Origin of the sequence: Streptomyces sp. NBC_01451 (genome assembly GCF_036227485.1) — a bacterium.
Lineage (GTDB): Bacteria > Actinomycetota > Actinomycetes > Streptomycetales > Streptomycetaceae > Streptomyces.
The window spans coordinates 8,876,550-8,932,564 of the sequence record NZ_CP109479.1 but is presented as its reverse complement, the minus strand read 5'-3'; the positions used below and the strand labels follow the sequence as shown (position 1 = coordinate 8,932,564).

56 protein-coding genes (2 of these 56 cut by a window edge) are annotated in these 56,015 nt (G+C 71.0%); 30 read left to right on the top strand and 26 right to left on the bottom strand.

Features of this window, described 5'->3' with window-relative positions:
• A protein-coding gene (locus tag OG595_RS39365) for a lantibiotic dehydratase (RefSeq protein ID WP_329280705.1) crosses the window boundary here: on the bottom strand, positions 1-662 show its start. Its footprint begins 2,320 nt before the window's first position; only the first 662 of its 2,982 coding nucleotides appear in the window; it begins with the start codon at positions 660-662; its stop codon lies beyond the left edge, outside the window.
• A 331-nt stretch (positions 663-993) separates the two neighbouring features.
• Between OG595_RS39365 and OG595_RS39360 the strand changes: the two genes are divergently transcribed.
• The 6 genes from OG595_RS39360 to OG595_RS39335 all read left to right on the top strand — a co-directional run bounded on the left by OG595_RS39360 (position 994) and on the right by OG595_RS39335 (position 7,614).
• Positions 994-1,146 (top strand): hypothetical protein, encoded by a 153-nt coding sequence (locus OG595_RS39360; protein ID WP_329280704.1) that lies wholly within the window; start codon positions 994-996, stop codon positions 1,144-1,146.
• 61 nt (positions 1,147-1,207) lie between these two features.
• The gene (locus OG595_RS39355; protein WP_329280702.1) at positions 1,208-3,217 is read left to right on the top strand and encodes a B12-binding domain-containing radical SAM protein; all 2,010 of its coding nucleotides are present in this window, start codon (positions 1,208-1,210) and stop codon (positions 3,215-3,217) included.
• Positions 3,214-4,230 (top strand): multinuclear nonheme iron-dependent oxidase, encoded by a 1,017-nt coding sequence (locus tag OG595_RS39350; RefSeq protein WP_329280700.1) that lies wholly within the window; start codon positions 3,214-3,216, stop codon positions 4,228-4,230. Before OG595_RS39355 ends, OG595_RS39350 begins: the two co-directional genes overlap by 4 nt.
• Positions 4,227-5,000 (top strand): hypothetical protein, encoded by a 774-nt coding sequence (locus OG595_RS39345; RefSeq protein WP_329280699.1) that lies wholly within the window; start codon positions 4,227-4,229, stop codon positions 4,998-5,000. Before OG595_RS39350 ends, OG595_RS39345 begins: the two co-directional genes overlap by 4 nt.
• Positions 5,001-5,026: 26 nt before the next feature.
• The gene (locus OG595_RS39340; protein WP_329283535.1) at positions 5,027-6,970 is read left to right on the top strand and encodes a RiPP maturation radical SAM C-methyltransferase; all 1,944 of its coding nucleotides are present in this window, start codon (positions 5,027-5,029) and stop codon (positions 6,968-6,970) included.
• Complete coding sequence (locus tag OG595_RS39335) at positions 6,967-7,614, top strand: DUF5825 family protein (protein ID WP_329280698.1); 648 nt, start codon at positions 6,967-6,969, stop codon at positions 7,612-7,614. Before OG595_RS39340 ends, OG595_RS39335 begins: the two co-directional genes overlap by 4 nt.
• On the opposite strand, the gene OG595_RS39330 is transcribed toward OG595_RS39335, so the two are convergent.
• Positions 7,579-8,346: a Stf0 family sulfotransferase gene (locus tag OG595_RS39330; RefSeq protein WP_329280697.1), complete on the bottom strand. Its 768-nt coding sequence runs from the start codon at positions 8,344-8,346 to the stop codon at positions 7,579-7,581. The two genes, OG595_RS39335 and OG595_RS39330, sit on opposite strands and share 36 nt — an antisense overlap.
• 278 nt (positions 8,347-8,624) lie before the next feature.
• Here OG595_RS39330 and OG595_RS39325 point away from each other — a divergent pair, with 278 nt between their 5' ends.
• The 4 genes from OG595_RS39325 to OG595_RS39310 all read left to right on the top strand — a co-directional run bounded on the left by OG595_RS39325 (position 8,625) and on the right by OG595_RS39310 (position 12,280).
• On the top strand, positions 8,625-9,509 hold the full coding sequence (locus OG595_RS39325; RefSeq protein WP_329280695.1) for an alpha/beta fold hydrolase: 885 nt from the start codon (positions 8,625-8,627) through the stop codon (positions 9,507-9,509).
• The gene (locus OG595_RS39320) at positions 9,509-10,267 is read left to right on the top strand and encodes a maleylpyruvate isomerase family mycothiol-dependent enzyme (protein ID WP_329280692.1); all 759 of its coding nucleotides are present in this window, start codon (positions 9,509-9,511) and stop codon (positions 10,265-10,267) included. The genes OG595_RS39325 and OG595_RS39320 overlap by 1 nt, the downstream gene beginning before the upstream one ends.
• Before the next feature lie 129 nt (positions 10,268-10,396).
• On the top strand, positions 10,397-11,884 hold the full coding sequence (locus OG595_RS39315; protein ID WP_329280690.1) for an MFS transporter: 1,488 nt from the start codon (positions 10,397-10,399) through the stop codon (positions 11,882-11,884).
• A 72-nt stretch (positions 11,885-11,956) separates the two neighbouring features.
• Entirely contained in the window at positions 11,957-12,280 is a 324-nt protein-coding gene (locus tag OG595_RS39310; RefSeq protein ID WP_329280687.1) for a DUF6332 family protein, read from the top strand.
• Here the strand turns inward: OG595_RS39310 and OG595_RS39305 are convergent.
• The 3 genes from OG595_RS39305 to OG595_RS39295 form a co-directional block, all read right to left on the bottom strand.
• Positions 12,241-12,906 carry a response regulator transcription factor gene (locus OG595_RS39305; RefSeq protein WP_329280685.1) on the bottom strand — a complete coding sequence of 222 codons (666 nt, stop codon included), beginning with the start codon at positions 12,904-12,906 and terminating at the stop codon, positions 12,241-12,243. The genes OG595_RS39310 and OG595_RS39305 overlap by 40 nt on opposite strands.
• A complete protein-coding gene (locus tag OG595_RS39300) occupies positions 12,903-14,153 on the bottom strand; it encodes a sensor histidine kinase (RefSeq protein WP_329280681.1) in 1,251 nt (416 codons plus the stop codon). Before OG595_RS39300 ends, OG595_RS39305 begins: the two co-directional genes overlap by 4 nt.
• 128 nt (positions 14,154-14,281) lie before the next feature.
• On the bottom strand, positions 14,282-14,983 hold the full coding sequence (locus OG595_RS39295) for a TetR/AcrR family transcriptional regulator (protein ID WP_329280679.1): 702 nt from the start codon (positions 14,981-14,983) through the stop codon (positions 14,282-14,284).
• Between the two features lie 203 nt (positions 14,984-15,186).
• Between OG595_RS39295 and OG595_RS39290 the strand changes: the two genes are divergently transcribed.
• Positions 15,187-15,642 carry a nitroreductase family deazaflavin-dependent oxidoreductase gene (locus tag OG595_RS39290; protein ID WP_329280677.1) on the top strand — a complete coding sequence of 152 codons (456 nt, stop codon included), beginning with the start codon at positions 15,187-15,189 and terminating at the stop codon, positions 15,640-15,642.
• Positions 15,643-15,709: 67 nt separating this feature from the next.
• Here OG595_RS39290 and OG595_RS39285 read toward each other — a convergent pair whose 3' ends face one another.
• Complete coding sequence (locus tag OG595_RS39285) at positions 15,710-16,921, bottom strand: geranylgeranyl reductase family protein (protein ID WP_329283534.1); 1,212 nt, start codon at positions 16,919-16,921, stop codon at positions 15,710-15,712.
• A gap of 135 nt (positions 16,922-17,056) precedes the next feature.
• On the opposite strand from OG595_RS39285, the gene OG595_RS39280 reads away from it, so the two are divergent.
• Positions 17,057-18,412 carry a dipeptidase gene (locus OG595_RS39280; protein ID WP_329280676.1) on the top strand — a complete coding sequence of 452 codons (1,356 nt, stop codon included), beginning with the start codon at positions 17,057-17,059 and terminating at the stop codon, positions 18,410-18,412.
• Between the two features lie 22 nt (positions 18,413-18,434).
• Here OG595_RS39280 and OG595_RS39275 read toward each other — a convergent pair whose 3' ends face one another.
• Together OG595_RS39275 and OG595_RS39270 are read right to left on the bottom strand one after the other, a co-directional pair.
• The gene (locus OG595_RS39275) at positions 18,435-19,493 is read right to left on the bottom strand and encodes an NUDIX hydrolase (protein WP_329280674.1); all 1,059 of its coding nucleotides are present in this window, start codon (positions 19,491-19,493) and stop codon (positions 18,435-18,437) included.
• 144 nt (positions 19,494-19,637) lie between these two features.
• Positions 19,638-19,841: a hypothetical protein gene (locus OG595_RS39270; RefSeq protein ID WP_189148552.1), complete on the bottom strand. Its 204-nt coding sequence runs from the start codon at positions 19,839-19,841 to the stop codon at positions 19,638-19,640.
• A gap of 119 nt (positions 19,842-19,960) precedes the next feature.
• Between OG595_RS39270 and OG595_RS39265 the strand changes: the two genes are divergently transcribed.
• The gene (locus OG595_RS39265) at positions 19,961-20,395 is read left to right on the top strand and encodes an ester cyclase (RefSeq protein WP_329280672.1); all 435 of its coding nucleotides are present in this window, start codon (positions 19,961-19,963) and stop codon (positions 20,393-20,395) included.
• Positions 20,396-20,521: 126 nt separating this feature from the next.
• Here OG595_RS39265 and OG595_RS39260 read toward each other — a convergent pair whose 3' ends face one another.
• Positions 20,522-21,478, bottom strand: a complete 957-nt coding sequence (locus tag OG595_RS39260; protein WP_329280669.1) for an ROK family protein — start codon at positions 21,476-21,478, stop codon at positions 20,522-20,524.
• Positions 21,479-21,701: 223 nt separating this feature from the next.
• On the opposite strand from OG595_RS39260, the gene OG595_RS39255 reads away from it, so the two are divergent.
• Together OG595_RS39255 and OG595_RS39250 are read left to right on the top strand one after the other, a co-directional pair.
• Positions 21,702-22,766, top strand: coding sequence for a LacI family DNA-binding transcriptional regulator (locus tag OG595_RS39255; protein WP_329280667.1), 1,065 nt, complete (start codon positions 21,702-21,704; stop codon positions 22,764-22,766).
• A 7-nt stretch (positions 22,767-22,773) separates the two neighbouring features.
• Positions 22,774-23,583 carry a hypothetical protein gene (locus OG595_RS39250; protein ID WP_329280665.1) on the top strand — a complete coding sequence of 270 codons (810 nt, stop codon included), beginning with the start codon at positions 22,774-22,776 and terminating at the stop codon, positions 23,581-23,583.
• On the opposite strand, the gene OG595_RS39245 is transcribed toward OG595_RS39250, so the two are convergent.
• A complete protein-coding gene (locus OG595_RS39245) occupies positions 23,529-25,544 on the bottom strand; it encodes a protein kinase domain-containing protein (protein WP_443073383.1) in 2,016 nt (671 codons plus the stop codon). The two genes, OG595_RS39250 and OG595_RS39245, sit on opposite strands and share 55 nt — an antisense overlap.
• A 94-nt stretch (positions 25,545-25,638) precedes the next feature.
• Complete coding sequence (locus tag OG595_RS39240; RefSeq protein ID WP_329280663.1) at positions 25,639-26,946, bottom strand: DUF6986 family protein; 1,308 nt, start codon at positions 26,944-26,946, stop codon at positions 25,639-25,641.
• 191 nt (positions 26,947-27,137) lie between these two features.
• Here OG595_RS39240 and OG595_RS39235 point away from each other — a divergent pair, with 191 nt between their 5' ends.
• Complete coding sequence (locus OG595_RS39235; RefSeq protein WP_329280661.1) at positions 27,138-28,043, top strand: endonuclease/exonuclease/phosphatase family protein; 906 nt, start codon at positions 27,138-27,140, stop codon at positions 28,041-28,043.
• An 80-nt stretch (positions 28,044-28,123) separates the two neighbouring features.
• Here the strand turns inward: OG595_RS39235 and OG595_RS39230 are convergent, their stop codons facing one another.
• The 4 genes from OG595_RS39230 to OG595_RS39215 form a co-directional block, all read right to left on the bottom strand.
• The gene (locus OG595_RS39230; protein ID WP_329280659.1) at positions 28,124-29,086 is read right to left on the bottom strand and encodes an electron transfer flavoprotein subunit alpha/FixB family protein; all 963 of its coding nucleotides are present in this window, start codon (positions 29,084-29,086) and stop codon (positions 28,124-28,126) included.
• Between the two features lie 75 nt (positions 29,087-29,161).
• Entirely contained in the window at positions 29,162-29,947 is a 786-nt protein-coding gene (locus OG595_RS39225) for an electron transfer flavoprotein subunit beta/FixA family protein (RefSeq protein WP_329280657.1), read from the bottom strand.
• Positions 29,948-30,193: 246 nt separating this feature from the next.
• The gene (locus OG595_RS39220) at positions 30,194-30,712 is read right to left on the bottom strand and encodes a flavin reductase family protein (RefSeq protein ID WP_329280655.1); all 519 of its coding nucleotides are present in this window, start codon (positions 30,710-30,712) and stop codon (positions 30,194-30,196) included.
• A 232-nt stretch (positions 30,713-30,944) separates the two neighbouring features.
• Positions 30,945-31,358 carry a thioredoxin family protein gene (locus OG595_RS39215; protein ID WP_329280653.1) on the bottom strand — a complete coding sequence of 138 codons (414 nt, stop codon included), beginning with the start codon at positions 31,356-31,358 and terminating at the stop codon, positions 30,945-30,947.
• 75 nt (positions 31,359-31,433) lie between these two features.
• On the opposite strand from OG595_RS39215, the gene OG595_RS39210 reads away from it, so the two are divergent.
• Both OG595_RS39210 and OG595_RS39205 read left to right on the top strand, forming a co-directional pair.
• Entirely contained in the window at positions 31,434-31,850 is a 417-nt protein-coding gene (locus tag OG595_RS39210; protein WP_329280652.1) for a DUF4395 domain-containing protein, read from the top strand.
• A gap of 190 nt (positions 31,851-32,040) precedes the next feature.
• Complete coding sequence (locus OG595_RS39205; RefSeq protein WP_329280651.1) at positions 32,041-32,769, top strand: lysophospholipid acyltransferase family protein; 729 nt, start codon at positions 32,041-32,043, stop codon at positions 32,767-32,769.
• 8 nt (positions 32,770-32,777) lie between these two features.
• On the opposite strand, the gene OG595_RS39200 is transcribed toward OG595_RS39205, so the two are convergent.
• From OG595_RS39200 to OG595_RS39180, 5 genes are all read right to left on the bottom strand, one after another.
• On the bottom strand, positions 32,778-33,470 hold the full coding sequence (locus OG595_RS39200; protein WP_329280649.1) for a B3/B4 domain-containing protein: 693 nt from the start codon (positions 33,468-33,470) through the stop codon (positions 32,778-32,780).
• 8 nt (positions 33,471-33,478) lie between these two features.
• A complete protein-coding gene (locus tag OG595_RS39195; RefSeq protein ID WP_329280647.1) occupies positions 33,479-34,072 on the bottom strand; it encodes a transglutaminase family protein in 594 nt (197 codons plus the stop codon).
• Between the two features lie 93 nt (positions 34,073-34,165).
• Complete coding sequence (locus OG595_RS39190) at positions 34,166-35,236, bottom strand: threonine aldolase family protein (RefSeq protein WP_329280645.1); 1,071 nt, start codon at positions 35,234-35,236, stop codon at positions 34,166-34,168.
• On the bottom strand, positions 35,233-35,988 hold the full coding sequence (locus tag OG595_RS39185; protein WP_329280642.1) for an SDR family NAD(P)-dependent oxidoreductase: 756 nt from the start codon (positions 35,986-35,988) through the stop codon (positions 35,233-35,235). Before OG595_RS39185 ends, OG595_RS39190 begins: the two co-directional genes overlap by 4 nt.
• Positions 35,989-36,029: 41 nt before the next feature.
• Positions 36,030-37,427: a DUF6421 family protein gene (locus OG595_RS39180; protein ID WP_329280640.1), complete on the bottom strand. Its 1,398-nt coding sequence runs from the start codon at positions 37,425-37,427 to the stop codon at positions 36,030-36,032.
• Positions 37,428-37,714: 287 nt separating this feature from the next.
• Between OG595_RS39180 and OG595_RS39175 the strand changes: the two genes are divergently transcribed.
• On the top strand, positions 37,715-38,398 hold the full coding sequence (locus tag OG595_RS39175; protein ID WP_329283529.1) for a glycerophosphodiester phosphodiesterase: 684 nt from the start codon (positions 37,715-37,717) through the stop codon (positions 38,396-38,398).
• A 15-nt stretch (positions 38,399-38,413) separates the two neighbouring features.
• Here OG595_RS39175 and OG595_RS39170 read toward each other — a convergent pair whose 3' ends face one another.
• A complete protein-coding gene (locus tag OG595_RS39170) occupies positions 38,414-38,953 on the bottom strand; it encodes a GNAT family N-acetyltransferase (protein ID WP_329280637.1) in 540 nt (179 codons plus the stop codon).
• Between the two features lie 112 nt (positions 38,954-39,065).
• On the opposite strand from OG595_RS39170, the gene OG595_RS39165 reads away from it, so the two are divergent.
• From OG595_RS39165 to OG595_RS39145, 5 genes are all read left to right on the top strand, one after another.
• Positions 39,066-39,458, top strand: a complete 393-nt coding sequence (locus OG595_RS39165; RefSeq protein WP_329280635.1) for a VOC family protein — start codon at positions 39,066-39,068, stop codon at positions 39,456-39,458.
• A 554-nt stretch (positions 39,459-40,012) separates the two neighbouring features.
• The gene (locus OG595_RS39160) at positions 40,013-40,573 is read left to right on the top strand and encodes a DUF5134 domain-containing protein (RefSeq protein ID WP_329280633.1); all 561 of its coding nucleotides are present in this window, start codon (positions 40,013-40,015) and stop codon (positions 40,571-40,573) included.
• 87 nt (positions 40,574-40,660) lie between these two features.
• Positions 40,661-41,596, top strand: coding sequence for a M56 family metallopeptidase (locus tag OG595_RS39155; RefSeq protein WP_329280631.1), 936 nt, complete (start codon positions 40,661-40,663; stop codon positions 41,594-41,596).
• Between the two features lie 57 nt (positions 41,597-41,653).
• Positions 41,654-42,340 (top strand): phosphatase PAP2 family protein, encoded by a 687-nt coding sequence (locus tag OG595_RS39150; protein WP_329280628.1) that lies wholly within the window; start codon positions 41,654-41,656, stop codon positions 42,338-42,340.
• Between the two features lie 152 nt (positions 42,341-42,492).
• Positions 42,493-43,182: an HAD family hydrolase gene (locus tag OG595_RS39145; RefSeq protein WP_329280626.1), complete on the top strand. Its 690-nt coding sequence runs from the start codon at positions 42,493-42,495 to the stop codon at positions 43,180-43,182.
• 264 nt (positions 43,183-43,446) lie between these two features.
• Here the strand turns inward: OG595_RS39145 and OG595_RS39140 are convergent, their stop codons facing one another.
• A complete protein-coding gene (locus tag OG595_RS39140) occupies positions 43,447-44,949 on the bottom strand; it encodes an LVIVD repeat-containing protein (RefSeq protein ID WP_329280624.1) in 1,503 nt (500 codons plus the stop codon).
• 211 nt (positions 44,950-45,160) lie between these two features.
• On the opposite strand from OG595_RS39140, the gene OG595_RS39135 reads away from it, so the two are divergent.
• Complete coding sequence (locus OG595_RS39135) at positions 45,161-45,817, top strand: DUF305 domain-containing protein (RefSeq protein ID WP_329280621.1); 657 nt, start codon at positions 45,161-45,163, stop codon at positions 45,815-45,817.
• Positions 45,818-45,856: 39 nt separating this feature from the next.
• Here OG595_RS39135 and OG595_RS39130 read toward each other — a convergent pair whose 3' ends face one another.
• Positions 45,857-46,339, bottom strand: coding sequence for a DUF6214 family protein (locus tag OG595_RS39130; protein WP_329280619.1), 483 nt, complete (start codon positions 46,337-46,339; stop codon positions 45,857-45,859).
• Between the two features lie 204 nt (positions 46,340-46,543).
• Here OG595_RS39130 and OG595_RS39125 point away from each other — a divergent pair, with 204 nt between their 5' ends.
• Positions 46,544-47,893: an FAD-dependent oxidoreductase gene (locus tag OG595_RS39125; protein ID WP_329280617.1), complete on the top strand. Its 1,350-nt coding sequence runs from the start codon at positions 46,544-46,546 to the stop codon at positions 47,891-47,893.
• 163 nt (positions 47,894-48,056) lie between these two features.
• Positions 48,057-49,463 carry a nucleobase:cation symporter-2 family protein gene (locus OG595_RS39120; protein WP_329280614.1) on the top strand — a complete coding sequence of 469 codons (1,407 nt, stop codon included), beginning with the start codon at positions 48,057-48,059 and terminating at the stop codon, positions 49,461-49,463.
• Here OG595_RS39120 and OG595_RS39115 read toward each other — a convergent pair.
• The gene (locus OG595_RS39115) at positions 49,371-49,742 is read right to left on the bottom strand and encodes an ArsR/SmtB family transcription factor (protein ID WP_329280611.1); all 372 of its coding nucleotides are present in this window, start codon (positions 49,740-49,742) and stop codon (positions 49,371-49,373) included. The genes OG595_RS39120 and OG595_RS39115 overlap by 93 nt on opposite strands.
• Positions 49,743-49,874: 132 nt before the next feature.
• Here OG595_RS39115 and OG595_RS39110 point away from each other — a divergent pair, with 132 nt between their 5' ends.
• Positions 49,875-50,954 (top strand): NADH:flavin oxidoreductase/NADH oxidase, encoded by a 1,080-nt coding sequence (locus OG595_RS39110; RefSeq protein ID WP_329280609.1) that lies wholly within the window; start codon positions 49,875-49,877, stop codon positions 50,952-50,954.
• Positions 50,955-51,096: 142 nt separating this feature from the next.
• Here the strand turns inward: OG595_RS39110 and OG595_RS39105 are convergent, their stop codons facing one another.
• Entirely contained in the window at positions 51,097-52,458 is a 1,362-nt protein-coding gene (locus OG595_RS39105) for an SGNH/GDSL hydrolase family protein (RefSeq protein ID WP_443073291.1), read from the bottom strand.
• Positions 52,459-52,580: 122 nt separating this feature from the next.
• On the bottom strand, positions 52,581-53,915 hold the full coding sequence (locus tag OG595_RS39100) for an extracellular catalytic domain type 1 short-chain-length polyhydroxyalkanoate depolymerase (RefSeq protein WP_329280606.1): 1,335 nt from the start codon (positions 53,913-53,915) through the stop codon (positions 52,581-52,583).
• 447 nt (positions 53,916-54,362) lie between these two features.
• Between OG595_RS39100 and OG595_RS39095 the strand changes: the two genes are divergently transcribed.
• Both OG595_RS39095 and OG595_RS39090 read left to right on the top strand, forming a co-directional pair.
• Entirely contained in the window at positions 54,363-55,343 is a 981-nt protein-coding gene (locus OG595_RS39095; RefSeq protein ID WP_329280604.1) for a pectate lyase family protein, read from the top strand.
• Positions 55,344-55,395: 52 nt separating this feature from the next.
• On the top strand, positions 55,396-56,015 hold the 5' portion of the coding sequence (locus tag OG595_RS39090) for a pectate lyase (protein ID WP_329280601.1). It continues 187 nt past the right edge of the window; only the first 620 of its 807 coding nucleotides appear in the window; the start codon lies at positions 55,396-55,398; its stop codon lies off the right edge, out of view.

Here is a 56,015-nt window from a genome sequence, read left to right as displayed (position 1 = left end):
GGACGCAGACTGGTGATCAGGAATCGCTGTCGTACCAGGTTCGCGAGCAGGTTCTCGATCGCGGTGGGCGAGGCGGCCGGGAAACCGGCGGCGAGCTTTTCGGCGAGAACCGTCCACAGGACCGGCGTCCGTGCTCCGTCCATGGCCGTCCGGACCGGCCCGGTGGCGCGAATCCCCACGTGCACGGGGTCGCCGTCGATCGCACTGCTTGAGCGGTGCTCGATCATCAGGCGTCCGTCGCGCTCGAACGCGAGGCTGGAGGCGAGCAGCGTCAGACGGGGTCGGAGCTCACGGTGTTCCTCCAGCCGGTCGACAAGAGCCGCGGTCCATGCCGCGTCCGGTCGGGTGACCGCCCGGTGCGCGGTGCCCGCACGCAGGACGGGAACAGCCGCTGTGCGGGCGGCCTCGACACCGGCGAACAGACCGAACGGAGTGGCACGTGAGCGGGCGCGCAGCAGGTAGCGCACCACCGACAGCACCGCGCGCCGCGCGGCGAGGTCCGGCACCGGCTCGCCGACGCACAGCTGCCGCACCCGTCTCGCCAGGTCGGGGCTGGAGAACTCGACCGCGGTGGCGAAGTCGGTTGCCTGCCAGATCTGTTGGAGCCACGCCCGCCACGACTCCTGGTGCGCGGACGGGCCGGTCAGGTCCGGCCAGACCATCGGGTGGCCCGGACTCAGGACCGCCGCCCGAACCACAGCCGCATCAACATGGCGGTACAAGCGGTACAAACGACCCTCCAGCAGCACAACGGCGTCGTCCTCCATTCTTCCGAACTTCCCCGGCGCCGAGGGCGATTATGAGTCATGGTCATTGGTACGGCCGCCGCGCCACCCCCGTGCCGAACAGGCCCCATGAGCACCTGGCCCGGCTGAATACCGTCCGGAGAAATCGACGGTGCAGGGACTGTTGACGCACGTGCGGTCTGGCTAACGTGGGCGCCACGCACGGCAAGCGGCACATTCCCATCATGTTTGCGAAGGGGAGAAAATCATGACTGCTGTATCTCCTGAGAAACTCGCCGATGAGGAATTCGGTGAGCTCGACGAACTCCAGGTGATCGATTCCAGCGAGCTGAAGCTCGGTGCGGCCTATCACACGTACACCTACATCGCGGCGGAGAGCACGGAGGACATCCCCGACTAGGACGTCGGGGGGCCGAGGCAACTCTCCGACGGACGGGACCGGTGGGACGAGGAGGTGGGTCGTGCCGTCCAGCAAGTCGGCGGACCCTTCCCGCACCGACGTCCTGTTGATCTTTCCGCCGCAGACCGAGGCCAGGTTCTTCCCGTATCTGAGCCTGCCCTACCTGACCGGCCACCTGCGCCGCCGGGGCCGGCGGGTCCACCAGGCCGACTTGAACATCGCCGTGCTCCACGAGCTGCTGCGATGTCCCGCGCTGCTGGACGACGCGGTCCGCGCCCAGGACACGGGCGACGACGGTACGGCCATGAGCGACTGGTACCGCCGGGCGGTGGCCGATGTCTTCGCCGGGCACATCGGCGAGCTGCGTGCCCATGTCCTGCACAAGGAGTCAGCCGGCGAGCTGGGCCCCGACCGCGCGGTCCGGCTCGCCACCCTGGCCTTGGAACTGCTGGTCCGCGACACCTTCCTGGTGCGGACCTGGGAGGACCTCGACCGGCTCGACGAGGCCGTACGCCGGGCCGCGGACCGGCCGCCCGCCGCGTCGGGCGTACCGGTCGGGTCGCTGCACCGTCTGGTGACCGGGCTGCTCGGCCGGCATCGCCCCCGGGTGGTCGGCCTGTCCGTGGCGTTCTTCAGCCAGCTCGCGCCCGCGCTGCTGATCGCCGCCTGGATCCGGCGGCTGTCGCCGGACACCCGGATCTGCCTGGGCGGCCAGCAGGTGATGCTCCGTCACGACAGCCTCTCCCGGCTGCCCGGAGTCCGGGAAACGGTCGACGCCCTGTGCCCGACCGCCGGGGAACAGCCGCTCGAACGCTGGCTGGACGCGCTGGACGGAACGGTTCCGCTCGACGCCGTGCCCGGCATGACCTGGCTGCCACGTTCCGGGGCCGGGCAGCGCACGGGGCCCGCAGTGACCCTGCGCTTCCGTGACCTCGGACCACCCGACTTCGACGGGCTGCCGTTCCGCTCCTATCTCAACGACGCCCTGGAACTCGCGATCGTCTCGTGCGTCGGCTGCTACTGGGGGCGGTGCGCGTTCTGCTCGTACGGCAACCGGTCGCTCCCGCAAGGCCGTTACCAGCAGGGCACCGCGTCCCAGATCGCCGACGCCGTGGAGGCCGTGGTCCGCGCCACGGGCACCCGGTACGTGTCGGTCGCGGACGAGAACACCAACCTGCGGCTGATCCTGAAGGCTATGCGCGCGGCACGCGAACGCGGCATACGGGTCCGGTTCGGCCTGCGCAGCCGGCTGGAGACCGCCCTGACCGACCCGGGGTTCTGCCACGAACTCGCCGAGGTCGGCTGCGCGATGATCTCGGTCGGCTACGAGGGGACCTCGCAGCGCCTGCTGGACCGCATGGAGCGGGGCGTGCGCGCGGCCGACTACCAGCGGATCCTCGACAACCTCGACGCGGCGGGCATCACCGTCCGGTTCACCGTGATGGGCCAGGTCCTGGACGAGACGCCGGACGAGTTCGAGGCATCGCTGCGCTTCCTCGTCGACAACGAGCGGCGGATCGGCATCGACGCGCTGGAGCTGATGGTGGCGGAGCCCGGCAGCAGACTCGTGGGCAGCCCGGAGGACTACGGCCTCGCCCTCGACACCTCCGACCGCCTCGCCGGCAACCCCGAGCTCAGCTACCTGGCCGGCCGGGTCGGCCACCCGCTGGCCGTCCACGGCGGCCCGTCGCGCACCGAGGCACTGGACCGGCTGGTGCGGATCTTCCACACCGTCAGACCGGGCCGTACGAACGGTCCGGCACCCTCGCCCCCCGCCCCGAACGGCAGTCGCACACACGTCGTCGCGGCCCTGCGCCCCCACACGTGGGTACGCACCGTGCCCGCGTACGCCGACGACCGCACGGCGGACCGCGTCACCCTCGCCGACCTCGTCCGGGAGCGGTTCTACGCGCTCCCCCGCGCCGACGTGGAACAGCGCGCCGACGGCCTGCTCACGGCCCGCACCGCCCGCGGCGGCCGACTGCTGGCCAGCCTGGCCGACGCGGCGGCGGGCACCCCCGACCCGGCACATGCAGCCGACCCGGCCCCCTCAGCCAGGAGCACGTCATGACCCAACCGCCGCGCACCGCACCTGGCGGCGCCCCAACCGTCACCGCCACCGAAGCCCCGCGCCGGATGGGCCTGGGGGTCCTGATGGACATGCCGTGGGGCGGCGGACGCCTCGGCAGGCGCGGGATCGGATTCGTGGAATGCGACGACGGCGGCGGAGACCTCACCGACCGGGTCCGCGCCTTCCTGCACCGCCACGGCGGCGACTTCGCCTACTCGGCCCTCGCGTTCCAGCCGCGCTCGCGCGCCCGCGTACGAACGGCCGACTACGTGCGCGCGTACGACCGCTTCTTCGAGGCGGTGCCCGCCGGTACGGCCCGCGCCTTCCACCAGACCGAGCTGAACATGGGCACACCCGAGCGCTACGACCGCCGCCCGGCCGCCGAGTTCACCAACGAACTGTCCGCCCGCTACGGCTTCTCCTGGGTGGTCGAGGACCTGGGCATCTGGAGCCTGCGCGGCATACCGATGCCCTATCCGCTCCCGCCGCCGCTGACCGAGCCGGGCCTGGAGATCGCCACCCGGAACGTGGCGGAGGCGGCCCGGCTGCTCGATCCGCCGCTGCATGTCGAGTTCCCCGGCTTCACCGAGGGCGGCTCGTTCGTGCTGGGGCACATGGACGCCTTCGCGTACTTCGCCCGGCTGGCGGAGGACGCCGACGTGTGGGTGACGCTCGATGTCGGCCATCTGCTCAGCTACCAGTGGCTGAGAGGACGTACCGGAAGCAGCATGTACGACGGGATCGAGGCCCTGCCCCTCGCCCGTTGCCGCGAACTGCACCTGTCGGGCTGCCAGATCGTGGGAGGCAGGTTCCGCGACCTGCACCACGGCGTCCTGCTGGACGAGCAGTTGGAGCTCACCGAGTATCTGCTGCCGCGCTGTCCGAACCTTCTCGGGGTGTCCTACGAGGACCCGATGTACCGGGAGGACGGACAGCTCGTCGACAAGTCCCGGCGGAACTACGCGCGGCTGCGGGACCTGGTCGCCGACTGGCAGCGCGGGGAGGCCGCGTGACCACGGTGGAGCCGGGCGCGTCGCTGGACGGCGAGCGGCTGACCGACCTGCTCATGCGCCTTCTGCTGGACGCGGACCTGCGGGCCCGGCTCGCATCCGAGGGCGCCGGTGCCGTGGCGGCGGACCCCGGCGAGCTGGAGTGCCTGGCCTCCGTCGACCTGGCCGAACTGGACACCACCGCACGGAGGTTGCGCTCCCAGGTCTGGCGGCCCGGCAGCGGTGGCAGCCTCGCGACCACGTTCCCGCGCAGCCTGCGGCTGCTCCAGGACGCCGGTGCCACGGAGTCCGGCCTGCTCACCGGTTTCCTCGCCTCACCGTACTTCGGCCGGTTCCGGCTGATCCCGTACACCGCTCCCGGGTTGTCGGCGGAGGAGGCGTTCGCGTCCTACCTGCTGGACGGCGCCGGGGCGGGGCCGCTGCGCGACACCGTGACCCACGAGCTGATGATCGCCCTGTTCACCGCGCTGACGTGCGAGCAGCCGCTGTCGTTCGTGATCGAGGCGGAGGGAATCGTCCCCACCGACCGGGGCCACGCGGCCGTGCGTGCGTACACGGCGGCGTCCGTGGCCGCCTGGGGAACCGCTCCGGACGGGCGTCCTGGCGTCGAGGACACCGAGCACGCGGGAGCAGTGCAGTACGCGTACTTCACCACGTCCGCCGGGCTGGCTCACGGCGTGGTGTCCGGGCGGGTGGCGGCGGCCTTCGAGGCCGAACCGTCGGACCGGCGCGAGACCGCGCGGCGGGCGCTGGCCCGCCGTGGACTGTGGTGACGGGGAGAGGAACCGCCTTGCACATCGTGTTGGTGGACATGCCGTGGTCGTCGCTGGACGCGCCGTCCCTCGCGCTCGGCATTCTCAAACGCCGCATCCTCGACGTCTTCCCCGACGGCGCCGCGGACGTCGAAGTGGTGCACGCCAACCTCGACTTCGCCGACTGGGTGTCCGCTCGTACGGAATACGGCTTCGAGGAGTACGAGTTCTGCTCGACCTCGTACTTCTCCGGACACAGCGAGTGGATCTTCTCGGCCGCGCTCAACGACCAACCCCGTTGGCGGGTGGCCGAGTTCACGGAACACTTCGGCGAGAAGATGCCGGAGCACATGCTGGCCAAGGCGCGCGAACTGCACGAACTCGCACCGCTGTTCGTCCGGGAGACCGCCGCCAAGATCGCTGCCACGGCGCCGGACGTGGTCGGCTTCACCACCACGTTCGCGCAGAACGCGGCGGCCCTGGCCGCGGCCCGCGTGGTCAAGGAACTGGCACCCGACACCACCACCGTCTTCGGCGGCGCGAACTGCGACGGCCCGCAGGGCGCCGCGCTGCACCGCAACTTCGAGTACGTCGACTTCGTGGTGCGCGGTGAGGGCGAGATCGCGTTCCCGCGCCTGCTCGCCGCGCTCCGCGACGGCGACGCCGACGACCTCGCCGCCATCCCCGGCCTGTGCCGCCGCGATGCGCGGGGCCGGTCCCTGGCCCATCCCATGAACGCCGCCCCGCTGCCCCCGGGAGCACTGGTCACCCCGGACTACGGCGACTACTTCGAGCGGCACGCGGGGTCCACCGCGGGCGGCTGGGTGGAGCCGCGGCTGGTGGTGGAGGCCTCACGCGGCTGCTGGTGGGGCGAGAAGCACCACTGCACCTTCTGCGGTCTCAACGGCTCGTTCATGGAGTTCCGCAGCAAGGACCCGAGGCGGTTCGTGGACGAGATCCTCGGCCTGGTCGAACGCCACCGCGTGCTCGACGTGTGGGTCACCGACAACATCCTCGACATGGCCTACCTCAACTCCATGGCCCCGCTCCTCCAGGAGAGCGGGTACGACCTGCGCCTGTGCTACGAGATCAAGTCGAACCTGCGGCGCGAGCAGCTGGCGACCCTGTTCGCGGCCGGAGTCAGCTACGTGCAGCCCGGCGTGGAGAGCCTCAGCAGCCGGGTGCTGAAACTGATGGACAAGGGGGTGACCGGCTGTCAGAACGTACGGCTGCTGCGGGACGCGGAGACCGTCGGGATCAACCTCAGCTGGAACTACCTCTACGGCTTCCCCGGGGAGACGGAACAGGACTACGACGAGATCGTCGACCAGCTGCCCGCACTGCACCATCTCGGACCGCCGGCCAACTCCACCCGCCTGAAGGTCGAACGGTTCAGCCCCTACTTCGACCGGCCGGAACTGGGCTTCGGCGAGCTGCGGCCCGCCTCGCACTACCAGCACATCTACGACCTGCCGGAGGCCGAACTCGCCGACCTGGTCTACATCTTCGACTCACCGAACCGGGGCATCGCCGGCAGCTGCCTGGACCGGCTGCGCACGGCCGTCGCCGACTGGACGGGCGCGTACCCGCGCAGCCGCCTGACCCACTGCGACCTCGGCGGGCACATCGTCCTGGTCGACACCCGGCCGGACTTCTCCTGGCGGCTGCTCGACCTCACGGACCCGTTCGAGGTGACGGTGTTCCGGCTGCTCGACGCGCCGCACAGCCTGTCGGCGCTGGTGCGCAAGGCGGCTGCCCGGTGTGCGGAAGCGCGGGAGTCGGCCGGGGAGGTGACGGAGGAGCGCGTCACCGACCTGCTGGCGCACTGGCGCGACCTCGGCCTGGTCTTCGCCGAGGGCGGTCACTACGTGCAGGTCGCACCCGCCGTGGCCAACCAGGACCTGCTGCGGCTCGACGGCGCCGGACTGCACGGGGACGGCACGTCGCTGGTCCCCGCCCTGGCGGCCCCGGCCGGAGGAGACACCCGGTGAAGCCGGAACTGACCCTGTGGAAGGACCGCGATCCGGCGGCCATGCTCCTGCCCGGCATTCACTGCGGCACCCTCGACGGGCCACCGGACGACCCGGTGGACGCCGTCGCACGACTCGCCTCCTCCGGCGTCCAGTTCGTCCAGGTGCGCGAGCCCGTGGACCTCACCGATCCGGACGGCGCGTCCGCGGTCGCGGTGCTCCTCCTCGTCCGGGAACTCACCAGCCACGGCATCGCGGTGGACTGGACCCTGCGCATGGCCGACCCGGCCCAGTGGCGGGCGCTCAGCCATCTGCACCCTCCGGCAGGCGTCTTCCGCGGCTCCACGGGAGAGGAGAACGAAGAACCTGTGGTCGCCGCGTGGCGCGGCTCGTTCCACATCGCGAAGTGCGGCTACCGCCGTGGCCCCGGTTTCCTGGAGATCCGCGACCACCGTTGGGACTCCTTCCGGCGCCTGGTCGTCAACGCTCCCCGGAGCGCGGCGTTCCAGGGCCTGCTGGACGGCGTCCCGGCGGTCGCGTCGGCGTCGGCGGAGCGGGTCCTGGAGCGTCACCTGCGCGAGAACCTGCTCCATCGCGTCGGGCGCTACTTGTGGTGGACGCCGTACCGTCTACGACGCTGGCCGCTCAGCACGACGATCCCGTAGGAACCTCTCGACCCACCGTTCCGTCAACTCGTCGGTCTGGCGCCTGATCCCAGGAGCCGGTACCGAGGCGGGCGCGCCGACACCGAGGAAGTCCAGGCAGCCCAGCACGCCTGCCTCGTAGTCGGCGACCATGTCCTCGTAGACGACGGTATGCGGGGTGACGCCGTGCCGGCCGAAGTAGTCCTCCCAGACCGACGCGTCGCGGTCGAGGAGCCGCAGACGCCGGCGGATCTCCTCATGGCTGTAGCGGGGAGCGGCGCGCGTCCTCCCCTCGGGCAGAAAGGTCCCGTCCAGGATCCATACGCCGGTCTGCTCGGCCATGGTGTACGACACGGCCTGCCGCACCCGGTCCCTGCGCTGGATCCAGATGTACCGGGGCGCCTGGAGGATGTCGTACGGGTCGACCTCCAGGCTCCCGAGGTGCCCCGCGTGGATCCGTAGCCCGAACACGCCGTTGGGGCTGGTCCGGCATGTCATCAGCTGCCGCACATAGCTCGCCGCCAGCTCCTGCGGATCGCCGGAGTCGAATCCCCACCGCTCGAAGTAGTCCAGCACGAAGGGGTCGGCGAAGTAGTCCTCGGCGAAGCCGGCCAGCCCGGTGTGCCACAGGGCGCGGGCGAGCATGTTGCTGCCGCACCGGGGGGTCGACGCGAGCACGTAGCGGACCGGCGGCAGACCGGTGAAGGGAGGGAAGTCGAACTCCGGGCCGTTGGTCCGATAGCGCAGCACCATGAGAACACCTTCGCGCCCGGCACCAGCGGTTGTCACCGGCTCCGTCGCGTTCCGGACAACGTCCCGGGCGAGCGGACCTCGCCGCCACCACACGGACGCCGAAGGAGCCGCCGCCGCGCTCCACCCGCGCACATCGGTCCCGGGAAACAGCCCGGTGACCGAGGAGGGCCGTAGTGCCGAACATGTTCGCCGCCAACGCCCTGTCCGCGGTCCGGTCCGGCCCGGTCCCGCCCAAAACCCGGTTGCCCGGCCGGAACACCGCTGAGAGAGTCATGGTCATGTCTGCCTTCTCCGCGTACGACGGAACCGAGCTGGCCTGCCGTGAACTCGGGGAGGGACTGCCGCTGGTCTGTCTGCCCGGCGGGCCGATGCGGGACTCCGGCTATCTCGGGAACCTCGGCGGTCTGTCCGCACACCGGCGCCTGATCATGCTCGATCTCCGGGGCACCGGCCGGTCGGCGGTGCCGGCGGACCCGGCGTCCTACCGCTGCGACCGCCTCGTCGACGACGTCGAGGCCCTGCGCGAGCACCTCGGCCTGGACCGGCTGGACCTGCTCGGTCACTCCGCCGGCACCAACCTGGCCGTGCTGTACGCGGCCCGGCACCCCGAACGCGTCGGCAGGCTCGCGCTGATCACCCCCAGCGTGGGGGCCCTCGGCGTCACCGTCACCGGCGGGATGCGCATCGGGACGGCACGGTTGCGACAGGGCGAGCCGTGGTTCCCGGAGGCGTTCGCGGCCCTGGAGGCTGTCGTCGCCGGCCGGGCCGGTGCCGACGCCTTCCAGACCATCGCCCCTTTCTGGTACGGCCGTTGGGACGAGACCACCCGCGCCCACCGGGCGGCCGAGGACGGGCAGCGCAACGACGAGGTCGCTGCGGCCTTCACCGCCGAGGGAGCCTTCGACCCGGCCGGCACGCGGACGGCCCTCGCCCGTCTCGCCTCACCGGTCCTCGTGCTGGCCGGGGAGGTCGACGTCAACTCCCCACCGCCGGCGATGTCCGAGCTCTCGGGACTGTTCCCGCACTCCGAACTGGTCGTCCAGCCCGGCGCCGGACACTTCCCGTGGCTCGACGACGCGAAGCAGTTCACGGCAACCACCGAGGCGTTCCTGAGCCAGGGAACCGACTCGGCCACCTCGATCCCACAACGGAGACTGCTTTGATGGAGACCGCGCGCTTCGTGGAAATCCTGGACGTGGAGGGCCAGTTGCTGGCCGACGCCGCCGAGGGGGCGGGGACCGACGCCAAGGTGCCGACCTGTCCGGACTGGCAGGTGCGCGACCTGGTGCGGCATGTGGGCTCGGTCCACCGCTGGGCGACGTCGTACGTCGCCGAGGGCCACACCTCGCCCCAGCGTCTCGGCGACCGGCCCGACCTCGACGGCAGCGACCTGCTGACCTGGTTCCGGGAGGGCCATCGGACCCTCGTCGACACCCTCGCCTCAGCTCCGCCCGACGTCGAGTGCTGGAGTTTCATGGCCGCCCCCACACCGCTCGCGTTCTGGGCCCGGCGGCAGGCTCATGAGACCGCCGTCCACCGGGTGGACGCCCAGTCCGCCCTCGGCACCGCGCCCTCCCCGCTCGCCCCGGACTTCGCCATCGACGGCATCGACGAACTGCTGCTCGGTTTCCACGCCCGCGCCAAGAGCCGGGTCCGCACGGACATGCCCCGGGTACTGCGGGTGCGGGCGACGGACAGGGACGACGCGGTGTGGACCGTACGGCTGTCGTCGGAACCGCCGGCGGCCGAGCGCACCACGGACCGGGCCGATCGGGCCGGCCGGTCGGCCCGGGAAGCCGACTGCGAGGTGACAGGCTCCGCCGCCGCCCTCTACCTGGCGCTGTGGAACCGGCAGCCGTTCCCCGGAGTGAGCGGTGATCCCGCACTCGCCGCCCTGTGGCAGGAGAAGTCCGCCGTCTGAATCCGACCTCTCGTTCCGATCGCGCCGCACTGGTCGCGTTGCCCCGGTCGCGTTGTCCCGGTCACCTCTTTTGCGGCACAAGCATTACATGCACTTGCATTCGATGCATGCGCATGTACTGTCTCTGTCATGACCTCTCCGCTCTACACCCCGGCGACCGACGGACGCTGGACTCCCCGACTGTGGGGCACCCTGCTGGTGCTCTGCGCCGCGATGTTCCTGGACGCGCTGGACGTGTCGATGGTCGGTGTCGCACTGCCGTCCATCGGCTCCGAACTCGACCTCTCCACCTCGACACTGCAATGGATCGTCAGCGGCTACATCCTGGGATACGGCGGACTCCTGCTCCTCGGCGGCAGGACCGCCGACCTGCTCGGCCGCCGCGAGGTGTTCCTCGTGGCGCTCGGCGTCTTCGCGCTCGCCTCGCTGCTCGGCGGGCTCGTCGACTCGGGTCCGCTCCTGATCGCCAGCCGGTTCGTCAAGGGGCTCAGCGCAGCCTTCACCGCCCCGGCCGGCCTCTCCATCATCACCACGACGTTCGCGGAAGGCCCGTTGCGCAACCGGGCCCTGTCCATCTACACCACCTGCGCCGCCACCGGCTTCTCGATGGGCCTGGTGCTCTCCGGCCTGCTCACCGAGGCGAGTTGGCGCCTGACGATGCTGCTGCCGGCGCCGGTCGCCGTGCTCGCCCTGGTCGCCGGCCTGAAGCTGCTGCCGCGCGGCGAACGCGAGAAGGACCACAACGGCTACGACGTCCCCGGTGCGATCCTCGGCACCGCCTCGATGCTGCTGCTGGTCTTCACCGTCGTCCAGGCCCCGGAGGTCGGCTGGGCATCACCCCGCACCCTGTTGTCCTTCCTCGCGGTGGCCGTGCTCCTGACCGTCTTCGTCCGCGTCGAGCGGCGCTCCCCCGGACCGCTGATACGGCTCGGCGTGCTGCGCTCCGGCCCCCAGATCCGCGCCCAGCTCGGCGCACTGACACTCTTCGGCTCGTACGTCGGATTCCAGTTCCTGGTGACCATCTACATGCAGTCCCTGCTCGGCTGGTCGGCGCTGCACACGGCGCTCGCCTTCCTGCCCGCCGGGGCGATCGTCGCGCTGTCCGCCACGAAGATGGGCGCGATCGTCGACCGGTTCGGCACCCAGCGGCTGATCGTGGCGGGCTTCGCGTTGATGATCACCGGGTACGCGCTGTTCCTGCGCGTCAGCCTCGACCCGAGCTACGCCACCCTGATCCTGCCGTCCATGGTGCTGATCGGCGGAGCCTTCGCGCTGGTCTTCCCCTCGCTCAACATCCAGGCCACGAACGGCGTCGACGACCACGAACAGGGCATGGTCTCGGGCCTGTTGAACACCTCGGTCCAGGTGGGCGGCGCGATCTTCCTGGCCGTCGTGACGGCGGTGGTCACCGCGGGCACCCCCGAGAACCCCTCACCGCAGGCCGTCCTCGACGCCTACCGGCCAGGGCTGATCGTCGTGACGGGCATCGCCCTCGCCGGCCTGCTCGCCACGCTCCCCGGTCTGCGCACCCGGCGCCCGGGCCGGTCCGTCGTCGTGGCGAAGTCCACGCAGCAGCAGGGGGAGACCGTGACCGAACGGGTGGCGGCCCACGACTGAAAGGGCCTTTCCAGTGCCCGTGCCCGGCCGGGGTGGCTTGCCCGGCCGGGCACCGCCTGTTTGACTCGGCGGATGGACAACCACGGGGGACACATGGGGCAGGGCCGCACGCGGGACTCCCAGGCGCGCCGGGACGCCGTCACCGTGGAGATCGGATACGCCCTGTGCAGCGCCCTGTTCCTGGCAGTCGTCGTCTTCGGGGTGGTGGCCGGTCCGGCGCTTGCCTTCGAGCTGTCGGACTCCGTGCAGGGCGTCCTCGTCGCCGCGGGAGCGGTCCTGGGAGCCGCCCTGTTCACGGTGCGCGTGGTGAGCGTACTGATCCGCTTCGCCCACGAGAACGACGGCACCGGTGGGACTCAGCCGAGCCAGCCCGGCCGCACCAACCCCGACTCGTAGGCCAGCACGACCAGTTGGGCCCGGTCGCGGGCACCCAGCTTCACCATCGTGCGGCTCACATGGGTCTTCGCGGTGAGCGGACTGACCACGAGGCGCCGGGCGATCTCCTCGTTGGACAGGCCCAGTCCGACCAGGGCCATCACCTCCCGCTCCCGTTCGGTGAGCGTCACGAGGGCGTCGGGGGCGGCCGGTTGCTTGGAACGGGCGGCGAACTCGCCGATGAGGCGCCGGGTGACCCCGGGGGAGAGAAGCGCGTCACCCCCGACCACCGCCCGTACCGCGCGCAGGAGTTCGTCGGGCTCGGTGTCCTTCACCAGAAAACCGGAGGCACCGCAGCGGATCGCCTCGAAGACGTACTCGTCGAGTTCGAAGGTGGTCAGCATGACCACCCTGACGTCGTTCAGCGCCACGTCACCGGTGATCCGGCGGGTCGCGGCCAGCCCGTCCAGCACGGGCATCCGGATGTCCATCAGGACTACATCGGGGCGCAGTTCTCGTACACCGCGCAGCGCCTCCGCGCCGTCCGCGGCCTCCCCGGCCACCTCGATGTCGGGCTGCGCGTCGAGCAGCGCCCTGAACCCCGCGCGGACCAACGCCTGGTCGTCGGCGAGCAGTACACGGATCACCGGTCCTCCTTCACGCTCAGGGGCAGCACGGCCAGCACCCGGAAACCGCCGTCCGCGAGCGGTCCCGCCTCGATCGTGCCGCCGAGGGCGGCGGCCCGCTCCCGCATTCCGGCCAGCCCGTTCCCGCTGCCACCCGCGTCGGCGCCGGTCGCGGGCCCGTCGTCGTCGACGCACAGCGTCAGGGCGCCGTCCGCTTCGTCGACCCGCAACCGCGCGTGCCGCGAACCGGAGTGCCGTACGACATTGGTGAGGGCCTCCTGGACGATCCGGAAGGCGGCCAGGTCCGTACCCGGCGAAAGCTTCGGGGCCGCGCCCCGCACCTCGACGGTCAGCCCCGCGCCCCCCGCCTGCTCCACCAGCTCGGGCAGCCGGTCGAGTCCCGGAGCCGGAGCGCGCGGCGCGTCCCCCGGCGTACGCAGTGCGTCGAGGACCTGCCGTACCTCCCCGAGCGCCTCCTTGCTCGCCGCCTTGATGGTGGTGAGTGCGCTGCGGGCCTGCTCGGGGTCGGAGTCGAGCAGCGCCAGACCGACCCCGGCCTGCACATTGATGACCGAAATACTGTGCGCGAGTACGTCGTGCAGCTCACGCGCGATCCGCAGCCGCTCCTCGTCGGCGCGCCGACGGGCGGCCTGGGCACGCTCGGCGCGCTCCCGGTCCCACTGTTCCCGTCGAACCCGGACCAGCTCGGCGACCGTCACTACGGCCGCCACCCAGGCGGCGACGACGATCTCCTGCCCCCAGGAGGCGGCCCGGTCACCGGACGGCGGCAGCCACCGGTACAGCCAGTGCGCGATCAGTACGTGCCCGGCCCAGAGCATTCCGACGGCCGTCCACGCCGCCCTGCGATGCCCGGCGACGACAGCGCTGAAGCAGCCCAGGGCCACGGTCAGGAAGACCGGCCCGTAGGGGTAGCCGGCGCCGAGATAGACCATGGCGGCCGTGGCCGTGCCGAAGACGACGAGCACCGGGTGCCGCTGCCGCCACAACAGCAGTGCGGAGCCGGCGATGAGCAGGAGACGCGCGAAGAAGTCCAGGTGGGCATGCTCGCCCGCCTGCTGGTCGGCGGCGAACTGCGAGCCCGCGAGCACGAACGCGGTCAGCAGGAGGGTGGAACGCCAGAGCCACCGGCCGATGCGACGGTCCGCTCCGGGCCGGCCTCCCCCGTCCTGGCGCTCCCAATGGAAGGGCCCGCGCTCCCGCGACCGGGGCGGGCCTCCCCCGCGTCCGCGCACACGCTGCTCGTCCATGTCCGACACGCTAGACGGCACTGCCCGGCGACGGCGTCCGCCGGGCGAGGTGACCACCCGTACTTCCCGGGGAGTACGAGGGCGGGGCCGCTCCCTTCTGCTCCCCTCCCCGTTCCCGCCGCTGCTCCCTATTCCTTCTCGGGGAACACCAGCCCCACCCCGTGGGCGATCCGGCCGACGGCGTACCGGAAGAACGTTTCCCGGTCCTCCACCACGCGGTTGAACTGGCCGAACAGCTCGAACCCGACCAGCCCGTACACCTGCGCCCAGGCCGCGACGAGCGCCATCGCCACCTCCGGCGGCAGGTCGGGGGCGAGGTCCGCCGTCAACCGCCCGGCCTCGGGGCGCAGTTCGTCGGGGATCGGGGTGCGTGCCACACCCACGCTCCGGTGGGCGTCGCGCACGATGCCGGTCAGCAGCAGGCCCACCCGGGAAGCGGCCGGCACGGTCGTGTCGGGCGCCTTGTAGCCGGGGACCGGCGAGCCGTAGATGAGCGCGTACTCGTGGGGATGGCCCAGCGCCCACTCGCGCACCGCTTCGCACACCGCGACCCAGCGCCGTTGCGGGCCGGTGTCCGCGGCGGCCGCGTGGGCGGCCTCGGCGGCCTCGCCCAGGGAGTCGTAGGCGTCGATGATGAGAGCGGTCAGCAGGTCGTCGCGGCTGGGGAAGTAGCGATACAGCGCGGAGGAGACCATCCCGAGCTCGCGGGCGACGGCCCGCAGCGAGAGCTTGGCGGCGCCTTCCGCCGCGAGCTGTCTGCGCGCCTCGTCCTTGATCGCCGAGGTGACCTCGATCCTGGCGCGGGCGCGGGCTCCTTGTGCGGTGCTCATGGGGGCGAGTGTTCCATGTTTTCGGAGCAGTGCACACAAACAAGAGCACCGAACAAAAAAGAGAGCAGTGCTCTTGCTTTGGATCACCGATCTCCGACAGACTGCTCTCAAGCGAGAGCAGTGCTCTCGCAAGCAGCACGACAGCGCTCCAGCACCCCCACACTCATTGATGCCAGGACCTGCCCGGTTTCCAGGAGGACACCATGCCGTCACCGTCGACCCACTACATGAAGCCCAAGGCGTTCGACAAAGCCATGAACGGGTTCATCGGCTGGCTCGCCCGCCACGGCGTGAGCCTCATGGGCACCGCCGAGCTCTCCGTGCTCGGCCGCAAGAGCGGCGAGTGGCGCCAGGTTCCCGTCAACCCGCTGCCCTACGAGGGCGGCCCGTACCTCGTCTCGGCGCGCGGCCACTCCGAATGGGTGCGGAACATGCGCGCCGCAGGCGGCGGACGGCTCAAGGTCGGCCGCCGGGTCCAGGAGTTCACCGCGGTCGAGCTGCCCGACGCGGAGAAGCCGGTCGTGCTGCGCACCTACCTCAAGAAGTGGGGCTGGGAAGTGGGCCGCTTCTTCGGCGACGTCGACGTCAACTCCACCGACGAGGAACTGCTCGCCGCCGCGCCGAAGCACCCCGTCTTCCGGATCACCGTCAAACCGTGAAGGCCCCGCCGGACACTTCCCAACGCCCAGGACCTGTCCGGCGAATGTCCAGGGCCTGTCCGAACCCTCAGGGCCGGTCGAGCGCCGTCAGGGCGCGCCCCGCCATGGGGTGGGAGCGCACCAGCTCGCCCAGTGAGGTGGAGCCGCGCGTGATGTCCCGGAAGGCGTTCCACGCGGGGCGGAACCCGGTCAGAGCGGCGTGGAACATACCGGGGCGCCGCTCGAACGCCTTCAGCATGCTCCGGCCGACGGCCATCTCCACGCCGAGCCCCGCCTTGATCGCGAACGCGTAGTTCAGGGCCTGACGACGCGTGTCCACGGCGTCGTGCGCCTCCGCGATCCGGACCGCCCACTCCCCCGCGAGCCGCCCCGAGCGCAGCGCGAACGAGATGCCCTCACGGGTCCACGGCTCCAGCAGGCCGGCCGCGTCACCGCAGACCAGCACCCGGCCGCGGGAGAGCGGCGAGTCGTCGGCGCGGCAGCGCGTCAGGTGCCCGGAGGAGATGCTCGGTTCGAAGCCGGCCAGCCCCAGCCGGGCGATGAAGTCCTCCAGGTACCGCTTGGTGGCCGCGCCCTCACCGCGCGCGGAGATCACACCGACCGTCAGTGTGTCCCCCTTGGGGAACACCCAGCCGTAACTGCCGGGCATCGGGCCCCAGTCGATGAGCACCCGCCCCTGCCAGTCCTCGGCGACGGTCTCCGGCACCGGGATCTCCGCCTCCAGGCCGAGATCCACCTGGTCGAGCTTCACCCCGACGTGTGCTCCTATCCGGCTGGCGCTGCCGTCCGCTCCCACGACGGCGCGGGCGAGGACCGTCTCACCGCCCTGGAAGACGACGGCGACCGTCCGCCGGTCCGGCACCGCCGAGCCGTGCTGCTCGACCCGCGACACCGTGACGCCCGTACGCAGTTCGGCGCCCGCCTTCTGGGCGTGCTCGACGAGCTGCTGATCGAACTCCGGCCGGTTGATGAGGCCGAACAGCATCTGCTTGGAGCGGCGGGTGCGGGTGAAGCGGCCGTTGTTGGAGAACGTGACCGCGTGCACCCGGTCCTGGAAGGGCAGTTCGAAGCCGGGGGGCAGGGAGTCCCGGGAGGGGCCGATGATCCCGCCGCCGCACGTCTTGTAGCGCGGCAGTTCCGCTTTCTCCAGCAACAGCACACTGCGGCCCGCGACCGCCGCCGCATACGCGGCCGAAGCCCCCGCGGGTCCCGCGCCCACCACAACAACGTCCCACACCTGCTGCGCCACGTCGTCCGCCGAAGAGTTCTCGCTGCTCACGATGGTCTGCTGCTCCTGATCCATCCGCCTGCCGCACCTGTTCCCCCGCATCCTACGGCGGGCGTCGCCACAGTCCGCTGTGGGAGGATCACAGGACATCTCTCGTACAACGTCGCACCCACAAGGAGCGTGCCCATGTCCTCGAATCCGGTCGCCGAGACCGTCGCCTCCCTCATGCCGAGGGCACGGGCGGAGCTCACCGAACTGGTGGCGTTCAAATCGGTGGCGGACTTCGAACAGTTCCCGAAGAGCGAGAGCGAGGCCGCCGCGAACTGGGTCGCCGACGCGCTGCGCGCCGACGGGTTCCAGGACGTGGCCCTGCTCGACACCCCGGACGGCACCCAGTCGGTGTACGGCTTCCTGCCCGGCCCCGAGGGCGCGAAGACCGTCCTCCTCTACGCCCACTACGACGTGCAGCCGCCGCTCGACGAGGCCGGCTGGGAGACCCCGCCGTTCGAGCTGACCGAGCGCGACGGCCGGTGGTACGGGCGCGGCGCCGCCGACTGCAAGGGCGGCCTCATCATGCATCTGCTCGCGCTGCGCGCCCTCAGGGCGAACGGTGGCGTGCCGGTCAACGTCAAGGTGATCGCCGAGGGTTCGGAGGAGATGGGCACGGGCGGTCTGCAGCGGTACGCCGAGGACCACCCCGAGTTGCTGGCGGCCGACTCGATCGTCATCGGCGACTCCGGCAACTTCCGGGCCGGTCTGCCGACGGTCACCTCGACCCTGCGCGGCATGACCATGCTGCGGGTCAAGGTCGACACCCTCGAAGGCAACCTGCACTCGGGCCAGTTCGGCGGGGCCGCGCCGGACGCGCTGGGCGCGCTGATCCGCGTACTCGACTCGCTGCGGGCCGAGGACGGTTCGACGACGGTCGACGGGCTCACGGACGAGGCGTCGTGGGACGGGCTCCGCTACGACGAGGAGCAGTTCCGCACGGACGCCAAGGTGCTCGACGGGGTGGAGCTGATCGGCTCCGGCACGGTCGCCGACCGGATCTGGGCGCGCCCGGCCGTCACCGTCCTGGGCATCGACTGCCCGCCGGTGGTCGGCGCCACCCCGTCCGTGCAGGCGAGCGCCCGCGCGCTGGTCAGCCTTCGGGTGCCGCCGGGCGTGGACGCGGCGGCGGCGACCAAGCTCCTGGAGGCACACCTGACGGCGCACACGCCGTGGGGCGCGCGGGTGAGCACGGAGCAGATCGGCGAGGGCCAGCCGTTCCGCGCCGACACCGCCAGCCCGGCGTACGCGGCGATGGCCGAGGCCATGGCGGTCGCGTATCCGGGCCAGGAGATGCAGTACGCGGGCCAGGGCGGCTCGATCCCCCTCTGCAACACGCTCGCGTCGCTCTACCCGCGGGCCGAGATCCTGCTGATCGGTCTGAGCGAGCCGGAGGCCCAGATCCACGCCGTGAACGAGAGCGTGTCCCCGGAGGAACTGGAGCGCCTGTCGGTGGCAGAGGCCCTGTTCCTCCGGAACTACGCAGCGTCCTGAGCCCGCCGGGAGACCCTGCCCGCTACTCCACCTCGGCCTGTCCCACCGCCACCCCCGCCTCCAGGTAGAGGGCGGCGCCCCGCTCGCGTGCCCGCAGCGCTCCGCGCAGACGCTCGTAGCGGACGGGCGGGAGCAGGTCGGCGGCCTCCTCCTCGGTGACGAAGCGCCAGCCGCGCAGTTCGGGGCCGGGCAGCAGCAGCCGCCCGGCCTCGGCGCTGTCGAGCCGCCCGCCGTCGAAGAGCAGGCGCAGTCCGCCGTAGCCGGGCGGCGCGGGCGGTTCCCAGTCGATGACGAGGAGCCGAGGTACGCCGGTGAGGTGGATGCCCGTCTCCTCGGCGACCTCGCGGATGCCCGCGCGCGCGGGTGCCTCGCCCCGCTCGACGACCCCGCCGGGAAACTCCCAGCCGGCCTTGTAGGTCGGGTCGACGAGCAGGACCCGGTCCTGTTCGTCGAAGAGCAGGACCCCGGAGGCCACCGTCTCGCCGGTGGGTTCCGGGGTCTGCACGATGTCGCACACGGGCACCGTCCCGGTGCCGACGGCTTCGGCGATCCGTACGGCCGTCTCGTACGGGGTGAGGGCGCTGGTGTCGACCGGGTGGGCGTCGGCGGTGAGCCAGGAGGCGAGCGCCGTCCGGTACGGCTCGATCTGGTCGTACGACCACTGCCGTACGCGTATCTCTCCGTCCGGGAGGTCCGGTGGGATCTCCCGGGTGGCTATTCGCTCGCGCAGGATCGTTTCCGCCGGGGCGAGGAGCACATGGTGGACCGCGATCCGGCGGGCGGCGAGACCGCCGAAGATCTCGTCGCGGTACTCCTGGCGGAGGAGCGTCATGGGCACCACCAGGGTCCCGCCGAGCTCGGCGAGCATGGCGGCCGCGGTGTCCACGACGAGCCGCCGCCAGATCGGCAGGTCCTGGAAGTCGCCGACCTCGGCGAGGCGTTTGGGCGGCAGCAGGTGCGCGAGTGCGCCGCCGATGACCTCGGGGTCGAAGAGCGTGCTGTTCGGGATCAGATCGTTCAGTTCCCGTGCGGTGGTGGTCTTCCCCGCACCGAACGCGCCGTTGACCCAGACGACGATCACATTTCCCCCTCTTCTGTTGGACCCCTGAGGCTTGCCCGTTCCACCCTGCCACGGAAACCAGATCCAGTTGAGGCCGACGACACAGTGGCGCCGGTGCCCCGTCACACGGGTGCACCGGCGCCACTTCGACCACTTCTGGGCTCGTCAGCCGGTGGTGCTGTCGCCTCCCAGCGCGTTCTCGTCCACGGCCAGGCTGTCGCTGGCGACGGTGTGGTCGAGGGTGCTGAGGGTGTCGTCCACGCTCAGATCACCGAGGGCGTCGGCCCCCAGACCGTGGGAGGGGGTGATCGCCGCGACGACGAATCCGGTGGCGAGGGAGGCGATGGCGAGCATGCTGCGCTTCTTCATGCCCGGTTCAACTGCCGAACCGGGCCCGGGGTCACGGCGTTCGCGCATCGCGTCACATTCCCGGCGGCTGCGCCGTCCTACTGGCTGAGGCACAGTCCACGGACCAGAGGAGAAACGGCATGCCGACAGCCCGGACCACCAGCAACACGGAGACGCTCAACCGCCTGCACTCCGCCGTGAACACCGGCGACCCGGGCATCGTCTCGAAGGCCATCGACGAGCTCGTCGCACCGGACGTGCTCTTCCACGCGCCGGTACCGATGGGCGCGACGGGAGCGGAGGCCCTGAAACGGGTGTGGGAGGTGCTGCTGCGCGCGTTCCCCGACATCCACGTCACCGTCGAGGAGACCGTCGCGGAGGGCGACAAGGTCGTCTCCAGGAACACGGTGAGCGGAACCCACCGGGGCGAGTACCAGGGCCTGCCGCCCACCGGACGGACCGTCGCCTACAGCGAGATCTTCATCTGCCGGTTCGCCGACGGGCGGATCGCCGAGATCCGCGGAGTCGTCGACGTCCTCGCACAACTGCGCCAGCTCGGCGCCCTGCCGGCCTGACGTCGCAGGGCATGACGGGATCTCCTGGCGCGGCCGGGTACCGACACCGCGGCTGCCGCCAGGAGATCCCGTCGTCCGCGTCGCTTCACCGGTGGCCGCCCCGACCGGCCGACCGGCCCGTGGCTCTCAGACGCTCGCCTCGGCCGTGTCGTCCGCCCTGCGCGTCAGGGCCGCCGCTGCCGCGCCGACCAGGCCCGCGTCCGTGCCCATCTGCGCCGGTACGATCTCCAGGCGCTGGACGAACGAGAGCGTCGCGTAGGTCTTCAGGGCCGCGCGCAGGGGCGTGAACAGGACGTCGCCGGCCTTCCCCACGCCGCCGCCGATCACGGCGACGTCGATCTCCACGAGGGTCGCGGTGGCGGCGATGCCCGCCGCGAGCGCCTGGGCCGCCCGTTCGAAGGAGGCCACGGCGACCGGGTCGCCGGTCCGGGCCGCCTCGGCCACGGCGGCGGCCGAGGTGTCGCCGTCGGGGCCCGGCCGCCAGCCGTTCGCCAGTGCGCGGCGCGCGATGTTGGGGCCGCTGGCGATGCGCTCCACACAGCCGCGGGAGCCGCAGGCGCAGGGTTCACCGTCGAGTTCGACGCTGATGTGGCCGATGTGGCCGGCGTTGCCGGTGGGTCCGGGGTGCAGCCGTCCGTTGAGGACCAGGCCGCCGCCGACGCCGGTCGAGACGACCATGCAGAGCGCGTTGTCGTGGCCGCGGGCGGCGCCCTGCCAGTGTTCGGCAGCCGTGATCGCCACGCCGTCGCCGATCAGTTCGACGGGCAGGCCACCGGTCACCGCCCGGACGCGCTCGACGAGCGGAAAGCCGCGCCAGCCGGGTACGTTCACCGGGCTCACCGTGCCCGCGGAGGCGTCCACCGGGCCCGCGCTGCCGATTCCGACGGCCGTCGCGCGGACCCACAGCGGCGATCCGGTCAGCTCGGCGACGACCTCCTCGACGGCCCGCATCACGGTCTCGCCGGCCTCCAGCGCGGGCGTCGGACGCTGCGCGCGCAGCAGGATCCGGCCGTGGCCGTCCACCAGCGCTCCGGCGATCTTGGTACCGCCGATGTCGAGCGAGGCCACGAGGTCGGTGTGCATCAGTGTCAGATCTCCCTGTCAACCATGGCAAAAGCGGGCAGGCCGGTCTGATGGTGGGGGCGCAGGCCGGAGTTGGTGGTGGACAGTGTCCCCTGCATCTGACAACGTTGTCCAGGCTCTATGCTCGACGCCACATCCTCATACACAACCTGGGACGACGCATCCCCCGTACGCCACATGATCCGAAGCATCGCGACGGATCGCCGTGCACCGCCGTCATCCCGTGGACGACAGGACAGGACTGCGCATCGTGGCCGACACCGCCCGCCGCCCGGAGAACCGCTACGGCAACCGTCCGACCATGAAGGACGTGGCCGCGCGCGCCGGGGTCGGTCTGAAGACGGTCTCGCGAGTCGTCAACGCCGAACCGGGGGTCACCCCGGAGACCGAGCGCCGCGTCCAGGAGGCCATCGACGCGCTGGGGTTCCGCCGCAACGACAGCGCGCGGGTGCTGCGCAAGGGCAGTACGGCGAGCATCGGCCTCGTCCTGGAGGACCTCGCCGACCCGTTCTACGGCCCCCTGAGCCGGGCGGTCGAGGAGATCGCCCGGGCGCACGGCGCCCTGCTGATCAACGGGTCGAGCGCCGAGGACCCGGACCGCGAGCAGGAGTTGGTGCTGGCACTGTGCGCGCGGCGCGTGGACGGACTGGTGATCATTCCGGCCGGTGACGACCACCGGTACCTGGAGCCGGAGCTGAAGGCGGGTGTCGCCACGGTGTTCGTGGACCGGCCGGCCGGCCGGATCGACGCCGACGTCGTCCTGTCGGACAGTTTCGGCGGTGCCCGTGACGGGGTGGCCCATCTGATCGCGCACGGCCACCGCCGGATCGGCTTCATCGGCGACATGCCCCGCATCCACACCTCCGCCGAGCGGCTTCGCGGCTACCGTGCCGCGATGGAGGACGCGGGCATACCGGTCGAGGACTCGTGGATGTCGCTCGGCGTCACCGACCCGGAGCGGGTGCGCCGCGCGGCCGAGGAGATGCTCACCGCGCCGTCTCCGGTCACGGCGGTCTTCGCGGGCAACAACCGGGTGACGGTGACCGTCGTCCGGGTCCTCAACGAGCAGCGCCGTCCGGTCGCCCTCGTGGGCTTCGACGACTTCGAACTGGCCGACCTGCTCCGGCCGGGTGTCACCGTGGTCGCCCAGGACGCGGCTCAGCTCGGCCGCACGGCCGCCGAACGCCTCTTCCGCCAGCTGGACGGCACCCTGCTCACCCCGGAGCGCATCGAACTCCCGACCCGTCTGATCACCCGGGGTTCGGGAGAACTGCCGCCGGCGGACTGAGCCGGGGATGCCCACACTTGAGTCCCTCGGCCTCGCCGAGGCCCCGCGCGAGCACCCGCTCGGCTATCCGGGCGTGTGGCCGAGCGAGTCCGGGATCCTGGACGGCGACCTGTTCCTCCCCCTCCCCGCCGGCCCACCGCCCGGCTTCCCCCGCCTCTTCCCCGACCGCGTGCCCGTCCTCGCCGTCGGCTCCAACGCCTGTCCCGGTCAACTCCGGCACAAGATGGCGGAGTTCGGCGTCCGCGAGCCGCTCCCGATGACCCGGGCGCTGGTCACCGGGATCGAGGTCGGTGTCTCGGCCCATGTGAGCCGACTGGGGTATGTGTCCGCGTCGCCCTTCAACGCCCCGGGGAACGTAAGGGAGTTGTTCGTCACCTGGCTCGACGCCGACCAGTTGGCCGTGATCGACGCCAGCGAGGGAGTGCCGGTGCCGACCGGCCCGTACGACCGCGCGTGGCTGCCCTCCCCCGCGGTGGGCGTCGAGTTGGAGTCCGGCGAACGGCTCTCCGGTGTGTACGCCTATGTCAACCGGCGCGGGGTGCTGCACGACGGTTCGGGAACTCCGCGCCGGCATCCGGGAGAACGCCGACTGCTCACCGAACTCCTCGGCGAATCAACGGGGTTGCGGGACCTGTTCGGCGGTACGCCCGAGGAGTTCTGCGCCCGGGCCCGCTTCGACCGGGACCGGTGCGACCGGGGAACCCGGCTGTTCGCGGCGGAGGGGCTGGTGACCGCGTCCGGTCTGGAGCCTTACGTACGGGCTCAGCAGACCGGGAGTCCCGGCACCGGGGCGTCGTTGTCGCCGCCCTTGAGGTAGACGTCGCTGACGTAGACACCGGCGTTGCCGCTGTCGTCGTCGGTCTTCGCCCACCAGACGTTCGTCCACTCGCCGTAGGTCTCGCGCCGGCCCAGGTTCTGTTGGCAGTAGAAGTAGTTGGTGCCCGCGTTGAGGACACCGACCTCGGTGCCGGACGCGGTGTAGGACTTGGCGGTGCGCCAGACGGAGCAGTCGTACTTGCCGTCGCCTCTCGACACGCACGCGGGGTCGGGGGTGGAGGTCGCGCCGCCGGTCGTGGTGCTCCCGCCGGTGGTGCCTGTTCCGCCGGTCGTCCCGTCGCCTCCGGTGGTGCCCGAGCCTCCGGTGGTGCCGGTTCCGGCGTCGCCCGAGGTGCCGCCGCCCGTCGTGCCGCTTCCCGAGGTCGCCGACGCGGCCGGGGTGGCCGTGTCGCCCCCGGGCTCGGCGGCACTTGCGTTGCCGGGCGCGCTCGGGGACGGGGACTTCCCGGTGCCCTTTCCGGTGGGCGTGGGATCGGAGAGGTCCAGGTCCGCCCGGCCGCTGCCCGTGGAGGGCGCGGCAGGGCTGTCCTCCGACGCCACCGGCCGGGTGCTCGCCTCGCTGTCGTCCTCGCCGCCGACCAGTGCCACGGTGACTCCGGCGGCGGCCAGGACCACGGTGACGGCCACGGCGGCGAGCAACGCGCGTCCCCGGCGGCGGGGCCGGGCGGACGCGGGAGCCGGATCGGAGAAGGTGGTCGGGGCCGCGAGGTGGCCGGGGTCCGGTGCGCCCGGGGCGGCCGGGTACCCGGCGGGTCCGAACCCCGGCGTACCGGATGTCATCGGCTCGGGCGGGCCGAACCCGGGCGGCACCTGCTGCGGCTGCGCGGCTCCGGGGGCGGGCGACGTCCGCTCGGCGGGGCCGGACCCCGGAGGCTCCGACGGCGCACCGGACGCGGCTGCCTTGTCCGCCTCGCCGTCCGCACCTGCCTCAGGTGCCTCAGCTACTCCGGGGGCCTCGGACGCTCCGGCCGCGACCGGCCCGTACGACCGCAGGCCCGTGGTGGGTGTGTCCGTCGCGCCGCTCGTGGCCGACGCCACCGCCGCCAGCAGGCCGCGGGCCGTTTCCGCGTCCGGGCGTTCCTCCGGCCCCTTGGCCATCAGCTGCCGCAGGACCGGGGCCAGGGCGCCCGCCTGGCGGGGGTCAGGGAGAGGTTCGGCCACGATCGCGGTGAGCGTGGACCAGGTCGACGTACGGCGGAAGGGCGAGGTGCCCTCGACCGCCGCGTACAGCGTGGCGCCCAGGGCCCAGATGTCGGAGGCGGGGCCGAATTCTTTGCCCTGGGCCCGCTCGGGGGCCAAGTAGTCGAGGGAGCCGACGAGCTCGCCGCTGCGGGTGAGGTGCGTGGCCGAGCCGTCGCCCGGGTCCTCCATCGTGGCGATGCCGAAGTCCGTCAGGACGACCCGGCCCGAGGCCTCCAGGAGGATGTTGCCCGGCTTCACGTCCCGGTGCAGGACGCCGACCCGGTGGGCGGCGGCCAGCGCGTCCATCACCTGGGCGCCGATCCCGGCGGCCTCGTGCGGGTCCAGGGTGCCGCGCTCACTCAGGACGTCGTCCAGCGAGCGGCCGTTGACCAGCTCCATGACGATCAGGGGCCGGCCGTCGACCTCCGTGACATCGTGCACGGCGACCACTCCGGGGTGGCGTATCCGGGCCGCCGCGCGGGCCTCGCGCTGCATCCGCAGCCGCAGGGCGGCCAGTTCGGGCGCGGCGGCGTCCGTGAAGGTGCGCAGTTCCTTGACCGCGACCTCGCGGCCGAGGACCTCGTCGACTGCACGCCAGACGATGCCCATGCCGCCGCGTCCGAGCCGGCCCACGACCCGGTAGCGGCCCGCCAGCAGACGGCCGCTCCCGGCCGTCCCGTCCGTCGTTCCCTCCACCGCCCGCTCCGTCGACTGCTCCTCCGGCTGCCCGGCCGACTGCCCGTGTTCCCCCGAAGACACCGCTGCCCCGTTCGTGTGCGCCACTCGTACGTCCGTACAGATTACGTGGCGGGTGTGGCACCGGGAGACCGTGGCCGCTGTTGTGACGAGGGCGCTACCTGGGCGATGCCGTGAGGTCGGCTCGGCGTGGCCTCGCGAAGCCGTCCAGGTCGCCCCGGGTGAGGCCGTCCGTCGCCCGGGTCACCTCCGTGACGTCGAGGGCGCCGCAGTCCAGGCCGCGCAGCAGATAGCCGCTGAGGGCCTTGGCGGTGGCGGGCTCGTCCATGACGTCGCCGCCGGTGCGGTTGGCGTAGCGGGACAGGCGGGCCGCGGCCTGCGCGTAACCCTCGCGGTAGAAGGCGAAGACGGCCGCGTACCGGGTCGGGATGTGCCGGGGGTGCATGTCCCAGCCCTGGTAGTAGGCGCGGGCCAGGGCGCGGCGGGTGAGGCCGTAGTGCAGGCGCCAGGCCGCGTGGACCTGGTCGGTCGGGCCGACCGGCAGGACGTTGGTGGAGCCGTCCGAGACGCGCACTCCGGTACCCGCCGCCGCGACCTGCATGATCGCCTTGGCGTGGTCGGCGGCCGGGTGGTCACTGGCCTGGTGGGCTGCGGAGACGCCGAGGCAGGCGCTGTAGTCGAAGGTGCCGTAGTGGAGGCCGGTGGCGCGGCCCTCGGCGGCCTGGATCATCCGGGCGACCGTGGCGGTGCCGTCGGTGGCGAGGATGGACTGGCTGGTCTCGATCTGGATCTCGAAGCCGATCCGGCCGGGCGTGAGGCCGCGCGCCTTCTCGAACTCCTCCAGCAGCCTCACCATGGCGGTGACCTGCTCCGCGTACGTCACCTTGGGCAGGGTGAGGACCAGCCCCTCGGGCAGTCCGCCGGCCTCCATCAGGCCGCTCAGGAAGATGTCGAGGGTGCGGATGCCCCGGTCGCGCACCGGCGCCTCCATGCACTTCATCCGGATGCCCATGTACGGGGCCGCCGTGCCCTTCTCGTACGCCCCGGCGATCAGACGGGCCGCGCGGGCCGCCGTCTCGTCCTCCTCGGCGTCCGGGCGCGGGCCGTAGCCGTCCTCGAAGTCGACGCGGAGGTCCTCGATCGGCTCGCGCTCCAGTTTGGCGCGGACGCGGTCATGGACGGATTCGGCGAGGTCGTCGGAGAGACCGAGGACGGCGGCGAAGGAGGCGGCGTCCGGGGCGTGTTCGTCGAGTGCGGCGAGGGCCTGGTCGCCCCAGGAACGGATGGTGTCGGCGGCGAACGCGTCCCCGGGGACGTACACGGTGTGGACGGGCTGGCGGGTGCCAGGGTCTCCGGGGTAGCGGCGCTCCAGCTCCGCGTCGACCGGGGCGAGGGAGGCGCTGATCTCCTCGCTGACGGTCCCCGCGAGGCTCGTCGTCACGTTCTCCTGCCGGCCCTGCACCATTCCGAACCCTCCGTTTTCCGTACTACGGAATCAGTAATCCGCATGACGAAGCTAGCCGTCGATCTTCACCCCGGTCAACACCGTCTCGGAGCGGGATTCCCGATCCTTCCTCCCTGGTCACTGCCGAACCGGCGTCTTCTTCCGTATTCAGTGGGCAAGGTTCATTCTGACTCCGAAGGGGAGGGGATCGCGTGCCGAAAGAGGTCGGAGTGACGCGTCGCCAAGGACTCAGGTCCGCGGCGGCCGTCGCCATCGCCGTGCCGCTGCTGACCACGGCGGGTTCGTCGAAACCGGCGGTCGCCGGCGAGCACGCGGGCGCCCTGAACGTCATGACGTTCAACGTGCGCTTCGCGACCGTCGTCGACAAGACACCGCGCTGGTCCGTGCGGCGCCCGGTGATGCGGGAGTTGTTGCGCCGCGAGCGCCCCCACATCATCGGCACCCAGGAGGGGCTCTATCAGCAGGTGCGCATGATCGAGAAGGACCTCGGCGAGCACTACGACTGGATCGGCACCGGCCGGGGCGGTGGCAGCAAGGACGAGTTCATGGCGGTCTTCTACGACACCCGAAGACTCGAACCGATCGAGTTCGATCACTTCTGGCTGTCCGACACTCCGTACACGATCGCTTCCAACACCTGGAATGCGGACTGGCTCCGCATGGTGACCTGGGTGAAATTCGCCGACCTCGCCGACGGGGGGCGGGAGTTCTACGTCCTCAACACCCATCTGGACAACGTCAGCCAGTACGCACGGGAGCGCTCCGCCGCGCTCATCGGCAAGACGATCGCCGGGTGGGACCCGTCGGCGCCGGTGATCGTCACCGGCGACTTCAACTCGGCCGCCCACGAAAACCGGGTGTACGACCTGATGCTGGCCAACGGGCTCGTGGACACCTGGGACGCCGCTGCCGCCCGCAGCCCGCTGTACGGCACGTTTCCCGCCTACCGTGCACCCAAACCCGGTGGCCGGCGCATCGACTGGATCCTGACCTCACCCGGGGTGACCACGCACTGGGCGGCGATCAACGCCTTCTCCGTCGACGGAATGTACCCGAGCGACCATCTCCCCGTACAGGCGTCACTGAGCCTCGCGTGAGGCGCGCATACGACAGGCCGGGGCCCCGGTGACCGCACACGGTCACCGGGGCCCCGGACAGCTTCGTCGTGCCGACGGGATCAGCCCTTGCGGGAGTTGATCTCCTCGGTGAGCTGCGGGACGACGTCGAAGAGGTCGCCGACGACGCCGTAGTCGACGAGGTCGAAGATCGGGGCCTCGGCGTCCTTGTTGACCGCCACGATCGTCTTCGAGGTCTGCATACCGGCGCGGTGCTGGATGGCGCCGGAGATGCCGTTGGCGATGTAGAGCTGCGGCGAGACGGACTTGCCGGTCTGGCCGACCTGGTTGGTGTGCGGGTACCAGCCGGCGTCCACCGCGGCGCGCGAGGCGCCGACGGCCGCGCCGAGGGAGTCTGCGAGCGCCTCGATGATCGGGAAGTTCTCGGCGCCGTTGACGCCACGGCCGCCGGAGACGACGATCGCGGCCTCGGTCAGCTCCGGGCGGCCGGTCGACTCGCGCGGGGTGCGCGCGGTGACCTTGGTGCCCGTGGCCTGGGCGGAGAAGGTGACGTCGAGGGCCTCGACGGCACCGGCGGCCGGGGCGGGCTCCACGGGGGCGGAGTTGGGCTTGACCGTGATGACCGGGGTGCCCTTGGCGACGCGGGTCTTGGTGGTGAAGGACGCGGCGAACGCGGACTGCGTGGCCACCGGACCCTCGTCGCCGGCCTCCAGGTCGGTGGCGTCGGTGATGATGCCGGAGCCGATGCGCAGCGCGAGGCGGGCGGCGATCTCCTTGCCCTCGGCGGAGGAGGGGACCAGCACGGCGGCCGGGGAGACTGCGGTGTACGCGGACTGGAGGGCGTCGACCTTCGGGACGACCAGGTAGTCGGCGTACTCGGCGGCCTCGTGGGTGAGGACCTTGACGGCGCCGTGCTCGGCGAGCGCGCCGGCGGTGGCGGCGGCGCCGTTGCCCAGGGCGACGGCGACGGGCTCGCCGATACGGCGGGCCAGGGTCAGCAGCTCCAGGGTGGGCTTGCGGACGGCGCCGTCCACGTGATCGACGTAGACGAGAACTTCAGCCATGGGACTTCTACTCTCCTGCTTGCGGAAGATGAGGGGCGGTCTGCGGGACGGGGCTCGACGAGCCTCGAACGGGGCCTAGATGAACTTCTGGCCCGCGAGGAACTCGGCGAGCTGCTTGCCGCCCTCGCCCTCGTCCTTGACGATCGTGCCGGCCGTGCGCGCCGGGCGCTGGGTCGCGGAGTCGACCACGGAGTACGCGCCCTCCAGACCGACCTCCTCGGCCTCCAGACCGAGGTCGGACAGGTCCCAGGCAGCCACCGGCTTCTTCTTGGCGGCCATGATGCCCTTGAAGGACGGGTAACGCGCCTCACCGGACTGGTCGGTGACCGACACGACGGCCGGGAGGGATGCCTCCAGCTGCTCGGAGGCGGAGTCGCCGTCGCGGCGGCCCTTGACGACACCGTCCTCGACGGAGACCTCGGAGAGCAGGGTGACCTGCGGGACGCCCAGACGCTCGGCGAGCAGTGCCGGTACGACACCCATGGTGCCGTCGGTGGAGGCCATGCCGGAGATGACCAGGTCGAAGCCGGCCTTCTCGATCGCCTTGGCCAGCACGAGGGAGGTACCGATGGCGTCGGTGCCGTGCAGGTCGTCGTCCTCGACGTGGATCGCCTTGTCGGCGCCCATCGACAGCGCCTTGCGCAGCGCGTCCTTGGCGTCCTCGGGGCCGACGGTCAGGACCGTGATCTCCGCGTCGTCGGCCTCGTCGGCGATCTGCAGCGCCTGCTCGACCGCGTACTCGTCGAGCTCCGAGAGCAGACCGTCCACGTCGTCACGGTCGACGGTCAGGTCATCGGCGAAGTGCCGGTCGCCAGTGGCGTCGGGCACGTACTTCACAGTGACAACGATCCTCAAGCTCACGCCGGCTCTCCTACTGCATCGTCTGTTCCGGGCTGCCTTCCTGCAGGCAGCATAGGCGCCTCAAAGCGGCAGATCCCGATGGGGGCGACCCACGCTCCGAACGAAATATTACTCGCCAGTACACCTACTTCACGCCCACTGAGCAAGCGCTTTGACGTGTGACCTTCGCAACGCAGCGTAACCGGAACCCGGCAGCCCCGCAGCATCGCCAAAATCACATTGTACCGATCGGTCGATCACCGTCGGTCAGTCCCGGAGCCCGTTGAAGCGGCCCTGGTGATAGAGGAGCGGCCGTCCGGCAGCCGCAGGAGCGCCCAGCACGACCTCGGCCAGGACGATCCGGTGGTCCGCGGCCGGGACACGCGCGACGGTCCGGCACACCAGCCACGCCAGGACGCCGTCGAGGACGGGCACCCCCTCAGGACCCTCACGCCAGGCGGTGGGCGCGCCGAACCGGTCGGCGCCGCTGCGGGCGAAGGTCGCGGCCAGTTCGTGCTGGTGCTCGCCGAGTATGTGGACGCCGACGTGGTCGGCGCCGGATATCGCGGGCCAGCTGGAGGCGCCGGTGCTGATGCCGAAGGAGACGAGCGGGGGTTCGGCGGAGACGGAAGCGAGGGAGGTCGCGGTGAAGCCGACGGGACCGGCGCTCCCCCGGGCGGTGATCACCGCGACACCTGCCGCGTGCTGCCGGAAGACGGAGCGCAGGAGGTCGGGAGAGGCGGGAACGACGGGCTGGGAAGTACCGAGAGCGGGCGTGGCCGTCATGGAGTTGTCCTTCTGCGGGAGGCGGTGAGCTGGGCGATGGCTGCTCAACGGCCCGGACAGCGCGCGCTCGCGGTGCGCACGAGGTCCACGTGGACGCGCGCGTGGAGAAGGATTTCCGGAGGCATAGGGTCAGGCTGACGATAGATGGCGGGCACAGTCAAGTGGCTTCCGGCATCTGGGAGATGCGTCACCGGACACACCGTCAACGGCGGTACCGGATACCCCGAGGGCCTCAAACGGCCTCCCCCAGCGCGGCGATGACCTCTTCCTTGCGCGGCTGCCCGGTCGCCCGCCGCACGATCCGCCCGTCGGCGTCGAGCACCAGCACGGTGGGCGTCTTGAGGATGTCGAGCCTGCGTACGAGGTCCAGGTGTGCCTCGGCGTCGATCTCGACGTGGGAGACGCCGGGGACGAGACCGGCCACCTCCCCCAGGACGCGGCGGGTGGCCCGGCAGGGCGCGCAGAAGGCGCTGGAGAACTGGACGAGTGTCGCCCGCTCACCGAGGCTCTCGCCCAACTCGGCGGCGCCCAGCCGCTTTCCGTCGTCGCGCACGCGCACGCGTACTCTCCCGCTCCGCCGCCGATGCAGCACTCCGAACGCGCTCGCCGCCGCGAGCACCGCCACGCACATCACGATTCCGGTCATCCCCGATTCCAGCGTTCATCAGACTGCAAAGATTCCCGCCTGCTCGAAACGTTTCTGCTGCGGAATGATCGCCCCATGGACATCGATGTGAGAGGGCCGCGCTTCGGAGCGGCCGTGACGACCGCCGTCCTCGCGGTCGTACTGGTCACCGGGAGCGCGTGGCTGCTGGCCTGGCAGACGCTGGCGTTCGCGCTGGGCGCGGCGGGCGGGGTCGGGCGCTCCCCCTACGGCTGGCTGTTCCGCAAGGCCGTCCGTCCGCGGCTCGGCCCGCCGACGGAGTTCGAGGCACCGGAGCCGCCGCGGTTCGCGCAGGCGGTCGGACTCGTCTTCGCGGGCGTGGGGCTCGCCGGGTACGCGCTGGGGGTGGAGTGGCTGGGGCTCGCGGCGACCGGCGCGGCACTGGCGGCGGCGTTTCTGAACGCCGCGTTCGGGTACTGCCTGGGGTGCGAAATGTACCTCGTCGTACGACGAGTGACGGTACGAGCGGAGTAAAGGCGGTTTAAAAGCGCGAGGTGGATCAAGGGAAGACGTGACGAGTATCTCGCCCTTCGCAGGCACGAGGGCTGGCCACCCGTGCGTTCTTGGGGCACGATCTGCGCAAAGCTGTAAAACCTACGGCTGCGTAACTTCCCGCCGGGAACGGCCTTCCCAGGCAGAGCAGAGAGAAGGGGCATCCCCGTCCATGGCTGAGCTTGCCTACCGTCCCGCCATCGGTCTCGCCCAGACGCTGTTCAAGGCCTGGGACCTGAAGATCGACTGCAAGGGGTCGGAGAACATCCCGCGCTCGGGTGGTGCGGTGCTGGTGAGCAACCACATCGGCTACCTGGACTTCATCTTCGACGGGCTCGCGGCCCTCCCGCAGAAGCGTCTGGTGCGCTTCATGGCGAAGGAGTCGGTGTTCCGGCACAAGGTCTCCGGCCCACTGATGCGGAACATGAAGCACATCCCGGTGGACCGCAAGAACGGCGAGGCGGCATACGCGCACGCCCTGGCCGCGCTGCGCTCCGGCGAGATCGTCGGTGTCTTCCCCGAGGCCACGATCTCGCAGTCGTTCACGCTGAAGAGCTTCAAGTCCGGAGCCGCGCGGATGGCCCAGGAGGCGGGCGTCCCGCTGATCCCGATGGCCGTGTGGGGCACGCAGCGCCTGTGGACCAAGGGACACCCGCGCAACTTCAAGCGCAGCCACATCCCGATCACGATCCGGGTCGGCGAGGCCATCGAGGCGTCCCGCGACAAGTACGCGGGGGCGATCACCCGCCAGCTGCGCGAGCGCGTCAACGAACTCCTGGAAGCGGCCCAGCGCGCGTACCCGGTCCGCCCCAAGGGTCCGGACGACACGTGGTGGATGCCGGCCCACCTCGGCGGGACGGCCCCGACTCCGGAGCAGGTCCGGGAGACCGAGGCGCGCTGAGTTCGCCCCTACCGGGCACCACTGACCGTGATCCGCGCCCCGGGGCTGAACTTCGCCAGCAGTTCGGCGAGTTCGGCACCGGCCGCCTCCGACTCGGCGGCCGTCATCGGCGGCAGGCACTCCAGGAGGAAGATCGCGGACGTGGTCTGTTCGGTGAGCCGGGTGCGCGGACCCTGGCGCCAGTTCCAGCGGCGGCACGTCACGCCCGCGTCGTCGCACCACACGACCTCACCGGGGTCGGGGTGCTCGACGGTCTCCTCTCCCCCGGCCACGGTCACGAAGTCCTCGGCTCCGGTGGCGCGCACAAGCCGCATCCCGCCCTGGACGCGGTCGAGGTCCTCGCCGCCGACCGGGACCAGGTGCGCCACGCTGATGGCGTTGTAGAGGTCCACCAGGACGTTGATGCGGGGCAGGCCGGCATCGGTCAGCGCCCTCCTGGCAAGCGCCTCGGCGGAGTTTCGGGTGCGCGAGGGCTTGGAGCCGAACGCCGTGTAGGTGTCCCGCCAGGCGGCCATGTGCGGGTCCTCGTGCGGGGCCCGGCCGTCCAGGCGTGCGGCGAGCCGGCGGGCCGCGTCGTCCAGGAGCGCCGAACCGGCCTCGGTGCTGGGCCCGTTGACGAGTCCGCGCGCCTCGATCGCGACGTGGCTGAAGCCGGGCGCGAGCGTGCGCACCTCGTCGGACACGGTCAGGGTGAGTGTCATCGCCTGCCTCAGAGTGCGGTGGGGAGCGTCTTCCAGAGATACGGCCTGTCGGGCGCGGCCTTCAGCGCGCCCAGCACGACCGGATGAGGTTCAGCGTACAGTACCGGGTAGTCCACCTCATTGGACTTCGCGTCCGGGATCCATGCCAGCCGCTCACCACCGAGAGAGAACTGCGCGTCCACGCCGGCCTTGTTGCCCCGCGGATCCTGACGATGCCAGGCACCGTTGAACCGCACGGCGACCAGGCCGTGCACGACATGACCGTCGCCGTCGTCGTGCGCCAGCCGCTGGTAGCACAGCGCCGTGGGGATGTCCTCGGCGCGCAGCAGCGCGGCCAGCGCGTGGGCCTTGGCATGGCAAATGCCGGTGCGCTGCTCCAGGACGGTGGAGGCCCGCCAGGTGACCCGAGGGTCACCGCTGTCGGCGGAGTGCGGGATGTCGTCGCGCACGAACTCGTACGCCGCCCGCGCATAGGCATACGAGTCCGCCGCGCCTTTGGCGAGCTGCGCGGCGATCTCCCTCACCAGCGGGTGATGGTGGTCGATGACCTCGTCAGCGGCCAGGTAAGCGGACAGGTCAGAGGTGTTCTGGATCAGCTCCATGGACCCAGAGCATAGGAAAGCGATCACCCGACAGTCAATGACTTTTCAGATGACCGCATACCTATGCACACGAGAGGCTGGCGCGGGAGTCCGCTAGCGCGCCATCTCCTCCTTCAGCGCCGCCACGAAGGCGTCCACGTCGTCCTCGGTCGTGTCGAACGCGCACATCCAGCGGACGTCGCCCGCCGCCTCGTCCCAGAAGTAGAAGCGGAAGCGCTTCTGGAGGCGTTCGCTCACGTCGTGCGGAAGGCGGGCGAAGACCGCGTTCGCCTGGACCGGGTAGAGGATCTCCACCCCGTGCACGGCCCGCACACCCTCCGCCAGTCGCTGCGCCATCGCGTTGGAGTGGCGGGCGTTGCGCAGCCACAGGTCCTTGGCGAGCAGCGCCTCCAACTGCACCGAGACGAAGCGCATCTTGGAGGCGAGCTGCATGGACAGCTTGCGCAGGTGCTTCATGTGACGGACGGCGTCCTGGTTGATGACGACGACCGCCTCACCGAACAGCGCGCCGTTCTTCGTCGCGCCGAGGGAGAGGATGTCGACGCCGGCCGCGTTGGTGAACGTCCGCATCGGGACGTCGAGCGAGGCCGCCGCGTTGGCTATGCGGGAGCCGTCCAGGTGGACCTTCATACCGTGGGCGTGGGCGTGGTCGCAGATCGCGCGGATCTCGTCCGGGGTGTAGAGGGTGCCCAGTTCCGTGCTCTGGGTGATGGAGACGACCTGTGGCATCGCGCGGTGCTCGTCGTCCCAGCCGTACGCCTGCCGGTCGATGAGGTCGGGGGTCAGCTTGCCGTCGGGGGTGGGCACGGTGAGCAGCTTGAGGCCGCCCATGCGTTCGGGGGCGCCGCCCTCGTCGACGTTGATGTGCGCGCTCTCGGCGCAGATCACGGCACCCCAGCGGTCGGTGACCGCCTGAAGTGCGACGACGTTGGCCCCGGTGCCGTTGAAGACGGGGAACGCCTCCGCCGTGGCCCCGAAATGGCTGCGGACGAGCCGCTGGAGGTTCTCCGTGTAGTCGTCCTCGCCGTACGCGACCTGGTGCCCGCCGTTGGCCAGGGCCAGTGCGGCGAGCACCTCGGGGTGGACCCCCGCGTAGTTGTCGCTGGCGAAGCCTCGGGCCTCCGGGTCGTGATGACGGCGTGCGTCGGTCTTCGGAGGGTTCACGGCTTCTCGGTCAGCCACAGACGTTTCCCGTTCACTTCGGCGGCGGGCCGCTCCCAGACGCCGACGATGGCCTCGGCCAGCTCCTTGACGTCGGTGAAGCCCGCGAACTTCGCGTTGGGCCGCTCTGCGCGCATCGCGTCGTGCACCAACGCCTTCACGACCAGGATCGCAGCCGCCGACGTCGGCCCCTCGGCGCCCTCGGCCACCCCGGCCTTGCGGAAGTAGTCGGCCATGGCGAGCGTCCACGCCTCGGCGGCGGCCTTGGCGGCGGCGTACGCGGCGTTGCCCGCGGTGGGGCTGCTCGCGCCGGCGGCGCTGGTCAGGACGTACCGGCCGCGGTCGCTGTGCTGGAGCGCCTCGTGGAAGGCGAGGGAGGTGTGCTGCACGGTGCGGATCAGCAGCAGTTCCAGCAGGTCCCAGTCGTCGAGGACGGTCTTGGTGAAGGTCTCGCTGCCGCGCCAGCCGCCGACGAGGTGGACCAGGCCGTCGACGCGTCCGAAGTCCTTCTCGATACGGGTGGCCCAGTCCCGGGTCGACTGAAGGTCGAGCAGGTCGACGGTGTCGCCGACGACGGTCGCCCCGCCGTACGCGTAGCTCGCCGCGTCCACGGCCTCCGCGAGCCGCTCCGGGTCGTTGTCCGAGCCGACGACGGTCGCGCCCGCCTCGGCGAGCCTGAGCAGTGTGGCTCGGCCGGCCGGTCCGCCGGCCCCGGCGACAGCGATCACCGCACCGCTGAGAGCACCGTTCCGCATGTTCATCGCCTCCTGAGCAGTGTTTTCGGTGGCACGGTCGCTCACGCGGCGACCCGCTCCGCGCTCTCCGCGGTGATCCCCCGGGTGGAGGCGATCACGTTCTTCAGCTTCTTGGAGAGGGCCTCATAGAACATGCTCAGCGGAAACTCGTCCGGAAGCACGTCGTCCACGAGTTTGCGCGGCGGCTGGCCGAGGTCGAGGGCGTCGGGGCCCTTGGCCCAGCGGGAGCCCGGGTGCGGGGCGAGATGGGCGGAGACCAGCTCGTACGCCTTGAACCAGTGGACGAGCTTGGGCCGGTCGATGCCCTCACGGTACAGGGTCTCGATCTCGGCGCAGAGCTGGTTGGTGACCTGCGGGGCGCGCTGCCAGTCGATGTGCAGCTTGTTGTCGGTCCAGCGGATCACGTCGTGCTGGTGCAGGTACGCGAAGAGGAGCTGGCCGCCGAGGCCGTCGTAGTTGCGGACGCGCTCGCCGGTGACCGGGAAGCGGAACATCCGGTCGAAGAGCACCGCGAACTGCACGTCTCGGGCCTGCGGGATGCCCTCGGCCTCCAGCTTCACGGCCTCCTTGAAGGCGGTGAGGTCGCAGCGCAGCTCCTCCAGGCCGTACATCCAGAAGGGCTGGCGCTGCTTGATCATGAAGGGGTCGAAGGGCAGGTCGCCGTGGCTGTGGGTGCGGTCGTGGACCATGTCCCACAGGACGAACGCCTCCTCGCAGCGCTTCTGGTCGTGGACCATCGCGGCGACGTCGGCGGGCAGTTCGAGGCCCAGGATCTCCACGGCCGCGTCGGTGACACGGCGGAAGCGCGCGGCCTCGCGGTCACAGAAGATGCCGCCCCAGGTGAATCGTTCCGGCGCCTCGCGCACGGCGATGGTCTCCGGGAAGAGGACGGCCGAGTTGGTGTCGTAGCCGGCGGTGAAGTCCTCGAAGGTGATGCCGCAGAACAGCGGGTTGTCGTAGCGGGTGCGCTCCAGCTCGGCCAGCCAGTCGGGCCAGACCATGCGCAGGACGACCGCTTCGAGATTGCGGTCGGGATTGCCGTTCTGCGTGTACATCGGGAAGACGACCAGGTGCTGGAGGCCGTCCGCGCGGCTCGCGGCGGGCTGGAAGGCCAGCAGCGAGTCGAGGAAGTCCGGCACCCGGAAACCGCTGTCGGACCAGCGGCGCAGATCCTTGGCGAGAGCCTGGTGGTAGTCGGCGTCGTGCGGGAGCAGCGGGGAGAGTTCCGCGACGGCGTCCACGATCCGGCGCACGGCGAGATCGACGTCCGCGTGGTCCGGGGCGTGCTCCCGGTCGAAGTCGATCGACCCGTCCTTGGCCTGCCATGGCCGGATCTGCTCCACGGCATCCTTGAGCACGGGCCATGCCGGGTGCTCCACCACCCTGCCGAGCGCGGCAAAGCGCTCGTCCGGAACCGCCTGCACAAGAATTTCCGTCATGTCCCATCCTCCACGGGAGAACCTCGCGTCAGGACACCGTATGCGTACGAGGTTCCCGACCACAAGGCGAGTCGGGAGAGATTATCCTGCATATCCCCATGGTCACCGCGTTTTTTCCTGCCGGAAACCTTGAGGACGGTGGCTTCCCTACCCGACAGCGACCGGTTCACACTCCTTCCCGGTTCACCGTTTCCGGCCATCCGTTCATGCGTGTCCGTACGGGTTCAATGCCGGGCCGGGCGGTTAGGCTGCGGCAGCCGAGCGCCGTCGACGGAAGCGAGTTGACCTTGAACTTCCTGACCATCGGGCACCGCGGAATCATGGGCGTGGAACCGGAGAACACCCTGCGTTCGTTCGTCGCCGCCGAACAGGCGGGCCTCGACATGATCGAACTCGACCTGCGTCTCAGCAGGGACGGCACCCTCGTCGTCATGCACGACGCCGACCTCGACCGCACGACGGACGGCACCGGGCCCGTCGCCGACAAGACCCTCGCCGAGCTGCGCACCCTGGACGCGGGCCGTGACGAGCGCGTCCCGGTCTTCGAGGAGGTGCTGGACGCGGTCCGCGTACCGCTCCAGGCCGAGGTCAAGGACGCGGCGGCGGCCCGGGCGCTGGCCGAGGTGCTGGAGCGCCGGGAGCTGACCGCGCGGGTCGAGGTGTCCTCGTTCCACGAGGAGGCCATCGCCGAGATCACCCGCCTGGTGCCCGGGGTACGCACGGCGCTCATCGCCGGCCGCTACGGCACCGACGTCGTGGACCGCGCCACCCGCGCCGGGGCCTCGACCGTGTGCCTCGACATCCGCCGCCTCACCCTGGAGATCGTCGAACTGGCCAGGAAGTCGGACCTGCGGATCATCGGCTGGGTGGTGAACACCCAGGACCATCTGCGCCTCGCACGCGCCCTGCAACTGGACGGCGCGACCACCGACTACCCGCAGATCAAACGCACGGGCCGCTTCACCGCGTGACGAGCACGCCGGAGATCACACCAGTTCCTTCACCAACAGCTCGAACTGCAGATCGTCACGCTGCGGCACGCCGAACCGCTCGTCGCCGTACGGGAAGGGGCTCATCTCCCCCGTACGGCGGTAGCCGCGCCGCTCGTACCAGGCGATGAGGTCGTTCCGTACGGAGATCACGGTCATGTGCATCTCGCGCGCGCCCCAGGTCTCGCGCGCCGCGCGCTCCGCCTCGGCGATGATCACCTTGCCGAGGCCCGCGCCCTGGAGGGCCGGGCTGACCGCGAACATGCCGAAGTAGGCGTGGTCGCCGCGGTGTTCGAGCTGACAGCAGGCGACCACCCGGCCGTCCTGTTCGACGGTCAGCATGCGGCTGTCGGCGGACTTGACGACGTCGAGTACGCCCTGTGCGTCGCTCCGCTGCCCTTCGAGGATGTCCGCCTCGGTGGTCCATCCGGCCCGGCTGGAGTCGCCCCGGTACGCCGACTCGATCAGCGCGACAAGGGTGTCGACGTCGGCCTCGGTGGCGTCACGGAAGGTGGGTCCGGTGGCGGCGGTGTCCATGGCGGCGGTTCTCCGGGGGCTCGGGTTGCTCGGGCTGCCCGGGTTGCTCCTACGGCGCGGGCACCGACGATCGTAACGCCGATCGCGGACGAGCCCACTAGGCTCCGGTTGCATGGTGCATGTACTGAGCAGCCGGGTTCTCCTCCGTCCCGTCGACCCGGAGCGCTCCCGGGTCTTCTACGGCGAACACCTGGGGCTCGCCGTGCACCGCGAGTTCGGTACGGGGCCCGAGCGCGGGACGGTCTACTTCCTCGGCGGCGGGTTCCTTGAGCTCTCGGGCCGGACCGAGGAGCCCTCGTCGCCGCCCGTACGCCTGTGGTTGCAGGTGGCTGACGTCAGGGCCGCGCACGACGAACTGGCGTCCCGGGGCGTCGAGATCCTCCGGCCTCCGGTGCAGGAGCCGTGGGGGCTCGTCGAGATGTGGATCGCGGACCCGGACGGCACGCGAATCGTGCTGGTGGAGGTACCGGCGGACCATCCGCTGCGGTACCGGCCCGGTATCTGAGGCCCACGGGATCGGAAGTGCGGCGAGATCGTCCGCCCTTCCAGTCGGCCGGGCAACTCGCCCGGCAGTCCAGGGAGTTCGAGCTGTCCGGCGCTGCTCGGGAGCAGTTCGTGGCCGGTGCGGCGCAGGGCGCAGAGCGGCTCGGACCCGGGGGCGGGTGGCCCCACCCGGCGCACTGGAGCGTTCTCGGCCTGCCGGAGGAGGGCGGCGCAGCGGTGGGTACGGCCCACGACCTCCGTGGGACCGGTGCCGAGGCCGGGATGAACCGCCTGCCGTCGCAGCGGCACTCCGGCCGCGGTGTCGTCCGCCCGGCCGGGAGCGGCTCGCGAGGCAGGCGGAAACCCGGCGACAGGACCTGGGAGCGCGGCCCCGGGCCCTGTGCCGTCGCCTCGGTGGAGGGCAGGCATGAACCAGATGCCGGACGGACGCCGACGCGCATCGCACCTGCGGTGCTCCGGCATGCGCTCCCCCGCGTACACCCTTGCGCTCGTATGCGCACCGCCCGGCGCGGGCATCCCTTCAGCGGAGATCCCGGGGGTCCAGGGGAGGTTCGTGTGCACGGTCCGGCTTCGCCCGGGTGGCTGCTGGTCGCGCTGTGCGCGGCGACCGGGGGGTACTGCCTGCTGCGGATGCGCAGCACCGTCGAGGAACAGCGCCGGGCCGCGGGCGGCGAGGCGCTGATGGGCTTCGGCATGGCCGCGATGGCCGTGCCCGCCGCCGTAATCGCACCACCGCGCTGGGCCTGGCTGGTGTACGCGGCCGTCTTCGGCGCGGCGGCGCTGCGCGCCCTGTGGGCGGCGCGCACCGGGCCGCACCATCTGCACCACCTGATGGGCGCTTCCGCCATGGCCTACATGGCTGCCGTGATGGCCACCGCACCCGGTCACCACCACGCGTCCGGCGGCTCCGGAGTCCCCCTGCTGACGACGGCACTGCTCGTCTACTTCACCGGGTACGTCCTGCTGTCCGGCGTCCGTCTGGTGTCCGTACCGGTCCTGGCCGTCGGCGGTGGAGGCGGGACGGGCTCGCTCGGCTGGGGCGACCGGCCCGAACTGGCGCGCGCCTGCCGGCTGTCCATGGGCATCGCGACAGTCGCCATGCTGATCACGCTCTGACTGTCCCACTGTACGAAACCGTGGTCTGCGTCACTTTGCCGCGACGGACCGTAGGTCTGAGCACCGCCCCGCTCATAGGCTGCATCCATGATGGTCCCCGCGGCACTGCTGCTGCTCGGCGCGCTGACCGCCGTCGTCGCCCCGCGGCTGCTCGCCCGCGCGGACTGGCCGGACCGCGAACCGGTGGTCGCCCTGTGGGTGTGGCAGTGCGTGGTGGCCGCCGTGCTGATGTGCTGCGCGCTGTCGATGACGCTGAGCGCGGCGGCTGCCTGGCAGGCCGTGCGCGGCCATGTGTTCGCCCCGGCGCCGCACGAGGTCGTGGAGGCCTATGTCCTCGGCGCCTCCCGCCCCTGGGCCGCGACGACGGCCGTGGCGCTCGCCTGCGGTGGACTGTGGACCGCGGCGATGCTCGTCCGCGAGGTCGTACGGGCGCGCAGGCGGCGCAGGCTTCGGCGTACCGAACTCCTCGTCCGGGCCCCGCTGTTGCCCGGCGAGGAGCCGCGACCCGACCGGCTCGTGGTCCTGGAGGCCGAGCGTGCCGACGCCTGGTGGCTGCCCGGCACCGCGCCCGGGCTGGTCGTCACCACGGCCGCGCTGCGCCGCCTCAAGGGACGTCAGCTGGACGCCGTGCTCGCCCACGAGCAGGGGCACGCGCGGGCCCGGCACGACTGGCTGCTGCACTGCTCGGGAGCGCTGGCGAACGGGTTTCCGCAGGTGCCGGTCTTCGCCTCGTTCCGGGACGAGATGCACCGGCTGGTGGAACTCGCCGCCGACGACATGGCCTCCCGCCGCTTCGGCCGGGTGACGACCGCTCTCGCGCTGGTCGAACTCAACGAGGACCGGGGTGTGTTCGGCCCGTCCCCGGCCCCGCAGGCCCATGTCCCGCTGCGCGTCCACCGGCTGCTGGCCGCACCGGACCGGCTGACGGCGGGCCGAAGGCTCCGGCTGACGGCGGCTGGGGCCCTGGTGCCGGTGATCCCGGTGCTGGTGGCGTTCGTACCGGGGCTGCGGGCACTCGGGTAGCGCGCCGGCGTACGCCTCGGTTGGCCTCCCGCCCCGCACGTCGGCGAGGATCGCCTCATGCGCACCTCCCACCCTGTCCCCCCGCTCCGGCAGCCGGCCCGGCACCCGGCCGTCCGGGTCATCGCCGCCCTGACTCTTTCCTCCGTGCTGCTTCTGGTTTTGGTCGCGGTGGACTGGCACCCGCTGGTCACCCTCGACGGCGACATCGCGCGCGCCACCCACCGCTGGGCGGTCGACGAACCCGGGCTGACGCACGCCTTCCGAATCCTGACGGACTGGGTGTGGGACCCGCTGACGATGCGCCTGCTGGTCGCGGCCGTGACGGTGTGGCTGGTGTGGCGGCACTCGGCGTGGCCGCTCGCGCTCTGGCTGGTGCTCGCCTGTGCGCTGGGCACGGCGCTCCAGCAGGGGCTGAAGGCGGCGGTCGGCCGCGCCCGTCCCGTCTGGCCCGACCCCGTCGACTCCGCGCACTACGCGGCCTTCCCCTCCGGCCACGCCATGACCGCCACGGTGGTGTGCGGCCTCCTGCTGTGGCTGCTGCGCCGGTACGGCGCCGGACGCGTCGTGTGGCGTACGGCGGTCACCGTGGCGCTGGTCTCGGTCGTGGGCGTCGGCCTGACCCGGATCTGGCTCGGCGTCCACTGGCCGTCGGACGTGCTCGGCGGATGGCTCCTCGGGGCACTCGTGGTGACGCTGGCGGTGGTGTCGTACGAGCGGTTCGAGTCGGCGCGCGAACGGCGCTGACCTCATCGGCATCGCGAACGTGCCCAACACCCGCTTCGACTCACGTGGTTGGCCGCCGACGACGGTCAGCGGCACCCCGCTGCCGGCACCCCTGAACCGACGTCCATCGCGGCGGCCGTGCGCCGGACAGGGCTTTCGGTAGGGTCCAGCGCATGGCTGCCGTACTGTTCGACTTCTCCGGGACCCTCTTCCGTATCGAGTCCACCGAGGCCTGGTTGCGCGCCGTGCTCGCCGAGCACGGTGTGGTCCTGCCGGAGCCCGACGTGGCTCTGTCGGCGCGGGCGCTGGAGGCGGCGGGGGCGCTGCCGGGCGGGGCCGCTCCGGAGCGGTTGCCGGAGGAGCTGGCCGCCGTGTGGGGGATCCGCGACGAGAGCGCCGAGCTGCACAGGGCCGCGTACACCGGGGTCGCCCGGCAAGTGCCGCTTCCGGACCCGGCGTTGTACGACGCGCTGTACGAGCGGCACATGACGCCGGGCGCGTGGACCCCGTACGCAGACGCGGTCGAGGTGCTGGGTGTGCTGCGGGAGCGCGGGATCTCCGTCGGGGTGGTCAGCAACATCGGCTGGGACCTGCGTCCCGTCTTCCGGGAGCACGGGCTGGACCCGTACGTCGACGCCTACGTCCTGTCGTACGAGCACGGCGTCCAGAAGCCGGACCCGCGCCTGTTCACGGTGGCCTGCGACGCTCTCGGCGTCGTCCCGGACGACGTGCTGATGGTCGGTGACGACCGGCGTGCGGACGGGGGCGCGGCGGCGCTGGGATGCGCGGTGCACTTCGTGGACCATCTGCCGGTGTCGCAACGGCCGCACGGACTACGGCCGGTACTGGACCTGATCGGCTGACACCGCGTTCCGGGACGGGCACGCCGGTCTGAGGTGATCCCCCGCGTCACCCCAGACAGGCGGCCGACCGGAACCGCCCGCGAGGGGCCGCTCCGGCTGCGTCGACGCTCGCCAACTGACAAAATGTCAACGCAGAAGTAACAGCATGTCCCTACACGGCCGTTTCGGTCAATGCGGAATCAGCGCGGTGTTCCCCGGACACGAGCGTCCCGCCGGGCACCGAGGTGCCCGGCGGGACGCGTGTTCGGGGTTCCGCCGGCGACGTCAGTCGAAGTAGTCCGGCTGCGTCTGGACGTTCAGCTCGCGCACGCGGACCTTCTTGGCTGGATCCGTGCGCCGGTCGTCGAGCTTCAGGACGTCGAAGCCCTTGGCGATGTCGTTGGAGTAGATGTAACCGTTGTAGTAGTACGCCGACCAGGGGCCGGCTGTCGTGACGCGGTCGGTGGTCACCGGGCCGCGCTCGAAGTAGGCGATCTCCTTGGGCTTCGCGGAGTTGGTGAAGTCCCAGACGGAGACACCACCCTGGTACCAGGCCTGGACCATGATGTCCTTGCCCTTGACCGGGATCAGCGAGCCGTTGTGGGCCACGCAGACCTCGGTGTCCGCCTGGTAGCGGGGGATCTTGAAGTAGCTCTTGAAGACGAGCTTGCGCTTGTCGCCCTTGCCAACGATGTCGTAGATGCCGTCGGCCCCGCGGTTCGGCCCGATCTGCGCGTTGCAGGTGGCCGCTCCGCCGCCGCCCAACTCGTCGGTGAAGACGACCTTGTCGGCCTTCTGGTTGAAGGTCGCCGAGTGCCAGAACGCGAAGTTGACGTTGTCCTGGACCTGGTCGATGACCTTCGGGTGCTCCGGGTCCTTGATGGAGAACAGGATGCCGTCGCCCATGCAGGCGCCCGCCGCGAGGTCCTTGGAGGGCAGCACGGTGATGTCGTGGCAGCCGGTGGTCTTGGAGACGCCGGGGTTGGTGGGCGAGCCGGGGTTGCCGCCGCCGTCGGGGCCCTCACCGGGGAACAGCACCGGGAAGCCGACAACCGCCGCCTTCTCGGGGGCGTTCCGAGGCACCTTGATGATCGAGATGCCGTCGTGCGGCGGCTGGCAGTCGGGGAAGGCGGCGCTCGGCGAGTACGAGGAGACGTAGACGTAGACGTTCTTGCGCTCGGGCACCAGCGTGTGGGTGTGCGAGCCGCAGGCGGTCTCCACGGCGGCGACGTACTTCGGGTTCGCCTTGTCCGTGATGTCGAAGATCTTCATGCCCTCCCACGACGACTTCTCGGTCGCGGGCTGCGAGACGCTGTTGCAACTGCTGTCGCTGCGCGAGGAGTCGGTGGACAGGAAGAGCAGGTTCCCGGAGACGGAGATGTCGTTCTGGCCGCCGGGGCACAGTACCTGGGCGACGGTCTTCGGGGCCTTCGGGTTGCTGATGTCGAAGACGCGGAAGCCGTCGTAGTTGCCGGAGAAGGCGTACTTCCCCTGGAAGGCGAGGTCCGAGTTGGTGCCGGGCAGCGCGTCCTTGGGGATGTTGGTGAGGTGTGTGATGTTGTCGGAGTGGACGATCTCGTCCACCCCGGGTATCTCGCCCTCGGCCAGTGCTTCCTCGACCTGGGTCCGCACACTCTTGGAGATCTTCTCCGGCACCGTCGGACCGTCCCCCGGGTCGGGGGTCGCGGCCGCGGGGCCCGCGGTCAGCAGGGTGGCCAGGAGTCCGGCCGCGGCGGCGGCAACTCCAAGGCGTCTGTGCCGCGTTCGGGGATCTTTCAACAGGGTCACTGCATCCTCCCTGGTAGCCGTTCGGGTCAGAACGGTTCACGGTCCTCCGAAGTATCGTCTTCATCATGCACCGATCAACAGTGGGCAACGCATTCGTAATGAAAGTTTCTGATCACCGGCGAATGGAAGCGTGCTAGGACGGACACAGCACTCACGAGGTGCGCCCGTACTCACGAGGTGTCCGTCAACCCACCTGACACTGGAGGTCGTTGTGCCCGTCCGTCGCGCGTCCCGTACCTTTCGCCCGGTCCTGGCCGCGCTCGCGCTCACCCTCGCGCTCGGTGCCTGCGACTCGGACTCGTCACCGGACGCGGACGCCGGGTCCGCGCAGGCGACCGGGTCGTCGGTGATCGCGCCCGGCCTGCCCGGCGAGGCGGCCCGGACGCTCTCCCCGGAGGAGGCGAAAGCACAACTGCCGGACGACTCACCCAACTCGGCGGACATCTCGTACGCCCGCAGGATGATCGAGCACCACGCGCAGGCGATCGAGATCACCGAACTCGTGCCGAAACGCGCCGAGTCGAGACCCGTGAAGCTGCTGGCCGAGCGCATCGCCGCCGCCCAGGGTCCCGAAATCGCCGCGATGCAGGGCTGGTTGGAGGACAACGGCAGCGACGACAAGCCCACCGGGCACGACCACGAGGCGATGCCCGGCATGGCGACCGAGACCCAGCTCGCCACGTTGCGCGCGGCGAAGGGCAAGGCGTTCGACGAACTCTTCCTGACATTGATGATCACGCACCACGAGGGGGCCGTCACCATGGCCACCGAGGTGAAGGGGCAGGGCAACAACGTCCGGATCGAGGAGATGGCCGACGACGTGATCGCGCAGCAGACGACCGAGATCAACAGGATGCGCGGAATGTAGCCGTCCCCCGCCGAGCCGGGCATCTCCCAGGACTACCGCTCAGCGCCGGGCATGACGAGGCGTCAGGAACCCCGCGTCACGCGCCTGCGCGATCAGTCTGAGGGACCGGCGCCGGCTGTGCCCGGTCGCACACATCACGGCGAGAACCGGGTCGGCGCCCTCCTCCTGGGCCGCGCGGTACTCCTCCGCGACCAGCCACCGCCCCTCGATGCCACGCGGCCAGGCGGGCCGGGCACGACGGGGCCGCAGGCACATCTCGGACTCCCCGGCCGCCCCGCCCGTCGTGGAGCCGTCGCCGCACGCCTCGAACAGCGGTCCCTCGATCCAGTCCGCCAGCGCCGCCAGATCGTCGAGCGACAGCGCCGGCTGCGCCCGTACGTCCTCGATGGAGACGCCCGCCTCCCGGACCACGGCGAGTACGTCGACGCAGGCGCCGTCGGTGAAGGCGAGCCGGACGTCGAACCATGCCGTCGTCGCCGAGCCCTCGTTCTCCTGCACTTCCCACGCGGGCCGCACGGACACCGCGCCCTCTGTCGGGCAGCGACCGGAAAGATTAAGAAAGGATGCTTCTAGCACATACGGAACGTAACCGCATCATCACATTCCATACGAACGGACACGCGCGCCCGTCCCGCCCCGCACCCTGTCAGCGCAGCTCCGGGAGTGCGATCCTGAAGGCGTCAGCAACAGGGAGTTCCGCAGCGTCCCGCAGTGAGGGGTTCCGCCGTGTTGCGTGTCGCCGTCGTGGGTTCGGGTCCGAGCGGGGTCTACACCGCACAGAGCCTGGTCCAGCAGCATCCGGAGGTACTGGTCGACGTCCTCGACCGGCTGCCGGCGCCGTACGGACTGGTGCGGTACGGCGTGGCGCCGGACCACGAGAAGATCAAGTCGCTGCAGAACAACCTGCGCACGGTCCTGGAGCACGGCCGGGTGCGTTTCCTGGGCGGCGTCCGGATCGGCTGCGGCCCCGGTGAGCTGCCTGGCTCCCTGCTGCGCGAGCTGTACCACGCGGTGGTGTACTGCGTGGGCGCAGCCACCGACCGCCATCTGGGGATTCCCGGCGAGGAGCTGCCCGGCAGCTGGTCGGCGACACAGTTCGTGTCCTGGTACAGCGCCCACCCGGACGCCGTCGACGACGGCTTCGTCCACGGGGCGCGATCCGCCGTGGTCATCGGCGTCGGGAACGTGGCGGTGGACGTGGCCCGGATGCTGGCGCGCGGCCCGGCCGAGCTGAGCCCGACCGACATCCCGCAGGCGGCGCTCACCGCGCTGGCCGCGAGCCGGGTGACCGACATCCACATGGTGGGCCGGCGCGGCCCCTCGCAGGCTCGCTTCACGACCAAGGAGCTGCGGGAGCTGGGCTCCCTGCCGGACACCCAGGTCGTCGTGGACGAGACCGAGTTGGCGCTCGATCCGGCGTACGCCGACCCGTCGGCCCTGCCTCCCGCGCAGCGCCGCAACGTGGAGGCACTGCGCGGCTGGGCCGCCGCGCCTCCCACGGTGGCGGCCCGCCGCATCCTGCTGCGCTTCTTCCGCCGTCCGGTCGAGCTGCTCGCCGCCGGGGGCCGCGTGGGTGCGGTGCGTTTCGAGCGGACGGTGCCGGACGGGAACGGCGGCGTCACCGGCACGGGCCGGTACGAGGACATCGAGGCGCAGCTCGTCCTCCGCTCCGTCGGCTATCGCGGGGTGGCGCTCGACGGGCTGCCGTTCGACGCGGCCCACGGCACCGTGCCGCATCTCGCGGGCCGCGTCCTGCGCGACGGCCGCCCCTCCCCGGGCGAGTACGTGGCCGGCTGGATCAAGCGCGGCCCGACCGGCGTCATCGGCACCAACCGCCCCTGCGCCAAGGAGACGGCGGCCTCCCTGCTGGCGGACGCCACCGAACTCGTACGGCAGGACAGGCCCCGGGACCCGCTGACCGCACTGCGCGCGGAGGGGTTCCGGCCGGTCGAGTGGGCGGGCTGGCAGGCGATCGAGCGAGCCGAGGCGGAACTGGGCGCCGCGCTGGGCCGGAGCGTCGTGAAGCTGCCCGACTGGCGGTCACTGCTGGCGGCGGCACGGGGCACGGACGTCTGACCTGGCCCCGACCGCGTCACCAGCATCTGGGTGGGCATGACACACACCGGCAACAGGTCAGAAATCAACAAACTGTTCAATCCGCTTACGGTCTCGTCGTGTCCGGACGCTCCCCCACGGTGTCCGAACCCTCCACTCGCCCGCCGCCGCTCCTGGAGTGCCCATGGCCACCGTCTCACCCCCACCCGTGCATCCCGTCGACGAAGTCCCGCCCGTAAGCCGGCTCGCCGCCTTCGGCCTTCAGCACGTGCTCGCGATGTACGCGGGGGCCGTGGCCGTGCCCCTGATCGTCGGCGGCGCGATGAAGCTGTCGCCGGCCGACCTGGCGTATCTGATCACCGCGGATCTGCTGGTGTGCGGGATCGCGACGCTCATCCAGTGCGTGGGCTTCTGGCGCTTCGGCGTCCGGCTGCCGATCATGCAGGGCTGTACCTTCGCGGCGGTGTCGCCGATGGTCCTCATCGGTACGACGGGCGGCGGACTCCCCGCGATCTACGGCTCGGTGATCGTCGCGGGGCTCGCGATCGTGCTGCTCGCGCCGGTCTTCGGACGGCTGCTGCGGTTCTTCCCGCCTCTCGTGACCGGCACCGTGATCCTGGTCATCGGCCTGTCACTGCTGCCGGTGGCGGGCAACTGGGCGGCGGGCGGGGTGGGCTCGGCGGAGTTCGGCGAACCGAAGAACCTGGCGCTTGCCGCCTTCGTACTGGCGGTGGTGCTCGGTGTGCAGCGGTTCGCGCCCGCGTTCCTGAGCCGGATCGCGGTGCTGATCGGCATCGTGGTGGGGCTGGCCGTGGCGATTCCCTTCGGCTTCACGGACTTCGACGGGGTCGGGGACGCCGACTGGGCCGGCATCAGCACGCCGTTCCACTTCGGGGCGCCCACCTTCGAGGCGTCGGCGATCATCTCCATGCTGGTGGTGGCGCTGGTGACGATGACCGAGACGACCGGTGACCTGATCGCGGTGGGTGAGATGACCGGCCGGAAGGTCGAGCCCCGCTCCCTCGCCGACGGACTGCGGGCCGACGGTCTCTCCACCGCCCTCGGCGGCGTCTTCAACACCTTCCCGTACACGGCGTACGCGCAGAACGTGGGCCTCGTCGGGATGACGCGGGTGCGCAGCCGCTGGGTCGTGGCGACCGCCGGCGGCATCCTCGTACTGCTCGGTCTGCTGCCCAAGCTGGGCGCGGTGGTCGCGGCCGTACCGGCGCCGGTGCTGGGCGGCGCGGGCCTGGTGATGTTCGGGACCGTCGCCGCGAGCGGGCTGCGCACACTGGCCGGGGTCGACTTCAAGGACAACCACAACCTGACGGTCGTGGCCGTCTCGGTGGCCGTGGGCATGCTGCCGGTCGGCGTGCCCACGGTGTACGCGAAGTTCCCGGACTGGTTCCAGACGGTGATGAACAGCGGCATCAGCGCGGGCTGCCTGACGGCGATCGTCCTGAACCTGCTGTTCAACCACCTTGCGGGTAAGGGTAGTTCAGTCGACGGCGGTGACACCGCCGAGGCGGTCGGCCTGGCGGGCGGCGGCGGACAGGACGCTGTCGAGAAGTCCCGGGAAGAGGTCGTCTAGGTCGTCCCGGCGCAGGCCGTTCATCTTGGCCGTGCCCCGGTAGACCTGCCGGATCACACCGCTCTCGCGCAGCACGCGGAAGTGGTGCGTGGTCGTGGACTTGGTGACCGGCAGCACGAAGTGCGAACAGGAGAGCTCGTCGCCGGTGGCGGCGAGCTCTCGCACGACCTGGAGCCGCATCGGGTCGGAGAGCGCGTGCAGCACACCCTCCAGCCGGATCCCCTCGCGCACCGGGTGCGGCAGGTCGCGGCCACTGGGGGCGGGGGCTGCGGTGGTCACGGCGGCTCCACTTCGTCTCGGGAGGTCCATTGTACGAGAACTCTCGTAGTTTGACACTCGCCGTACTACGATGCCTATCGTACGAGCAGTCCAGTGACCTCGTGACGTACGACGAGACGAAGGGAGTCCGCCGTGAGCGCGCTCTTCGAGCCCTATCGCCTGCGCGACCTGACCATCCCCAACCGTGTGTGGATGTCCCCGATGTGCCAGTACTCGGCGGCGCCCGAGGGTGCGGAGACCGGCGCCCCGAACGACTGGCACTTCGCGCACTACGCGGCGCGCGCCGTCGGCGGCACCGGCCTGATCCTCGTCGAGGCCAGCGCCGTCGGCCCGGAGGGGCGGATCACCCCGTACGACCTGGGCATCTGGAACGACACGCAGGTCGAGGCGTTCCGCCGGATCACCCGCTTCCTGGTCTCCCAGGGCACCGTGCCGGGAATCCAGCTCGCCCACGCCGGCCGGAAGGCGTCAACCGGCCTGCCCTGGAAGGGCGGTGCGCCGCTCGGCTCCGACCCGCTCGGCTGGCAGCCGGTCGGCGCGAGCCCGCTGCCCTTCAACGAGGAGCACCTGGTCCCGACCGAGTTGACGGTCGATCAGATCCGGGACGTCGTCGGCCAGTTCACCGACGCGGCCCGTCGCGCACTCGACGCCGGCTTCGAGGTCGCCGAGATCCACGGCGCACACGGATACCTGATCAACAGTTTCCTGTCACCGCACTCCAACCACCGCACCGACGCCTACGGGGGCTCGTACGAGAACCGGGTCCGCTTCGCGCTCGAAGTCGTCGACGCCGTACGGGAGGTGTGGCCCGAGGACAAGCCGCTGTTCTTCCGTGTCTCGGCGACCGACTGGCTGACGGAGGGCGGCTGGAGCGCCGACGACACCGTGCGTCTCGCCGCCGAACTCCGTGCCCACGGCGTCGACCTCCTCGACGTCTCGACCGGCGGCAACGTCTCCGGCGTACGCATCCCGACCGGCCCGGGATACCAGGTCCCCTTCGCCGCCCGGGTGAAGGCCGGGACCTCACTGCCTGTCGCCGCCGTGGGGATGATCACCGACGCCGGGCAGGCCGAGAAGATCCTGTCCAACGGCGAGGCCGACGTGGTGCTGCTCGGCCGTGAGCTGCTGCGCAACCCGTCGTGGGCCCGGCACGCGGCCCGTGAGCTGGGCGCCGGGGTGCGGGTGCCCGACCAGTACCACCGGTCCGTCTGAGCACCGCAGGTCTCCTGCGGGTTCACGGAGTCGGCGGCAGCGCCTGTTCCGCCCGGACGGTTCTGCCCGTGCCCGTCGGGCGGGTGCACCTGCGGTCGGTGAGCCGGGAATGGGGGCATCGGTGACAGCCGTCGGCCCGGGATCAGCTCTTCGTGAACCAGGACACGGGAACGGCGGCGGCCAGCGTCCGGTATCCCTCGGGGTTCAGGTGCAGCCAGTCCCCGTCGTGGAGGTCCGCGCGCAGCCGGCCCGGATCGGCCGGATCACGGACTGCCCGGTCGAAGTCGACGACGGCGTCGAAGACGCCCGAGGTACGGATCCAGGCGTTCACGGCCTGCCGGGTCGTCTCGCGCAGGCCCGCCGGATCGTCGTACGGCGTGTTGCCGCGGAAGGGCGTCAGGGTGGCGCCGTGGACCCGGATGCCCTGGGCGTGTGCGCGGACGACGATCTGCCGGTAGGCGGCGATGAGGTCGTCGGCGACACGCTGCTGGGCGGCCGAGGTGGCCTCGGCGGTGCCGATGTCGTTGACGCCCTCGAAGACGATCAGCCAGGAGACCCCGCTGTGCGCCAGGACGTCCCGGTCGAGCCGGGCGAGGGCGTTGGGGCCGAGGCCGTCGTTGAGGACCCGGTTGCCGCCCGCGGCCTGGTTGAGCACGGCGGTCCGGCCGCCGCCGGGAAGACCCCGGAGCCGGTCCAGGAGCTGGTCGGGCCAGCGGTTGTTGCCGTTGGTGGTGGAGCCCCGGCCGTCGGACAGGGAGTCGCCCAGCACGGCGACGGCACGTGTGTCCCGCCCGGCGAGCACCTCGACGTCGCTGAGCAGGTACCAGTGGTTGACCGGGGTGGCCCCGGTCAGGTCCTGCTCCGCCGTACCGTCCCCGGTGCGCAGGTACGAGGTGGTGCGCGAGCCGGGGTGCGAGGTGAGGGCGAGCGAGGCCTGGCCGTTCGCGAGGTACGTCGTCACGGTCAGGTTGGTCGCGGGGCGCAGCCCGAAGTCCAGCGGGTCGGAGACGACCTGGGCCCCGGCGGGGACGGTGGTGGACCGGCGTCCGGCGAATGTCACCTCGCGCAGGGTGCCGGGTTCGACGGCGCTCACCCCGGCCCGGCCGTCCAGCGGAAGGGCCACCGTCACGGCTGTCAGTGGCAGCGGGGTGGTACCGAAGGCGTTGGAGAAGCGCAGCCGGACACGCTCGCCGCCGGTGGAGACGCGCACGGTCTGCCGCAGGGTGGTGTCGACGAGGACGGCACGCTCCCCGGTGAAGGGCGCGGGCGGCATGTTGCCGGGTTCGGTGAGCTGCGGCATCGACGTCCAGGTGTTGACCCAGTGCGGGGCGGACCGGGCCGGGTCGGCGACCGTCGGCTGCGGGCTTCTGACCAGGGCGACCACGGCGGAGGACGCCACGACGAGGGCCAGTACGAACACGCAGGTGGCGGCCAGGTAGGCGAGCGCCGCCCCGAGGGACGGCCACTGGGGCCCGGGCGACTGCGTGCGGCGGGGCGACTTCACGGGCCGTGTGCCTTCCTCTGTCTGATGTCCGAGCGAGGTCTTCCTCGGACAACTTCGGGCGGGACCACTTCACGGGAGGTGACCGGGTGCGCGCTCGTGGCCCGCACCCGGCACAACTGGGCTCAACCGGCCGTGCAGGCCGTTCCGTTGAGGGTGAAACCGGACGGCGCCGCACTGTTGCCGGTGTGGGTCGCCTGGTAGCCGATGCCGACGCTCGCACCGGGCGCGATGGCCGCGTTGTAGGTGACGTTCGTGGCGGTCACCGCACCGGAGGCCGGTGCGTAGGTGGCGCTCCAGCCGGAGGTGATGGTCTGGCCCGAGGGCAGGGTGAAGCCCAGCGTCCAGCCGTTCACAGCCGTCGTGGTGTTGTTGGTGATGGTCACGTTCGCGGTCAGCCCGGTGTTCCAGGCATTGGTGGTGACAGCCACCTTGCAGGCGCCGGGCGGCGGTTGGGGCACGGGGCCGGCGCTGTCCAGCCCGAAGAAGGTGATCACACGGGCGGCCATGCCGGTGGTGATCAGGTTGTGGCCGACTCCCTGGAGGCTGATGGCCTCGACCGGCGCCTTGTCACCGGTGGCGCCGTAGCGGGTGCGGGTCCAGCCGGACTGGGGCGAGTCGGTCGCGGACGGTGTCTGGCCGAGACCCTGCACGTTGGTCCACTGCTTGATCTCCTCCCCGAAGTTGGGGTAGCGCAGCGTGTCGTCCTCGGTGCCGTGCCAGAGCTGCATGCGCGGCCGGGGCCCGGTGTAGCCGGGGTAGGCGCCCCGCACCAGGTTGCCCCACTCCTGCGGGGTGTGGATCACCGTGCCCTGAGCGCAGTCGCTGTTCCACTCCGAGCCGTTGGTGGTGGCGAAGCAGCCGAACGGCACGCCCGCGAAGGCGGAACCGCCGGCGAAGACGTCCGGGTAGTCGCCGAGCAGGACGTTGGTCATCATCGCGCCGGAGGAGACCCCGGTGGCGAAGACCCTGCTGGTGTCGGCGCTGTAGGTGCGGGTGACCCAGTCGACCATGGACCTGATGCCCACCGGGTCACTGCCGCCGCCCCGGGTGAGCGCCTGCGGCGAGGAGACGTCGAAGCACTTGCTGCTGCGGGTGACGGAGGGGTAGATCACGATGAAGCCGTAGCGGTCGGCCAGCGAGGCGTACTCGGTGTTGGAGTAGAACACTGGGCCGGAGCCTGTGCACCAGTGCACGGCCACCAGTACCGCCGGGTGCGCGGTGACGCCGTCCGGCACGTACACGTACATCTGCAGGTTGCTGGGATTGGTGCCGAAGTTCGTCACCTCGGTGAGCGCGGCGGCGGCCACCGCCGGGGTCGCCGCGGGCGGCTCCGTGCGGGCCGACGCCGACGGTGCGGCGAGAAATGTTGCCGCGAGTAACGCCAGCAGGCCTCCGAGAAGCGCGACGAGCACCGAACGCAGCGGTCTTCTCGCGATGTTGCCGACAGTTGTGGACACGTCCTTGTCCCTTCCTGATCACGGCTCGTGGGGTACGCGTGGCGGAAGTCGAAGTCCCGCTCCGCGGGGCTGCCCGCCCGCATCGTGGCATGAGCATGGCTTCCATGGAAGCGCTCCCACACATCGAAAACATTCGCTGACCAGCGGTTGCAGATCCGGTCGGCACACATTGCGCGCAAAGCGTTGACCAGAAAGCGCTTACCCTCTACCTTCCGTTCAGCGATGTGACCCATCGATGTCGATCCGCATTCGACGAGACGGCCCCCGGAACATGCGCCCGCAGGGACAGTTCAGCCCTGGAGCGCTACAGTCCCCCCACTTCGGGCCCACCGTCACCGCCCCACCGGCTCGCACAGAGCACGCAACATGGCGCACAGCATGGTGAATGATGTTCACATGACTGACCGCCCTCTCGGTCAGTCGGCCCGCCCGAAGGGACGCACCCGCATGCGTACACACCCCCCACGTACACAGACGCAAAGATCCGCGGCGGTGGCAGCCGTGGCCACCGCCCTGGCCGCCGTCGCCGTTCTCGCCGTACCCCAGCCGGCCGGGGCGGCCGAGAGCACACCCGTCGGATTCGGCGCCGGAACGACCGGCGGCGGCAGCGCCGCCCCGGTCACCGTGACGACGCTCGCCGCCTTCAGAACGGCCGTCACGGGCAACGCGGCCAAGGTCGTGCGGGTGAACGGTCTGATCACACTGAGCGGCCAGGTCGACCTCGGGTCCAACACCACGGTCCTGGGCGTCGGTTCGTCCTCCGGGTTCACCGGCGGCGGCCTGAGGATCAAGGAGGAGACGAACGTCGTCGTACGCAACCTCAACATCAGCAAGCCGCTCGCGCCGTCCGACGGAGTGACCGTCCAGGAGTCGACGAAGGTGTGGATCGACCACAACTCCTTCTCGGCGGACCGCACCCACGACAAGGACTACTACGACGGCCTGCTGGACATCAATCACGGCTCCGACAACGTGACGGTGTCCTGGAACACCTTCAAGGACCACTTCAAGGGCTCACTGGTCGGCCACAGCGACAACAACGCGTCCGAGGACACCGGCCACCTGAAGGTGACGTACCACCACAACCACTTCAGCAACGTGTACTCGCGCATCCCCAGCCTGCGGTTCGGCACCGGCCACTTCTACGACAACTACGTCCAGGGCGCCGAGACCGCCGTGCACTCCCGCATGGGCGCCCAGATGCTCGTCGAGAACAACGTCTTCCGTTCGACGCTCGTCGCGGTCACCACGAACCGCAGCAGCGACGTCGACGGATACGCCAACCTGCGCGGGAACGACCTCGGCGGAGCCGCCACGGAGGTCTCGCGGGTCGGCACGTTCACCACCCCTCCCTACAGCTACACCGCGGAGCCCGCCTCGACCGTCGTCGCTTCGGTGACGTCGGGTGCGGGCGCCGGAAAACTCTGACAACTCCCCAACTCCCCACACCGTTCAACCGACTGGAAGCAGGCATCGGGACATGACTTCCGCAGTACGTCCACGCGCGCGCGGGCGCGCGCTGACCGGCACCCTGGCCACCCTCAGCCTCTCGCTTGGCATGATCATGACTAGCGGTACGCTCACCCCGGCGAGCGCCGCGACCTGGCCGACCGCCAACGGCAGCCAGGGCGTCTCCGCCACCATCCCCGTCTCCGGCACCAAGGACTACGGGATGAAGCGTCTCTACGGCACCGGGGACCTCGGTTCCGACAACCAGGACGAGGACCAGGGGCCGATCCTCGAACTGGCGGCGGGCGCCGTCCTCAAGAACGTCATCATCGGCGCCCCGGCGGCCGACGGCATCCACTGCAAGGGCAGCTGCACCCTGCAGAACGTGTGGTGGGAGGACGTCGGCGAGGACGCCGCCACCTTCCGGGGCAGCTCCTCGTCGAACGTCTACACCGTCTCCGGCGGTGGCGCCAAGGAAGCCAGCGACAAGGTGTTCCAGTTCAACGGCGCCGGAACGCTCAACATCTCCAACTTCGCGGCGCAGAACTTCGGCACCTTCGTCCGGTCCTGCGGCAACTGCTCCACGCAGTACAAGCGGACCATCAACCTCACCAACATCGAGGCGACCTGGAAGGGCGGCAAGCTCGCCGG

Excerpts from the sequence above, each read along its gene's own strand:
- OG595_RS39350 (WP_329280700.1), top strand. The coding sequence starts at position 3,214 with ATGACCCAACCGCCGCGCACCGCACCTGGCGGCGCCCCAACCGTCACC.
- OG595_RS39360 (WP_329280704.1), top strand. The coding sequence starts at position 994 with ATGACTGCTGTATCTCCTGAGAAACTCGCCGATGAGGAATTCGGTGAG.
- OG595_RS39195 (WP_329280647.1), bottom strand. The coding sequence starts at position 34,072 with ATGGAGCTGATCCAGAACACCTCTGACCTGTCCGCTTACCTGGCCGCT.
- OG595_RS39290 (WP_329280677.1), top strand. The coding sequence starts at position 15,187 with ATGCCGTCACCGTCGACCCACTACATGAAGCCCAAGGCGTTCGACAAA.
- OG595_RS39295 (WP_329280679.1), bottom strand. The coding sequence starts at position 14,983 with ATGAGCACCGCACAAGGAGCCCGCGCCCGCGCCAGGATCGAGGTCACC.
- OG595_RS39185 (WP_329280642.1), bottom strand. The coding sequence starts at position 35,988 with ATGCGGAACGGTGCTCTCAGCGGTGCGGTGATCGCTGTCGCCGGGGCC.
- OG595_RS39155 (WP_329280631.1), top strand. The coding sequence starts at position 40,661 with ATGATGGTCCCCGCGGCACTGCTGCTGCTCGGCGCGCTGACCGCCGTC.
- OG595_RS39315 (WP_329280690.1), top strand. The coding sequence starts at position 10,397 with ATGACCTCTCCGCTCTACACCCCGGCGACCGACGGACGCTGGACTCCC.
- OG595_RS39150 (WP_329280628.1), top strand. The coding sequence starts at position 41,654 with ATGCGCACCTCCCACCCTGTCCCCCCGCTCCGGCAGCCGGCCCGGCAC.
- OG595_RS39215 (WP_329280653.1), bottom strand. The coding sequence starts at position 31,358 with ATGACCGGAATCGTGATGTGCGTGGCGGTGCTCGCGGCGGCGAGCGCG.
- OG595_RS39240 (WP_329280663.1), bottom strand. The coding sequence starts at position 26,946 with ATGGTGCAGGGCCGGCAGGAGAACGTGACGACGAGCCTCGCGGGGACC.
- OG595_RS39325 (WP_329280695.1), top strand. The coding sequence starts at position 8,625 with ATGTCTGCCTTCTCCGCGTACGACGGAACCGAGCTGGCCTGCCGTGAA.
- OG595_RS39205 (WP_329280651.1), top strand. The coding sequence starts at position 32,041 with ATGGCTGAGCTTGCCTACCGTCCCGCCATCGGTCTCGCCCAGACGCTG.
- OG595_RS39250 (WP_329280665.1), top strand. The coding sequence starts at position 22,774 with ATGCCCACACTTGAGTCCCTCGGCCTCGCCGAGGCCCCGCGCGAGCAC.
- OG595_RS39120 (WP_329280614.1), top strand. The coding sequence starts at position 48,057 with ATGGCCACCGTCTCACCCCCACCCGTGCATCCCGTCGACGAAGTCCCG.
- OG595_RS39210 (WP_329280652.1), top strand. The coding sequence starts at position 31,434 with ATGGACATCGATGTGAGAGGGCCGCGCTTCGGAGCGGCCGTGACGACC.
- OG595_RS39165 (WP_329280635.1), top strand. The coding sequence starts at position 39,066 with ATGGTGCATGTACTGAGCAGCCGGGTTCTCCTCCGTCCCGTCGACCCG.
- OG595_RS39145 (WP_329280626.1), top strand. The coding sequence starts at position 42,493 with ATGGCTGCCGTACTGTTCGACTTCTCCGGGACCCTCTTCCGTATCGAG.
- OG595_RS39200 (WP_329280649.1), bottom strand. The coding sequence starts at position 33,470 with ATGACACTCACCCTGACCGTGTCCGACGAGGTGCGCACGCTCGCGCCC.
- OG595_RS39270 (WP_189148552.1), bottom strand. The coding sequence starts at position 19,841 with ATGAAGAAGCGCAGCATGCTCGCCATCGCCTCCCTCGCCACCGGATTC.
- OG595_RS39180 (WP_329280640.1), bottom strand. The coding sequence starts at position 37,427 with ATGACGGAAATTCTTGTGCAGGCGGTTCCGGACGAGCGCTTTGCCGCG.
- OG595_RS39265 (WP_329280672.1), top strand. The coding sequence starts at position 19,961 with ATGCCGACAGCCCGGACCACCAGCAACACGGAGACGCTCAACCGCCTG.
- OG595_RS39330 (WP_329280697.1), bottom strand. The coding sequence starts at position 8,346 with ATGGTGCTGCGCTATCGGACCAACGGCCCGGAGTTCGACTTCCCTCCC.
- OG595_RS39310 (WP_329280687.1), top strand. The coding sequence starts at position 11,957 with ATGGACAACCACGGGGGACACATGGGGCAGGGCCGCACGCGGGACTCC.
- OG595_RS39095 (WP_329280604.1), top strand. The coding sequence starts at position 54,363 with ATGCGTACACACCCCCCACGTACACAGACGCAAAGATCCGCGGCGGTG.
- OG595_RS39170 (WP_329280637.1), bottom strand. The coding sequence starts at position 38,953 with ATGGACACCGCCGCCACCGGACCCACCTTCCGTGACGCCACCGAGGCC.
- OG595_RS39220 (WP_329280655.1), bottom strand. The coding sequence starts at position 30,712 with ATGACGGCCACGCCCGCTCTCGGTACTTCCCAGCCCGTCGTTCCCGCC.
- OG595_RS39230 (WP_329280659.1), bottom strand. The coding sequence starts at position 29,086 with ATGGCTGAAGTTCTCGTCTACGTCGATCACGTGGACGGCGCCGTCCGC.
- OG595_RS39280 (WP_329280676.1), top strand. The coding sequence starts at position 17,057 with ATGTCCTCGAATCCGGTCGCCGAGACCGTCGCCTCCCTCATGCCGAGG.
- OG595_RS39320 (WP_329280692.1), top strand. The coding sequence starts at position 9,509 with ATGGAGACCGCGCGCTTCGTGGAAATCCTGGACGTGGAGGGCCAGTTG.
- OG595_RS39300 (WP_329280681.1), bottom strand. The coding sequence starts at position 14,153 with ATGGACGAGCAGCGTGTGCGCGGACGCGGGGGAGGCCCGCCCCGGTCG.
- OG595_RS39260 (WP_329280669.1), bottom strand. The coding sequence starts at position 21,478 with ATGCACACCGACCTCGTGGCCTCGCTCGACATCGGCGGTACCAAGATC.